Origin of the sequence: Paenibacillus xylanexedens (assembly GCF_007676705.1) — a bacterium.
Taxonomy (GTDB): domain Bacteria; phylum Bacillota; class Bacilli; order Paenibacillales; family Paenibacillaceae; genus Paenibacillus; species Paenibacillus xylanexedens_C.
Genome location: NZ_VEBF01000008.1, coordinates 57,672 through 115,342 on the forward strand (window position 1 = coordinate 57,672; position 57,671 = coordinate 115,342).

Below are 57,671 nucleotides of genomic sequence, written 5' to 3' on the forward strand. Positions count from 1 at the left end.
CTGTGGGACCACTACGAATACAATAAGGATGTTCAGTTTCTCAAAAAAGTTTACTCCACGATGAAGGATGCGGCTATGTTTATTCTGGATTATCTAATAGAGGATCCTTCCGGCAACTGGGTGATATGTCCTTCGTCCTCACCGGAAAATCGCTATATATTAGAAAATGGAGAGTCGGGGGCTTTATGTTTTGGGGCTTCAATGGACAATCAGATTATTAGAGAACTCTTCACGCGTTGCATTGAAAGTACCCTGATCTTGCAAGAAGATCAGGAATTCGGAGAAGTACTTCGTAGTGCTTTGACCAAAATACCGGAGACCTGCATTGGAAAACATGGCCAGATCCAAGAGTGGAGTAACGATTATGATGAATTGGAACCTGGCCACAGACATATTTCCCATTTATTCGCTTTGCATCCTGGAACGCAAATTACGTTGCAATCTACGCCTGATCTGGCTAATGCAGCTCGCGTGACACTGGACAGAAGATTGGAGCACGGTGGTGGACACACTGGATGGAGCAGGGCGTGGATTCTCAACATGTGGGCACGATTAGAGGAGTCGGAACTTGCACACGATAACATCGTGGAACTTCTACGTTCCTCCACGTTACCCAATCTGTTTTGTGACCATCCTCCATTTCAAATTGATGGGAACTTTGGAGGTACTGCAGGGATAGCAGAGATGCTTCTCCAGAGCCATGACGACGTAATCAGATTGTTACCTGCTTTACCTGCAGCGTGGCCGAAAGGATATATTCGTGGTATTCGGGCACGTGGCGGGTTTGAAATAGATCTGGAATGGGAAAATGGTCGTCTATTAAATACCAGATTTCGATCTATTACAGAATCAAGAGTAACCGTATCCTATATGGACCAAAAGATAGAATTATCCTTTCCTGGTCCCAATTCTATGATTGAATTGAAAGGATACGACTGGAGTAGGGACTGATCCAGCAAGCTATGCTTTTCATATTTATATTAATACTGTAAAAAGCGCAACAAACGATATCGTAGTAGCGTCTATTCATCCATAGAATAGCAACAGGAGTGAAATAGATGCATGTAAAATGGATGACAATTATAGGTGGTGTTCTCGGCTCCATGCTTATAGGGGCGGCGAGTGCAGCTGCGGAAGAACGTTTTGTTGATCTGCAGCACTCCAAATGGGCTGAGGATGGCATTGAGTACATGGCGAAGCGTGGAACAGTAGCGGGATATGGCAACGGAATATTCAAGCCTGAGGCACAGGTGACGAGGGCACAAGCCGTCACTTTTATGGTTCGGGAGCTATATCCAGATCAGCTTCAAAAAGAAGTAGAAGGCACGATATATGCGGATGTCCCACCTACACACCCCTTCCATCGAGAGATCGCAATAGCAGCTAAAAATGGACTTGCGAGTGGTTTCCCTAACGGGACCTTCCGACCGGATGCGCCGCTTAGCCGCGCAGAGACTGCGGCGTTCCTTACACGCGCATATTCACTCGCGGAAGGTAATGAACCCGCAAGATGGACAGATACGGACATGCATTGGGCAGCAGCACCCATTCTTATCATGAGTTCCAATGATTTGGTCGGCGGTTATTCGGATGCCACTTTTCGTCCAAATCAATCTGTCACGCGCGCTGAATATGCCGTATTTATGGCGCGTGTGATTCGCTTCGAACGTGAAGCCGCCATTCGGACACAAGATTGGGACAAACTGATATCCTATATGACGGTAAGCGAGCAAGTCGGCCAGATGCTTATGCCTGATATTAGGCAATGGAACGGTAAAGCGACGACGACCGTTAATGAAGGACTGAAACGCACTATCCATGATCAAGACTTGGGCGGACTCATTCTTTTCGATAAAAATATTGTAGACGTGAAGCAGCTTACAACCTTTACACATCATCTGCAAAGGGAAGCCGGCGACATTCCTCTATTTCTTAGCATCGACCAAGAAGGAGGCGTGATTAAGCGCATTCCAGGTGGGACGAATCTGCCGGGTCAAATGGCACTTGGTGCAACCGGAGACACAGCACTGGCCGAAGCGGCCGGGCAGCTGACAGGGGAGGAGCTGAAGGCACTGGGGCTGCAGATCAACTTTGCTCCGGTGCTTGACATCAACAGCAATCCAGACAATCCCATCATTGGCATCCGATCATTTGGCTCAAATGCAGATTTGGTGTCCCGGCTTGGTATCGCAACGATACAGGGCTTACAGCAATCCGGGGTGTTGGCGGCAGTTAAGCATTTTCCGGGGCACGGAGATACGAAGGTAGACTCCCATCTTGGAATGCCGGTACTAACTCATAATCGCGAGCGGCTTGATGCGGTAGAATTGAAACCGTTTCGTGCTGCGATTGAAAATGGGGTAGAGATGATTATGACCGCGCATATTGCTTTTCCTGCGATAGATAACGAGTATGTCACTTCGCTCAAAGACGTAGAACGTGTGCCGATCCCGGCTACCTTATCGAAAAAGGTACTGACCGGACTGCTTCGTGGAGAGCTGGGATATGAAGGTCTTATCATTTCGGATGCTTTTACCATGAATGCAATTGCGGAGCATTTTGGGGAGAATAAATCGGTAGAACGCGCCGTTTCCGCAGGTGTTGATATCATCCTTATGCCGAAAGATTCAGCAGCCGCCCATCAAACGCTGGTGAACGCAGTGAACAATGGAATGATCGCGGATGAAACCATACATGCATCCGTGAAGCGAATATTGGAGATGAAATCGAAATATGGTTTGTTTGAACGCAGCGAGTCGCTTTCACACAAGCTAGCTCAGCTGAATGGCATCATCGGATCGAAGGAGCATCGAGCAGTGGAACAGACAATCGCAGAGCGAGCAGTCACTGTACTCAGTAGCCGCGAAGGTGTGCTTCCTGATCCAATTAAGCAAGGCGACCGGGTTGTTATTGTCGCAGCCGAGCAGGAACAGGCAAAACAGCTTGAGAAGCAACTGTTGCAAGCCGCTAATAACCTGTCGTTAAAGACGGAAATATCACTTGTTGGACAAGGCAAAACGAATGAAATGCTTCAGGCAATTAGCAAAGCCAATTACGTCATTCTTGCTTCTTACCAATTCCGTAATGTGGCCAGCCAGTTTGGATGGAGCGATTATCAAACCTTGATTAATGCGATGAACAAGAATGATCAGCGATACACGCTGTTGTCTCTCGGTAACCCTTACGAAACGATCTATTTGAAGGATGTGCGCTCAGGGATTGCTGTGTATGGAAAGCAGGAGCCGAATACGTCTGCCGGGATCAAAGTATTGCTTGGCCAACTGAAGCCTGAAGGAAAGTTACCCGTACAAAATGATAAATAAATGAAGAAAAAAAACGGATTCCAGTATACGGGATCCGTTTTTTTATTTAAATTTTGATTTTACCGATCCATGTACATAAATGCTAACCTCACTCAGGTATTTCCTCGCTACAGACAAAATGAAGCAGCATCTTCACAAACTGCTCTCTGATCCGCGTATCCATTTCATCGGATTTGGACGGATCGATCTTAACGATCCTCTGTAGCATACCCATCATCGTTGTGAAGATGAATTGAGCAAGCTCGAGTGGGGGGGACGGATTCTTGATACTGCCGTCAGCAACGCCTGTAGTTAAAGCGTGCAAGAGGAAATGGTCTTCTTTCCCTTGCTGGTTGAACTGTTCGTACTGTTCTCTTAATTCAGGACTAAAATCATACATTTCATAGTTAATATCAAATAATTGAATAAATCGGATGTAGTCTGGATGATCCTGGGCAAACACAACCCATGCATTCAACATGAATGTGAGTTGTTCTCGTCCGTTCATGTCCTTCGTTGATGTACGACTAACCTCATCTGTTAAATGTTCAATCAGTTGCATTTGAATGGCTAGAAGAAGCTCATCCATAGACTGAAAATGTTTGTAGAAGGTCACTCTGCTAAGTTCAGCTTTAGTGCACACATCCTTAATCTTCACCTGAAGCAATCCATATTTCAAAAAAAGTTCCTTACCTGCTGCAATCAAATCATCACGATGTTTATTTCTCAATTGTTGATGCCAGTTTTCATTCACTTGTATACAATTGTCCTTTCTTCGAACGAAATGCGTTCAAGGTCAGTCCGAGAGAAGCGAGCAGCATAATTGCACCAAAAATATACGGGAAGTTTATGTTTTTGTCAAACAATAACCCTGCGATCAGCGGACCAATCACCGTTCCCAGACTGGAGAATGTGGTGTTCAGACCCGATGCATAGCCTTGCCGATCTCCTGCATTCTTGGATATTAACGTGCTGACCGAAGGTCGCAAAAACGAATTAAAGGCAAAGAATAAGGCAGAAGCGAACAACAGAAACACAAGGTTGACCTTAATTAACATTAACAACAAAGCTATAGGTGTGATTATCAAGGAGAGACGGATCAGTTTAACTTCACCGATTCTCTGTACGAACCAATCCAAAAGCCAGATTTGCACAACGATACCGATAATCGCGCCCAAGGTAATAATGATGGAGATCGTCGCAGCGTCGAAGCCGTATTTTTGCTCTGCAAAAAGAGCGAATACCGTCTCATAACTCATGAGGCCAAAGGTCATGACGAGCAGCACAATCAAGTATTTGAAATAGGGGACTTTAAAAGAACTCCAGATTTTCTTGCCCAAGTGATCTCCTTTTTGAAGACGGATGGAGACGGTTCTTTTCTCGGGGGGAAGTGTCTCAGGCAATAGCAGCGTCATTAGGGCCGCAATCAGTCCCAGACCCGCTGCGAAGAAATAGGGCATGCGAATGCCCATCTCGGCAATGAGCCCGCCCAGACCAGGTCCCAGAACCATCCCCAAGTTCATAGCTGCGCCGAAATAGCCCATGCCTTTCGCACGTGTCTCTGGCGTTGTAATATCGGCGACATATGCGAGGTTTGCAGGAACCATCAAACCGAGACTGATTCCACCGATAAACCGTGCGACATAGAGGAACGGCAATGACGACGACAGCGCAAATATGATATCTGAAATGACAGACAGAAACATACCTGCGATGATCAACTTTTTGCGTCCAAATCGATCAGACAGTTGTCCCCCGAGAGGTGAAAAGAAGAATTGAGCGGCACCGAAGGCTGCAACTAAAAATCCTGCTACTGTGCCTCCCGCATGAAAAAGCTTCAAATACTCCGGCAATATGGGGATAAGCATCCCTTGCCCCAATAAAGCGATAAACAGATTTAACATCAGAATGAACAATGGAAAGCGAACTGATTTTGGTAATGTACTCATGTACGTCACAATCTCCTTCATTTACATCGTGTTAACCTTTACGTCATGTAAACCATTTTAATGGGTTCGAAGGAGATCTGTAAATCTTTTTTTGGAGAAGCAGTCATTTCCTAGTCGTTGTTGATGATTCGGTCATGACCTAAATAATGAATAGAGTTATAATAGACCTCATATGGAGGTGGGAACACGTGAATTTAGAAGAATTGTTTACGGTACATGTGAACATTGAGAAATCATTCGAATTGCAAAATAGCGAAGATGATTCGGTGGTTATGATTACATTTACAGGTAGCGTAACCGGAAAGTACTTTGAAGGAATCGTGCTGGGTGGAGGAGTGGATACTCAGATCATCGGGAAGAATGGGGACCCGCATACGCTATCGGCAAGATACATGCTCCAAGGAACCGACAACACAGGGCATTCCTGCAAAATCTATATCGAAAATAACGGAAATATGGATAAAAATCTCAAAACGGCATTATTTCGCACGTCCCCCAAAATGATTACGGACAGCAAAGCCTTATCCTTTTTGAACCGTGAGACACTTGTTGGAGAAGGTCATCCAACGGATTCCGGAGTAGACATAAAAATATATAGAAAACTGCTGTAATGCGGGGCAAACAGTTATTATTTTCTTCGTGTATGGCGGAGCAAGATAGCCTTTTATAACGCAGAGTCAGAGTCGCTTAATGAGCGGCTCTTTTGGTCGTTATAATAACTTTACGTCAAATTTTACATGTAAACTTTTAATGAACTGTACATCATTTCTTCGAATATTAAAGGAGAAGGTGACTTCGAATTCGGGCGATATTTCACGGCTAATCAGTTAAAATGGTACGAGAGCATTGACAATATCAATGATTTCTATGAAAAAGGTCCATCTTTAACATCAACGGATCTGCCGCAGAATATCATTGCTCCTCTGGTCAAAGAGTTGATCATGTCTACCGACCAGTCCATTCAGCAAAAAGACACGGCTGGTGTATTTCGTTTTGCTCAGGTAGGCGTAAGCTTGGACAGCAGTTTGGAAGACAATATCGAGCTTTTACAGAAGAAATTCTAATTGGGAGAACGATATGCATTTTATATGAAAACAAAGACGAAGATGAAGAAAGCAACTCCTCTCCATGGAGCTGCTTTCTTTTTTGCATTTTGAATGATATGGACCAATAAAAAAATTCTTAAACAAAATGTGACCAAATGCCGTCCTTAAGAGTGTTAGAGGTATAAAGGAGGGCATAACAACCATGCAGCGATCAGTGCCCCAGCTGGGCGAACATGTGATGAAAGTCTACGAGACATACGCGGATACGCTGTTCCGGATTGCCATGGTGCACCTCGGCAGACGAGAAGACGCAGAGGAAGCCACTCAGGATACCTTCATCAAACTAATAGAAAAAGCACCTACATTCAACGATGCGGAGCATCAGAAAGCATGGTTGATTCGGGTCATCACCAATCATTGCAAATCCTTATTAGGCAGAGGCTGGCGTAAACGGGAGGTCAAGCTGGAGGGAGTCGATCCCCTTACAACAGACAACCCTGAAGATCACGCGCTGATCGAACTCGTGCTGTCACTGCCTGTCAAGTATAGATCAGTGGTTCATCTGTATTATTACGAAGATTATCCGATCCGAGAAATCAGCGAGATCCTGGAGATTAGCGAGTCAGCGGTGAAAATGAGATTGAAACGTGGCAGACAGCTGTTAAAACTGGAGCTTGAAGGAGAGGAACAGCAATGAACGAAGAAGAATTCAAACAAAACTACAAGAAAGCGGTGGATCATATGAAAGCAAACGAACAAATGAAGCAACGGGTAGAGCAATCCTTAAACTCACAACATCAGGGACCAAAACGTCAACGTAAACCATTATACATTGCAGCAAGTGTCGTTATCGCTGCCAGCATTGGCTTGGCTGCGCCGAGTGTATGGCAACAATTCAATGGACCAATCGCACCAACTCCACAGGTTGCAGAGGTAACTCAAGGCGCGTCGTTCGATCCGATTGTGATTCCAAAGATGGAGTTGCCAGATTCACAGGGCAAAGGCGCGATGGCTGATATGGTGCAATTGGTCGTTTATGGAGGAAATGTATATACACAGTCTCCAACTTTGCTTGAAGGCGCAAATGCACTCAACCTGCGGGGTGAGAAGCTTGGCACTACAACTGGTGGCATCAATGAGCTGAGCGGCCAGGATAAATACACGGAGCTTGCTTCCAACATTGACGAAGCAGACATCTATGCGGTCAATGGCTACGATAAGGAATTCCGCATCATGTCTTACACCGAGATCGATGGTCAGGTGTATGCTCAACTATTCGACAAGAACAACGGGATCACCATTGGTACTGGTGCCGACCTGATCGGCAAGCTTCATCTCGAAGGCAATATCACTTCGGCGCAATGGGAAACGTTTGACAGCTGGAACAACGGATTGCAGCAGTTTCAGCCGTTAGCAACGGGCGAGTCGTTGGAAAGCTTCATCTCGGCGTTATCTGCTGCCAAACCGATCGCAACGAGCCCGGAGTTGGAAGAGAACCTCTACGGCAAGGAGGATCGCAAGATCATCTATCTCACATTGGAAGACAAAACGCAGGTCCCACTGGTTCTATTCGGTGAAGGTCTGGTTCGTTACGGTAATGTTCCGGCTTTCCTGGAAGTTGAGAAAGGCGCGTTCCAATCATTCTGGAACAGCTTGGGCGAGTAAGGCGAAGACAGCAATATGGCTGCACCAAGAAGAGCGAACAGGCACGCAAGTGCTTTGTTCGCTTTTTTTAGTCATAAGAACAAAAAATCTTATTAATCATTTCAAAATAACATCTCCTCTGGATTGAATTTATGCTCATGGCATAGCACTGAAATAGTCCATAACCACGCTGCGAAACTCTAAAGCGGCTTTTGAAATATACCTGTTTTTGTGCGAAAGTAGAGCGATTTCCCGAACGAGTCTGTGTTCCTCTACCTGAAGATATCTAATGCGCTCATGCGGGTTTCTGGCAGTGCTAGGTATAAACGCGAGACCGATCTCCGCTTCAACAAGGGTGGTTAATCTTGCAGGCTCATCACCTTCATACACATACTTCGGTACAAAACCAACGGATTGACATATGGAATCTACCATATCACGAACACCATACCCTTGCTTTACCCCAACAAACCACTCGTCCTTAAGCTCGGCTAATTGAATGCTGCTTCGGTCTGCATATCGATGACCCATAGGAACAGCGACTACGATCGGATCGTCATACAGTATCTGACATTCGATGTCGTCACCTTGAATCGGAGGGGAGGAGAGACAAAAATCCACCTCGCCCCGATGTAGAAGCTTGGACATGTTTTCTAACGAAACCATTTGCACATGGAACTGAATGTCCGGTTTATTTTTTCGGAATTTCCGTAGTATACCTGGCAAAGTGCTTGCCGTAGTCACCGCCAATTGCAGTGTACCCTGATCCGGATTGGAAAGGTCACCAATTTCCCGCTGTCCCTGCTCCAATTCAAATAAGGCTTTTTCCGTTCGCTGAAGAAATGTTCTTCCAAAGTCGTTTAGTCGCAGCTTTCTCCCGATTCGATCAAATAAAGGGACTCCCAGGTCCTCCTCTAATCGTTGTATCGTTTTGCTCAGGGAGGATTGCGTGACATGCAGCATTCCCGCAGCTTCCGTAACATGTTCGCATCGGGCCACCGTCAGGAAATATTTTAGTTGAAGAAGCTCCATTTGCACCATTCCTTCATTCCTTGTAGTTCATCAAATCATAACATACAATGCGTTGGAATAAATGAATGCTTTCAAGTAAGATGACAGCAGAAGAAGGAGTGATGCACCGATGAACGTTCGAAATAAAGGATTGATGTTAGCTGTTGGACTCGGAATTATGTTGAACCCATTGAATTCCTCCATGATTTCTGTGGCAATCTCTAGGTTACAACAAGTGTATCAACTTAATTTTACAGCCGTTTCGTGGATTATTTTATCGTTCTACATTGCCAGTGCTTTCGCTCAACCCGTCATGGGCAAGTGTAGTGATTTGTTTGGCCGCAGGAAGATCTTCCTCATGGGTCTTGTTATTGTTTTCGTATCGTCCATGCTTGCTCCGTGGTCTCCCAGTTTTTCGTGGCTCATCGTATTCCGGATCGTTCAATCGATTGGCACAAGCATGATGGTAGCCGTTGGAATGGCGATTGTAAGAATTAACGTGACTGACAAGCAAGGATCCGCATTGTCCACTTTGGCGATATTCCTCTCCGGAGCAGCTGCGATCGGGCCCTTTATTGGTGGAGTATTGATTCATTGGTGGGACTGGCACAGCATATTCTTCGTTAATATTCCGTTTGTCATGGCAAGCTTTTTGTTCGCCTGGAAAACAATTCCGAAGGACGAGTCATCTCCATCGATCTCTAGTCACATGTCCATTCGGCAATGGCTTGCGTTAATTGATGCACCAGGCATCCTGATGTTTACGGTAGGCTTGGTGACTCTGCTCATCGGTTTACTTTCAGTAAATTCCACAGGAGATATTTCAACATGGCATCTGCTGACAGGAGGGATCGGATTAATCGCATTAGTCTTGTTCATCCGACATGAATTAAAAGCAGCCACGCCTTTCATCCCTCTGCGAACGTTTGCCACATATCCCGAGATGACTTGGGTCAATGTGCAATACATGCTGGTGAACATCCTGTTTTACGCACTTTTTTTTGGAGTTCCTACGTATTTGAAGCAGGTACGTCATCTCAACGAAGTTCATACAGGAATGAGCATGCTAGCTTTGGGGTTATGTTCAGTTATTATTGCTCCGATCGCAGGGCGCTGGATTGACAGATCAGGAACACGGCCAGCTCTGATCGTATCCGCTTCTTTAATGACATTCGGCTCTATATTGATCGTTGTTATGAATGAAGCTTCTCCAATATTCATTGTCATTGTTGCCTTAGCTTTATTTGGAATAAGTAATGGATTAAACGCGGTTGGCATGCAAGCAGCTTTGTTCAAAAGCACACCCAAAGAAATGATCGGAGTCGCATCGGGTATTTTTAATACATCACGCTACCTGGGGACCATCTTATCGTCGTTATTGATTGGAATTGTTATGGGAGATACATTCAATGTGACAGGATTTCAGATGCTTGGAATCATCCTTACGGTATTAGCTGCATTACTGATCATCATGAGCGTACGTCGCGAGGGAAGTGCGGTGAGTCCGGAGCAAGTAAACAAGTAAAATAGCGAATCTGCCGTGCAATAGCACGTTTACACCCAATGAATCAATAGCTCCTTTGGGTGTATTTTTTGTTTTTCACCAAGTTGTCAGAAAGAGTTGATCCTTTCTTGAACGTTTAGGGTAGAACAGGTGTCTTTGATTGAATTAGTGAAAAATAAAGATATAATAATTTTGATTAATAGGCTTGGTTAGTACTTTGAGTGCATCAATATCAGATTTTAATAGGCATCCAACACTTGCTATAATCGGGAGCCAACAGGAGTAAACGCATTAAAGGTGTGGCAAGATATCGTCACACCTAACTTTGTGAAATTTTTCGCAACTATGCATTGAGCTTGGCCGAAGCTGATATTGAATGTTTCAAAATTGAACAGAGTTTGAAGGGAGGCAGTATAACGAATGGCTATTGATACGGTGTTATGGAGCAGGCTGGTGACTGGTTTGACGCTCGGGTTCCACGTTATTTTTGCAACACTTGGTGTCGGTGTACCTCTGATGATCGCTATTGCAGAGTTCATCGGCATTCGGAAGAAAGATCACCATTACATACTTATGGCGAAGAGGTGGTCACGAGGGTTTGTCATTTCTGTCGCGGTTGGTGTCGTGACAGGCACAGCGATATCGCTGCAATTGGCTCTGGTATGGCCGAATTTTATGAAACTGGCCGGAAATGTCATTGCACTGCCACTATTTATGGAAGTATTCGCATTCTTTTTTGAAGCCATCTTCCTGGGCATTTATCTGTATACGTGGGATCGGTTCAAAAATCCGTATATCCACTGGTTGCTGACCATTCCAATTGTCGCCGGGGCAGGCATGTCTGCTGTTTTTATTACTACAGTGAACGGATTCATGAACCAGCCTGAAGGCTTTGTCATGGAAGCAGGCCAATTCATGGCAGTGAACCCCGTGCAAGCGATGTTGAATACGGCGACCTTCTCCAAAGTATTCCATGTATTAAGCTCGGCTTATCTGACAGGAGCTGCTCTGTTAGCAGGAATAGCAGCCTTTGCGATGCTGAGAAAAGGGGTGTCAGCTTACCACAAGAAGGGCCTGAACCTCATGATGGCGGTTGTTCTGGTATTCAGTTTATTAAATTCCTTAGCTGGAGATGTATCTGCCAAGTTTTTGGCTGAGCATCAGCCGGAGAAGCTCGCAGCTGCCGAGTGGCATTTCGAGACAGAAAGCGGCGCGGATTTGATTTTATTAGGATGGCTGAATGCTGAACATGAAATTATAGGCGCACTTCATTTGCCGAAAGTGCTCAGCTTCCTTGCCTTTGGAGACTTTAACGCCGAGGTAACCGGGCTGAACGAATTTCCACCAGATGAGCATCCACCCTTACTTGTGCATTATTTGTTCGATCTAATGGCTGGAATTGGATTCGCTCTGCTTGCGATCTCATCTCTGTACTTCCTGTTTGTGTTTTGGAAGAAACGTAATCAGTTTAACAAGTGGATGCTTCGTATGGTTGCACTCAGTGCACCGCTCGCTTTTCTGGCCGTTGAGATGGGCTGGTTCTATGCAGAGATCGGGCGGCAGCCATGGATCATCCGAGGTTATATGCGAGTAGAAGAGGCCGCTACTTCTTCACCGAGTGTAAGAATTTTATTTTTCGTCTTCTTGCTTCTATACATCGTGCTCGGCGTCATCTGTGTTCTCGTATTGAGACGTTTGTTCAATAATAATCCTGCTGACCTTGAGATGGAGAAATGGTTGAAAGAGAAGCATGATCAATCAGCCAAGAAAGGGGAGCGGGCCTGATGAGTTATGAATTGATTGGTATTTCGGTACTCTGGCTGTTCTTGTACGGCTATCTTATTGTAGCTTCCATTGATTTTGGAGCAGGTTTCTTCGCCTTTTATGCACGCCTGACGAAGCAGGATCACCTGATTAATCGTCTGATCTCCCGTTATCTATCACCGGTTTGGGAGATCACCAATGTATTTTTTGTCTTTTTCTATATTGGCATCGTTGGGTTTTTCCCGGATACCGCTTACTATTATGGCTCTGCGCTGATTGTTCCGGGAAGTATTGCCGTCATTTTACTTGCCATTCGTGGTTCATTCTACGCCTTTGAGAATTATGGTTCCAAAAATAACATCGTATATCTGTTTTTATACGGAGCTACCGGGTTGCTTATTCCGGCGTCATTGTCAGTGGCACTGACACTGTCTGAAGGTGGCTTTATTTTGAAGCAGGGAGATACCGTTTCCCTGGATTACTGGGCGTTATTTACGAATCCATTATCGTGGAGCATCGTTGGACTGGCCATCGTGTCCGTATTGTTCATTAGTGGTTCATTTCTCACATTTTACGCTTCTCGGGCAGAGGATCATTCGGCATTGAAGCTCATGCGGAACTATGCTTTGTTCTGGAGCACACCGACCATTATTCTCGCGCTGACTGCATTTATATATTTGGGTCAACACAATGAGCGTCATTTTCAAAACATGATGGATTTATGGTGGCTGCTGGCGCTTTCCGTTGCGTTTTTCATGATCGCCATGTGGTTGTTGTATAACGGGCGCCGTTACGGTTTAGCTTTTATATGCATCATGCTGCAATTTTTCACAGCCTTTTTCGCTTACGGGATTGGGCAATATCCTTATATTCTTGATCCATATATCACGATTCAGAGCAGCGCAACATCGCCTGCAATGGGCTTCGCACTCGTCGTTGTGTTTATCGGTGGTCTGTGCCTGTTAATTCCTTCTCTTATTCTGGTCTTCAAACTTTTCCTGTTTGATGCGGATTATGTGAAAGGGAAAAAATAAAGGAGGAGCGTTCTGTGAAAAGGAAAGCTAAATCCAATCTGATCTCTCAGCAAATGTCTTTACAACAAAAAAACAGGCTTCTCCTTGTGATGATTTCGCTTGCCCTTGGTGTAGCTATTGTAAGCCAGGCCACATTGGTGGCTGAAGCAGTCCAGCGAATTTTTGTAGAGAAAGCTTCCTTTTCAACCGTGGTTCTGTTACTGGGCCTATTGCTGGCTGTCATGGCTGTACGTGCACTGTTGTCGTATGGAAACGGGAAAGTGGGCTTGCATATGGCCGCCCGTGCCAAGACGAATATGCGAGCATCTGTGTTGCAAAACCTAACCCACGCTTCCATGCCTTCAACCCTGAGTGGACAGACGGGAGGAAAGGTCAGTATTGCTCTCGATGCTGTGGATGAGGCTGACAGTTATTTCAGTCAATATATGCCGCGTATGATGGAAGCCGCGATGATCCCGATTCTGATTCTGGTTGTTACATTTACGCAGCACGCCAACACAGGTTACATTATGCTATTCACGGCACCGTTTATCCCGCTGTTCATGATTTTGGTGGGACTCCAGACGAAGAACAAATCAGAAGAGAAATACGCGCAGCTGGCCGAGTTTTCCGGTACATTCTTGGATTCGCTTCAGGGGCTGGTTACGTTAAAAATATTCGGACGGGCTAAACGTCAGCAACAGGAGATTGAACGCAGTAGCCTGGGTTATCGTGATGCCACAATGGGCATTTTGAAGATTGCGTTTACGAATACGTTTATGCTGGAATCGATTGTGATGTTAAGCATCGGTATTGTCGCGCTTGAACTGGCGATCCAGTTACTTGTTTTCAAATCGATGACCTTCCACACGGCCTTTCTCGTGTTGTTGCTCGTGCCCGAGTTCTACAGTCTGTTGAAGAATACGGGGACGGCTTTTCACAGCGGTCGCACCAGTATGGGAGCGATTCGCAAGGTGGAACAGATGCTTGCGGACACAAGTGTCACAAGCATGCCAACCGAGCATGAGAAAGCTGAGAAGGCTACACATACCAGTGATACTAATGATCTAATGGTGCAGCAGACTGGGGTACATGCCCCTCGTACAGAGTTGATTCCAATGCCACCAACCATTGAACTGGACCATGTCCGGTTCCAGTACGCTCCTGATTCCTTTGGACTTGAGACAGGACAGATCTCGATTGGACCGGGAGAACAGATTGCTATTGTAGGCAAAAGTGGCTCAGGTAAAACCACGCTGCTTCATCTCTTTGCCGGTTTACTGAAATCAGATTCGGGAGCGGTTCTGGTTAACGGGAGCCAGCTTTCGTCATACGAGGAGGCTGCATGGTTCGAGCGTGTTAGCTACATTACACAGCATCCGTATATTTTTGCAGGTACATTTGCCGAAAATATTTCGATTGGCGCGGGTCGGAACGTCTCCAGAGCTGAAATTGAGCAGGCGGCAGAGGAAGCAGGGCTTGCTGTAGTTGTCGCACAATTGGAGCAAGGCTTGGATACGTTTGTTGGTGAAGGTGGCCGGGGTTTATCTGGTGGGGAAAAGCAGCGACTTGCCTTAGCACGTGCTTTTCTGAAGAGACCATCCGTCATTTTATTCGATGAACCCACAGTCGGACTGGATCTGCACACTGAGCGGGTACTGCAACAATCCATTGCGTCATTAGCCAAAACGGCAACGATGATTACGGTGGCACACCGTTTATATACGATTCAACATGCGGACAACATTTTGTTTATGGACAATGGGGTGTTGGTGGATTCAGGACATCATGAAGCGCTTCTGGCGCGCCTGCCTCAATATGCGGAGATGGTGGATGTACAACGGAAAGGAGGGTTAGCATGAATGAGCTGACGATTCTGTCAAAAGCGATGATTCAAGAGCGCAAGGATATCTTGCTTTCGATATTGGGCGGATTTATCGCCGGCATAGCAGGGGTAGCTCTCTTTTCCGCGAGCGGCTACATGATATCGCAAACGGTATTTGCTCCACCGCTGTACACCTTAATTGTACTCACTTCCATGGTCAAACTGCTCGGTTTCCTTCGAGCGGCGAGCCGCTACGGAGAACGTTTGTATTCCCACAGGGCAACGTTCTCCATGTTGAGCCGTTTGCGGACATCTTTTTTTGCCAAACTGTTTCCGGTAACGCCGGGTATCTTGAACAAAAATCGAAGCGGGGATCTGCTTGCGCGGATCGTAGGTGATGTGGAAAGTTTACAAAATTACTTTTTGCGCGTCGCATACCCACCGATCATTGTCGTGATGGTGTTTTTGGCTACCATGCTGTTCACATCGGCCTTTTCGATCTGGATTGCGGGCTTGCTAGTATTAGGAATGCTCATTACGGCCTTTGGTGTACCTGGAATTGTCTTGCTCGGCCAGCGAAAAATACATGGACGTGTTCGTCAGCAACGGGCTGTGCTGTCCACGGAAGTAACTGAAGTGTTGTATGGTTTCCGGGATTTGAAAGTATACGGTCAATTGGAACAGCGCGAGCAGCAGCTTCAGCAGGCTTCAGCTGCATTGACAATGGAACAGAAGCAAGCCGCTTCGCACTTGCTGCGTGGGCAATCCATGCACGTTTTTGTGACGTATCTCGTTACATGGGGTGTGCTGGCACTGAGCGCCTTTTTAATTGTGAATGGAGCGTTTGCCGGTGTATTCCTCGCCATGCTAATCCTGGCCACGCAGACCGTGTTCGAAGAAGCTGCGGCAATGGCCACGTTGCCCTTCTATAAACAGGATAGCGAACATGCAGCCAAACGACTGACGGAAACGGTGCCCGCCTCCGATGTACAATCTGTGCAGCCAAGTGGTGAAATGTCTGCCGATCAGGCGGTTTCGATTGAACTATCCGGTGTTGGCTTTCAATATGAAGGGGAATGGAGACCCGCGCTGAGGGAAATATCCCTACAACTTGCAGCAGGCACCAAAACAGCAATTGTCGGGCCAAGCGGTTCAGGCAAGTCAACGATTATCGATTTGCTACTCAAGTTGCGTGCGCCAACGTCTGGCGATATACGCTTAAACGATGTTCTGGTAAAGGAACTAAATGAAGAAAGTATCTGGCAAAACGCGAATGTGGTGTTACAACAAAGTCATTTCTTCCGGGGAACCATTCGGGACAACCTTCTTCTGAACGGAGAAGAACATTCGGATGAACATCTGTCGGCTGTGTTGGATAAAGTACAACTGCCGAATAAGTTGTTGACCGACATGGTGTATGAAAAAGGGGAGAACCTGTCGGATGGTGAGAAACAGCGGCTGGCTCTGGCACGGGCTATGCTGCGCAAAGGACGGTTGTGGCTTTTGGACGAACCAACGTCCTCACTGGATTACGTCACAGAGAAACATGTGCTCCAGCATCTTCTTGCACAAGCTGCAGAAGATACACTTCTCCTGATCTGCCATCGACTGACGGGATTGGAAGAGATGGATCGGATTGTGGTCATGGACCAAGGCAAGATTGTGGAATCGGGTTCCTTCTCCGAGCTTATGGAGCAAAAAGGCTATTTTTATGAAATGAAGCAAATTGAACGACAGCTGATTGGAGACATCGGGGCGTGAGAATGTAGTTATTAAGTGAAAAATTCTGTCGGTCTTCGAGATTGAAGAAAATTTCAATAAATCAATTTTTATAAATTTAACTAAACCCCAAAGGATGCGCTACATATGCTCCTTGGGGTTTGTTTTTGATATAATAGTATTTTTATGTCTATAAAGGAGATGGATGATGAGAAAATATAAGTGGGATATTGTTTTTTATTTGGCCGTATTTTTATCCTCTGGGTTGGGAAACACGTATGGACCGCGTCGAGGCTTTTCTACGCAGACAGGAGAATACCCCAAAGCTTTATATCTATTACGTTCTTGCAAACAGACTTGATGATGAATTAGAACACACAATAGAGCGCATTAGAAATGAGGACACGAATAAAAGGACCCAAGCAGTCTATAATGCAGCTTACGGCATCTACCGCAACGACTTGGTAGCTGTTCGTACTGCGGTACAGAATATGCGAAGATCGGATTATCGTACATATTATGAAACGTATTTGCTTATGGAAGAAGGAAAAAGTGATCAGGCGAGGGAACACTTGAAATCCATTAACAAGGTCTGGATGAGATCTTCTCTTCTTGCAGCGATCGAACTAAAAGCGGGACAACGCGAGACTGCGATTCAGCAATTACAAGAAGCAATGCATGCTGTCAGAGGCGTCCATCGTTATATGATATTTAAGGAATCAGAGAGATACTAAACGGTGACTAAAAATCTTTCTTGCAATAAATTACAACTGACATGGATAAGAGCTTGTTCCTATGTGGAGCAAGCTTTTATCTTTGGTATTAAAGGACAAGAGTATACAGAGTAGCTAAACGGTTTGGCAGAACAGAGAACACCTGAATTAAAATGTACCCTAACCAGTTAGCCTGTCTGAGGAAAATCTTAAACTTGTATACTCGTGAAGATAGTCTTATTGAACATCCCATTAATCATAATGTTATAGCGTAGAAACTCAATTGATGTATAATGACGCAGGAACTCTATAATCAAAATGAAATAAATACAAATTCAAAATAGCATGATCTGAGGTGTACGATGAATCGCTTATTACTCGTAGAAGATGATGAAAATCTGGTGTTTGGTATTCAATATACACTGTCCAATGAAGGATATGAGGTCGTTGTGGCGGGGAACTTGGAAGAAGCTAGACAGGCACTGCAGGCAAAGACGATCGATCTGATTTTGTTGGATGTCACTTTGCCTGATGGATCGGGATATCAACTATGTAGTGAGATTCGGGCAACGTCGCAAGTGCCCATTATCTTTTTGACGGCTTTGGATGAGGAAGCAAACGTAGTCGCAGGGCTTGACCTCGGAGCAGATGACTATGTAACCAAGCCTGTTCGAACCAAAGAACTTATTTCACGAATTAAAGCCGTATTACGACGTAACAACAGGGGAAAACAAGAAGTAAGCTTATGGATATCCGATAACATCCAGGTGCGTATTTTAGAAGGAACTGTACTCAAAAACAATAGTGAAATTACACTGACGGCGCTTGAATATCGACTACTATTGATGTTGATCTCTCATCCGAAGCAGATATGCAGCAGAAGTTCAATTCTGAATCATCTTTGGGATCTGTCGGGCGACTTCATTGATGATAATACGCTCTCTGTCCATATCCGCAGGTTAAGAGAGAAAGTCGAAGATATTCCTGCAGCACCGCAGTATATCGTAACCGTTCGGGGGATCGGATATAAATGGAACGTGGAAGTTATAGGGAGATGAACATGTTTGAAGTCATGCGAAATCCAGAGTGGAAATCCATCGCCATTAAAGTACTTGCTCTGCAAGTTCTTTTGTCGTTCGTGATGTTCTTTTACATGCAGCATCAAGTCGGTAGCATTAATACAACCATTGTGAATCAGAATAGCGCCCTAATCGGGCATTTGTTAATGAAAGATCCCCAGTTGGAGAATGAGGTGATTCACTTTGTTACCCAAGGTGCCCAGGCCGATGAACTTGCTGAGGGGCAACGTATCCTTGCACAATACGGATATCAGGCGGGTATGTCTTTAGAAGATCAGCCGGCTCTTTCAGGACTAGCATTACCCTTAAAAACAGCGACTCAAGTATTGTTGTTCCTGATCCCACTCATGGTATTGCTTCTGTGGGAGTATCGTAAATTTTTCGTAAAAATCAGAACGATTTCTCATGCAGCGGAGCAGGTTGTGGAACAGCAATTCGATAAAAAACTGCCTGAGACGGAGGATGGAGACTTCGGCTCACTTGGCCGGAGCTTCAATGCGATGGCTGGAAGACTAACCAACAGCCTGGAGCTACTCCAGCAGGAAAAAACCTTTCTGCGCAATCTGTTATCCGACATTTCTCACCAGCTCAAGACACCCCTGGCCTCTCTGATTGTGTTCAATGAGAATCTGCTGAATGATCCCGGGATGAAAGAAGAAATGAGAATGACGTTTCTGGAACGAAGTCGGCAGCAGCTTGACCGAATGGAATGGCTCATCATCAGCTTGCTCAAGCTGGCACGAGTCGAAGCGGGAGCAATTGGATTTCGAAAAGAAAGGATCGAGCTAAGGGAGATGGTGGAGAGCGCTGTCTATTCACTTCGGACGGTAGCAGACCAGAAACGGCAGACGATCTCCATCCTCGGTAGTGAAAATGCGTTTGTGCAGGCGGATGAAGAATGGCTCAAGGAAGCTGTTATGAATTTGATAAAAAATGCACTGGAACACACCCCGCCAGAGGGTGAGGTTCAAATCCATTTGGAAGAAAACGCACTGTTTGATACGATCATTATCCATGACAACGGCGAAGGTATTCATCCCGATGATATGCCTCATATTTTCAAACGATTCTATAAAGGCAAGAACCATAACAAGCCCAACAGTATAGGGATTGGTCTGGCTTTGACCAAATCGATCATTGAGGAACAACAAGGGATCATTACGGTGGAGAGTGTGCCTCAAGAAGGGACAACATTCAGAATTTTGTTTTTCAAAAAAGAGTGGACTTAAGAAGAAGCTTACGATAATGTAAGCTTCTTCTTCACTTCAACGTAAGCTTCCACACCTATAATGACAATCAAGCAATGTTAATCATACAACTGGAGGTACAACAGGGTGGAAATTTTGAAGACCGATCATTTATGTAAAATATACGGAAGTGCTGAGGCTAGGGTGGAAGCATTGAGAGATGTTAATCTGTCCGTCAATCAAGGAGAATTCGTTGCGATCGTGGGCGCCAGTGGATCTGGCAAAAGCTCATTGCTGCATCTGCTCGGGGGAGTTGATCAACCGACAAGTGGCCAAGTCATTATTGATGGTATGGACCTGTATTCTCAAAGTGAAAATGAATTGGCTGTGTTCAGAAGACGTAAAATCGGTTTTATTTTTCAATCGTATAACTTGATCCCGGTGTTAACTGCGGAAGAAAACATTAAATTGCCGATGCTGCTTGAGAATAAACATGTGGACGAGGGTTATCTTGAGGAATTATTGAGCGTGCTGGGACTCAGCGATCGAAGGCAGCATCTTCCGTCCCAATTATCAGGCGGGCAACAGCAGCGAACTGCAATTGGACGTGCATTGATTAATAAACCATCGATTATTCTGGCGGATGAACCAACCGGCAATCTGGACAGCAAGAACAGTAAAGAGATTGTGGATCTGCTTACCTTCTCCGTCAGAAAGTACAATCAAACCTTGATTATGATCACACATGATTTGAATGTGGCCCAGCGAGCGGACCGTGTTGTAAATATAAAAGATGGTACACTCTTGCAGCAAACAGGGGTGAAAGATCGTGAATAGGTATACTAGTCTTACCCAAAAATATTTGCTAGGGCAGAAAAAAAGATCAATACTAACGATCATTGGCATTATATTGTCTGTGACCCTACTTACAGCCATGGGAACCATTGGCCTTAGCTTCAGAGACAAGGTGGTTCGGCAAACCGTTCAAGAGTATGGGGATTACCATGTTTCTTTTAACGGATTACCCGGAGAAGCAGTCTCAAGAGTCGTCAATAATGCATCCGTAGAGAGTGCTGGAATTATCAGCAGAGAAGGTTATTCGGTCATCAGCAAAACGAGTGAGAAAGAAAAACAGGAAAATCCGTTTGCTGCACCTTATCGGTATTTGAATCTCAAAGGTTATGATGCCGATGCGATGAACAAGCTACAGGTTCAGCTGGATTCGGGCAGGCTGCCCAAAAATTCGCATGAAGTTCTTCTTTCGACCTGGAGTCTGGATAGTTTTGCGACCAAACCGAAACTTGGTGATTCACTTACCCTAAGTCTTGGCGAGCGTACTGTCGCATCAACCGGGGAGATCAAACCCATCAATGGCCTAGGTGATTTTGGCTGGGATCTGGATGAAGACTTTCGTCCCCAAAAGGAGAGAGAATATACCGTTGTAGGGTTTATAAAGACAGGTACTAACGCTTCGTGGTCTGCCAGCTTCATTTTACCAGCCATCACGTATGAAGATAATGAAAAAATCGATGCGGATAAAAATTATTTTATTTATGTCAAAATGAAATCGATGAATCAGATTCAGGCGAAGGCAGAAGCGATAATATCTTCATTGAAGCTAAACCAAGTGGATCAAGGCTCTGCCGTAGCCTTGGATAAGGATATTCAATATAAAAATATTCGTGTCGAATATAATAATGAACTGCTTAAGTTGTATGGCAAAAGCACCTATGAAGGTGTAAACCATAGTTTGTTATATGCATTCGCAGCAATCATCATTATTATTATGGGTTGTACGAGTGCAGTGATATATAATACGTTTCATATTTCTGTTCTGGAGCGGACCTCGCAATTCGGAATGCTGCGGTGCATTGGGGCTACCCCATCACAAATACGTAAATTAGTTCTCAAAGAGGCTACAATACTGAGTCTAATTGCTATTCCTGTTGGATTATTGATGGGAACTGTTTTTATGAAACTTCTGTTTTACAACATCAGCTTTTTGGCGTTGGGATTTCTGAATGATATGCAAATGGTCATCTCCCTGCCAATTTTAATCATAGCCGGGGTGCTAGGATTATTGACTGTTTATCTGTCTGCTATCGGACCTGCGAGACTGGCAGCGAAGGTATCCCCACTTGAGGCGGTTCATAGCTCGGGAGGCACGAAGGTGGAGAACGTAACATCTGTCCGGAAATCAAAACTGCTGGGAAAACTGTTGGGTATCGAAGGACAGTTTGCTAGTCGAAACATCAGGCGGAACAAAAAGCGCTTCCGCATCACTGCCTTTTCCATAGTGGTCAGCATGATTCTATTTATTGTTTTTAGCGGAATAGCTGGTTTGCTGGGGCAGACATCGCAATCAGGAATCGATTATTCCTACTCGGTTATCTATGAAGGACCTTCCAAACGGATCGATGATTCCGTATATTCTGACATTGTTAAGCTTGATGCAGTAGAACATGCCTATCCGTTTTACAATAATCAAGTGATGGCTATGTTTCCGAAAGAAAAAGTGAATCCCAAGTATTATGAACTCCGTCCGGGAATGTATTCTGTTGAAGAAGGAGAGGGGTACCGAACAGACAACAATTACCTCGAATCTTACGGAGATAACGGACTCGATGCTCTGAAATCCAAACTAACGGCTGGTACGATCGACAAAGAGAAGATGAACCGGGAAAATGGTGTTATCGTCAATCAGAAATTAAGAATGACAACAGAGGAAGGCAGACAGATCATTATCGATCAAACCCAATTCAAGGTTGGGGATCACATCCAAGTACGTGCCTTAGACTCGGACGGAAAGGGTCAAGGATACACAACACTGACGGTAACTGGAATTATTGATCAAGGCTTGTTGTCGAGCAGCTATAATGAGAGTGCTATTATTGAATTCATCACTACGCCCGAAGTCGTAGAGAAGGTTACAGGTAACGATACGTACTCCAGAATCTTTATTCTTGCCAAAACCGATATTTCCAACAAACCGATCACGGACTATCTCAAATCCCTGACCCAAAAAGATGCCGGTTACAGCTACACAGATAAGGTGCAGCAACTTGCCCAAGCCAAAAACGATGCGACAACCGCCAAGATCTTTTTATATGGATTTATTGGTGTCATTGTCCTGATTGCGTTCCTAAATATACTGAACACCGTCAGCACCAATCTCATTCTACGAACCAAAGAATTTGCGGTGCTCAAAGCTATCGGCATGACACAGCGTAATGTAGGGAAAATGATCCTGTTGGAAGGCGTTTTATACGGCCTGTACTCTGCGCTATACGGTAGTATACTCGGAACAGCACTAAGCTATGGGATACATCATCTCTTCAAAGGTGCTTTCGATGTAGCTTGGACGATCCCATGGGGCAGCATTGTGCTTGCTTTTGTGGGTGCCATAGCAACAACGCTTGTCGCTACAGCCTGGCCGATGTATCGATTGAATCAAACAAGTATCGTGGAGGCATTGAGAAAGGAAACATAGAGAAGCTGGGGAACTATAAAACAGATTATTGCTTGAAAAGTCGCATAGATTGCGGCTTTTTTTGTTTTAAGAAACCTAGTTCTTATGTCGAACAGGAGAAGAAAACCTCATAATTGTACTCAACATGAAAATCAAACAACGATTGAATGTGTTCCAGTTCACTTGTCTTTTCTTACGTCTTGTAAACACTTTTACATAACAGCAGATGATTCGGACGCGTTATTTTTCTTGGCAAGCGGCTTTTTCCTCAGTGTCCGATCATACAGATATGGTTTTCCGTGATATTCTCGTGCATGCTTTTGTGTCTGCTTCTTATGTATATCAACCTTGATCTCCAGATTGGCAACGTTACTCTGGAATTCAGAAGCGATTCGTTTGCACCATTTCAGTCCACTTTCTTCAGATGCACTGAAATGAACGCGTAACAGATATCCATTCACCGTTAATTCAAACTTGTATAAATTCATGATATGTATCCTTTCCAAGCGGGCATTTTATGCTACACAAAATACGATAATCTCATTATAACAGGAACATACGTTCTGTAAAAGTGATATTTATGAGACCCGCAATTCAAGAAGGTTCGCTAGACATCTTTGCAATGGTTCGTTTAATGGTAAAATATCTAAAAATGGTTCATGTTGGGGGATGCGCATGTATAAACTGATGATCGTAGATGATGAATTGCTCATGCGGGTTGGAATTCGTTCCATGCTGAATTGGGAAGAGTACAACTTCTATGTTGTTGGTGAAGCAGGAAATGGTAAAGAGGCATTGAGTCTTGCGCTTGAAGTGATGCCTGATCTAATTATTACGGATATCAAGATGCCGATTATGGATGGGCTACAGCTGATACAGGAGGCCTCATGCGTACTGAACACCTGTAAGTATGTCATCCTGAGTAATTTTGACGAATTTCACTATGTGAAAGAGGCATTGAAACTTGGCGCTTCAGACTACTTGATTAAAAGCGAGATTACAGAAACTGCCCTTATCGAGCTCCTAAGCACCGTGGGACAGAAACTGCAAAGTGAACTTGTGCGCCCGACCAACACACCTTCTATGACACAAGATTACTCCAAGACCCTAAGACATTTAAAGGATAGCTTCTTCCAAGATGTTGTAAGCGGATTCATTAGTGAGAAGGATATCGTTGCCAAAGCGGAAGAACTGCATTTCCGTATACGATCAGACCAGTTGGTCGTCATCAAGTTTATTGTGAACTATTACGAGGATGCGAAGCGGAAATATGTAGAGAAGGGTGAAAAGCTGCTCCGATTTTCGATTCTTAATATTATGGAAGAGATTATTCCTTCGAAATGGGAGAAAGAGATCTTTGTTGAAAGTTCTTCTGAATATTGGGTTATCGTTAATGTACTTCCTGAGAGCCAATCTGTGCACGCCGATTTGAACAAACTGTGTAACAAATTGCTCTCTTCCATCAAGGATTTTATGAATCTATCGCTAACGGCCGGTGTGAGTACAATCGTTCCCAGTTTCCCCTACATTAGAAAGGCCTGCCAAGAGGCAGAAATGGCTCTGCAACAAGGTTTTTTCAAAGGCAGTAACCAGGTATTGTATTACGAGGACATGGTTCAATCCCCAGATCGAAATGAAGTTAAGGGAGCTCTGAGTCCACAACAAGAACGAGATTTGTTGAAATTGTGGGTAAGCAAAGACAACCAAAAGGCAGAAGAGTTCCTTGAAGGAATTCGCTCGGATCTGGAAGCCCAGCGGGCGGATGAGAATAGCATTCGTAAGCAATATATCATGGTAATGGAAACGATACACTCCCATCTGTCACGAGCTGCGGAAAGAGGTACGCCTTCTTTTACAAAGAAATCGCCTTATGAAACCGTTCTAAAGGGTGAGTATTGGGAGGATATCCATCAGGATATGCTTGCTCATATTGCGTATTACTTCCAAACCGACTCCGAAATGAACCAGGAAAGTACCTACGCTGACCTCGCCATTGCGTTGATCGACAAGTATTATGCGGAAGACATCTCACTGCAAAGTATCGCTAGCCAAATCAGTGTCAACCCCTCGTATCTCAGCCGATTGTTTAAGCAGGAAAAAGGAGAGAACTTTATCACGTACTTGACTCGTGTTCGGATTGAACATGCGAAGTCTTATCTATTGAGCAAAGGACTGAGAGTGTATGAAATTGCAGAAAAGGTGGGCTACCATAATTACACGTACTTCAGTAAGATTTTCAAAAAATCGGTAGGCGTCACTCCGGAGGAATATCGAGAACTACAGCAGGCATGAGTGTAATCGGTGAATAGAGGTGCAGCATATGAAGCTTGTCCAGCCCTTCCAAATCAAGCACAAAATTATGGTGATCTGTATGACGGTGATTATCCTTCCGGTATTTGTAATGACAATCAATTCGTATTACTCCTCAGAGCGATTATTGGCACAGAACTATACAACGTTGTTAAGCGATCTGGCCAAGCAGACGAATATTCGTATTGACGAATTCTTGAAGGAGATTGAGAAAATCACGCTGTTAGCCAGCAATGGCCTTAGCAACAATCTATCTGCGACCCATGAAGGAAGTTTTCCGATCCAGGATTTCCTGCGAGAGGGTAACGAACAAAATGAGATTGCCGCATACAATATATTGATGAATTATATCATGATGAAAGACCGCGTATTTTCCATCTACCTCTACAATATGAACGGGGGACAGGATCTGTTCGTCAGCCCACACCAGCCCATTGACCCAGACTTCAAAGTGGCGAACGAATTGTGGTTCAAAAAGTTCATGCACGAAAATGATCGAACCATTACGCTCACAACGCGAATCGATGAGCAATTGAAGAATAAAATACTGGCGGTGTCACATGCACGCAAAATTCATGATGTGGCTAGCGGGAAACTGCTTGGGGTAATCGTGGTCAGTATTGATATCAAATTCATCGAAATTGTGAATCGCAACTTACAGGAAGGGCTACGCTCCAGATTCATGATTGTCGATGAAAATGACAAGATCGTATACAACGTGAACGACCGATTAATTGGTACACTGTTCCGGGACAACGTTCGTCCACCTGAAGCATTGAATGTCGTGGTGACCAGCCCGCTTAGTCAACAAAAATGGACAACGTATTTATATATGCCTTTGGATGAGCTGACTGCTGATGGCAAAATATTGGGGCGTAATCTGGTGACGCTGGCTATTGTCATGGTTCTTTTTGCTGCCGTCATATCCATATTTCTATCTCATGTCATCACAACTCCCATTAAGAAACTGCTCCGGAATATCGCTCTGGTCGAGAAAGGTCAGTTCGAACAAGTTGAACATATTCGCTCAAGAGACGAGATTGGACACTTATCCAATCGGTTCAACAGGATGTCGCATGAATTGAAGCGAATGGTCGAACGGATGCAGCAGGAAGAAATAGAGAAAGCCAAGGCCGAGATGCGTGCGCTCCATGACCAGATCAAACCTCATTTTCTGTATAACACCCTTGGATCGGTGAAATGGATCGCCTCGATGCAGCAGGCTGATAAAATCGTGGAAATGACCGATGCACTAATCTCGATGCTCCGCTATGCAACAAAATCCGATGGAACCCTCGTAACCATTCGTGAAGAACTCGATAATATAGCGAATTACGTAACGATTCAGAATGTCAGATACTATGGTTGTATTCAGATGAGATATGAGGTTGAGGATAGACTGTTGGATTATCGCATGCCCAAAATGATCCTGCAGCCGATTGTGGAGAATGCGATTTTTCATGGTCTGGCTGAACTCGAAGAAGACGGAATCATCACCATTCGGATTCAATCACAGCTGGATGAAGTTGTGATCGAGGTCTGCGATAATGGCGTTGGTATGGATCATCATACGATGCAGAACTTGATGGAAGAAAAGTCCGGTGCCAGTACAGGAACAAATGGGATTGGATTGCATAACGTGCAGCGGCGGATTCAACTTCATTTTGGTAAACCCTATGGAATACAAGTCGCGAGTAAAATAGATGAAGGTACCATTTTCTCCATTCTGCTACCTGCCATCATAGAAGCGAAATAGTCATCCATGCTTTCATTCATGGATGTCATAACGTGGTACAGCGACCCCAAAAATAAGATTAGATATAAACAAAAGGGCTTACAGTATAAACTACAAGCCCTTTTGTTTAGCCTTTAACGCTACCTAGCACCAAACCCTTGGTGAAATATTTCTGTAAGAACGGATACACGAGCAGAATCGGAATGGCACCCAAGAACATTTGAGCGGCACGTCCCGTTCTGGCGTTCATCATGGATAACAGTTGCGTATAATCTGATCCGGATTTCAGCATGATTTGCTCAAAGCTCTGCAGGAGGGTCTGCAAGTAGCTTTGTAATGGATAATTGGCTGGATTGTTCATATAGATAATGCCATCGAACCATGAATTCCAGTGGGCAACGATGCTGAACAAACCAACCGTTGCGAGAGCGGGCTTGAGAAGCGGGAGTAGAATACGAAGCAATACCTGTACAGGCCCAGCCCCGTCGATGATTGCTGATTCTTCAATTTCTTCTGGCAAACCCCTAATGAAATTCATCAGAATAATCATACTGAATACGGGGAGAGCCCCAGGCAGGATCAGAGACCATATGGAATCAATCAGTCCCATTTTAACGACAACAAGATACGTTGGAATTAATCCTCCGCTAAATAACATGGTCACAATAAAATATCCCATATAAATATTACGGCCCATTAATTTTTGTTTCGATTTGGAAAGGGGGTAAGCTGTGAGCACGATCAAAACCAGATTCACCAATGTCCCGAGAATGGTTCGTTGAATGGCAACCCAGAGAGAGGAGAAGAAGGACCCTCCAGTTAATGCAAATTCATAAGCCTTTGTCGTGAATTCGACAGGCCAGAACGTAACACTGCCTGCAGATACAGCTGAACTGCTACTGAATGAAACTGCCAACAGGTTGATAAACGGCAGAATACAGAGCAGAGAGATCAGTAGTAATATGATGTAGTTTATGATTAGAAACACACGCCTGCTCATACTTTTATCATGGATCATACGGTGAGTTCCTCCTTCTTAGAAGATGCGATAGCCAGCCACCCTGTAGGCCAGGATGTACGATACGGCAACCAGAACACTGGAAATGATAGATTTGAATAATCCGACAGCGGTACCAATTGAATACTGGGCCTGCTGAATTCCCAACCGATATACATAGGTATCAATAATATCACCGGTCTGATAGACGACAGGGGAGTAGAGATTATAGATTTGGTCAAAGCCAGCATTAAGTACGTTTCCAAGCGACAATACGGTCATTAAAACAATCGTGGGCATGAGGAGGGGCAACGTAATGTAGATGGTCTGCTTCCACCGTTTTGCTCCGTCAATCACTGCAGCCTCGTACAGCCCCGGATCAATGCTGGTTAGGGCTGCCAGGTATACCACTGTACCAAACCCGAAGCCCTTCCATATGTCACTCACAATCATCGTCCAAGGAAAAATAGAGGGTGTGCCGAGAAAGGAAATCGGTGCAATCCCGAATACGCCTAGAAACGTATTGATGATGCCGTCGGAGCTAAGGATATCCAGCATGATGCCGGCCATAATGACCCAAGAGAGGAAGTTCGGAATGTATACCAGCGTTTGGAATGTGCGTTTGATTCCACTGTGTAGTACTTCGTTAAGCAGTAATGCGAAAATAACGGGTACGATAATACCGCCGATAATTTTGAAGACAGACATGTACAGTGTATTCCAGATCGTTCTTACGAAGTTCGGCTGATTAAATATGTGCGTGAAATTATCCCATCCTACCCATGGCGAGTTGAACCCGAGGCCGGGATTGTACTTCTGAAACGCAATAATAAGTCCGTAGAAAGGGATGTAACTAAAGATGAAGACCAGGACCAGACTTGGGATCAACATGAGATGGTAGGGACTCTGCTGCTTCCATTTTCTCAGCATTCATATTCCTCCGTTCTTGACGAGATCGAGTTGTAACCGCTACCAACAAGAGATGAGAACATCCCCACCCCTTATTGGCAACTGTCTTATTATTTTCCGTATGCGTCATTGACTGCCTGGGTTGCGTCATCGCCTCCGGCTGCTCGCCAATTCTGGACAATCACATCGAAATAATCGATACTTTCGCTACCCATAATGATCTTGGTGAAGCCTTCGGTCAGGATATCATCCAAGGTTGTTCCATAGCTCGACAGGATCTCTGGCGTAACACCCCATAAGGCTGTCTTTGTATAGTTCTCGCTGTCGAGTACTTTTTTGGCCAGACCATAAGCATTTTTTGGAGCACCTTGTTGTAAATAATCACCGACCGCTCCTGGTGTTGCATTCTCCATGAATTCAACACTGTTGTTATATTTTTGCCACATTCCCGAAGTCGTGAGTCCACTGGTATCCTTGGATTCAAGGGCAGCTGACACAGCTTCAAATTGCTCGTAATCCGAATTCGGATTAAGTACACGGAACGCACCGACAACATGGGCAATATCGTTATCCAGCAAGGCAGATAGCGTTTCTGGAGATTCTTTGCCATTGCCTTCATCCACGATATAAGCATAGTCGTTCAAAATCTTAATCACTTCTTCAGGGCTCTTGAATCCCTTTTTCATGACGATATAATTGTTGTTGGCGAAGAAAATGGATTGTTTTGCTTCCTTTCCATCGACGGTAGGGATGGTATAAGGGTAGAAGATGGCGTCCTTACCCAGATTGGATACCGTATCGACACCCGGATTATAACCCCACCATTGGTAATAAGGCTGCATTCCCACTTTGCCGGCGACGATATCCGCGTTCATCGCGTTGAAATCTTTGATTGCAAATTCCGGATCAATGATGCCCCGTTTGTACCATTCAGACCACTCAGCCAGCGCATTCTTCATCTCAGGCTGGACGGAGCCGTATACGAGTTGTCCACTATTATCCTTGATCCACATATCCGGGTGCGCATTCCACGCAATGGCGAGCAAGTTCAGGTAATCCAACGATTGATCTACGGCTATACCATAACCGCCGTGCTTATCCATGAATTTTAGTGCGATATTCTTGATGTCTTCCACAGATTTCGGATCCTGGACTCCCAATTCTTCTTTCCAGTCGTTCCGGATCCAGATGAAGTCTGGTTGTTCAATTAATCCCCAGTGCATCTGCGGTATCCCGTACAGCTTACCGTCCTTCTTTCCAGACTCGTAACTGTCCGCATCCGCTTCCATATAACCTTTGAGACGTTCGGAAGCGTGTTGATCAAAAACCTCGGAAAGATCCATGACCATATCGGCTTCGACCAACTGTCTCAGTTGCGAGGGATTAACCCTGAAGACGTCAGGAAGATCGTTCGATGCTATAGCCAAATTCAGTTTTGTATCATACTCATCGCTGACCCAGTCTGTTTTGACATCAATATTGAACTTCTCTTTGTAGCGCTTAATCCACACATTGTTTGTGATATCATCGCCCTTTGGATACTTGGCAGAAGTGTATTCTGACGTCACGGTGTGGATCGTTGTCGTTCCAGCCTCGTTGGAATCCGGTTCCGTAGTGGCATCTTTCTCCGTATTGCTTCCATTGCTACAGGCTGCGAGTAATAAGGTTGACATGCATAAAGACAAGACTAAAGTTTTCGTTTTCTTGTTCATTTCTTTTCCCCCTTATCAGTCATATTTCAATAACGCTTTCTTGAAAATATTCTAAACGAGAAAGGGGAAAGGGGATATAAAGGTTATTGACGAGAATCCGTATGTTTTTTTACTTTCGAGTTGTAGCGGAGAAAAGATTCACGAGTTCAGTGCACTTTTTTTACCTTTTACTCATTCTTTTTTTACTCATGTCTCCAAAAATCGCTTGAGATGACGATCGATAACAAGTGAATCCGCTTCGTTGGCTCCGATCCCAAAGCAGTGTCCCCACTTGGACTCTATAGGTTGAAAAACAGCATTCGGCATGTGCTGAACATCATACGCACTGTCCTCTGGCGTGAAGAACAAGTCACTTGACCCTGGCATAACGAGTGCAGGAGAGGTGATCTTGCTTAGCGCCTGTTCGAAGCTGCGTTCATCTACGGGATTATCGCTAATGTCTCCATGTATTCCTGTACGAAGCATGGTGATTAAGTCGTTAGCATCGAAGGATAAAAAGACCTGGTCCCAGTAATCTTCTACATAAGATTCCAAGGTATCGTAACCTTCGGATTGATACAATTTCTCCAAATAGTACGCCTGCGAGAACCCCCATGGAGCATAAGCTCTACCCATCGCTGCGAGACCAGCAACCGGTGGGCGCTCATATCTTCCGTTTTTAAAATTCGAATCTGCCGTTAACGCCGCGATCATGGCTTCGAATACCAGTTGTGTATGCGGTCTGCTCTTTGCGGTTCCGCCAAAGGGGGCAATACGTTCAACCATCTCGGGATAACTCGTTCCCCATTGAAAAACCTGCATGGCTCCCAGAGACCAGCCCACAACGAGTCTGATTTTGGTGATACCGAACTTTTGAGTGAGCAGTTGATGTTGGAAACGTACATTGTCATACATGGAGATGAGAGGGAAGTTTTCCTTATCGTATGGGGCAGGGGTATTGCTGGGAGAGGACGATAATCCGTTACCCAACATATTGGGCACGATGATAAAATACCGACTGGGATCCAGTGCCTTGCCCGTTCCAATTAACCATTCATTATCTGTGTGAAGTCCAGCAAACCACGTTGGAACGACAATAACATTGTCCTTTGCGGCATTTAAGGTTCCATAAGTCTTGTAAGCAATAAAAGCTTGAGGGAGCAGTTGCCCCGATTGAAGTAATGTGTCTCCAAGGTTATATGTATCATAATCGTTCATGGATAGATTCTCCTTTAAAATAAAGTAATAACTTGATTTCACTCTACAATAGGCATATCATCAATTCAACGAAACGTTATCGAACATATCATTCATTTATTTTGAACAGAGGAGGTGCCTGATTCATGGAGATACGCCAACTAAAAACCTTTTGGACACTTGCTTCGACCTGCAGCTTTCATCAAACTGCTGAATTATTGAGTTATGTACCGTCTACCATAACGATGCAAATCAAATCCCTGGAAGAAGAGCTTGGCGTGAAATTGTTGGATCGTTTAGGCAAAAAGGTCGTATTAACGGATGCAGGCGATCAATTTTTGCCGTATGCCACCAAAATCTTAAACGATGTAGAGGAAGCGAAATGCATATCTAGTCAGGACGGAGAATTGGCGGGAACGATTGTAATCGGAGCAGATGAAGTTCTATGTGCATATCTTCTTCCGGCCTTGTTCAAACGCTTCCGAGCGGAGTATCTTGGTGTGCGGTTATTATTCCGTCCGTTGTCTGGGCAAGAGCTTAAATCCAGTCTGAGAGAAGGACATGCCGATGTAGTTTTTGTATTGGATGAGCCTATTGCTTCCAAAGACCTTCATTCAGAGTTTTTAAAGGATGAGACCTTTCAGATGGTGGTGTCTCCCGATCATATGTTAGCATCGCGTTCCTCATTGATCGTTGATGACTTCCATAAACAGCATTTTTTGTTGACCGAAAAGAACTGTTCATATCGTACTCAATTTGACCAATCCCTACTGAAAAAAGGCGCGGATGCTCTGACAGAACTGGAGTTTCATAGTGTAGAAGCCATTAAACAATGCGCTGTGGCTGGTCTTGGGATCGCTCTGTTGCCTGAAATGGCTATGAAGAAAGAGTTGAGCGAGGGAGAGTTGGTTGCTTTGCCGTGGGATTTATCGGATGTATCCTTTTCTGCACAAATGCTCTGGCATCGGGAGAAGTGGATATCACCATCCATGGCTGCTTTCATTCAGACCGCAAAGAGTGAGTTGATCTGATTGTTCAGAATTTGTTTAGACGCATATGTTAAAATATTCTTCATGTAAATCGTGAAGTTAAACGGAATTAACCTTCAACAACTTGAGACAGAAATATATGGGGGATTACAATGGAGAGAAAGATTAGAAATTCTGCAAAAGCATTAATTATCAAAGATGGGAGAATGCTTGCGATTAGGCAGGAAGATAATGGCGATGTAATCTATATCTTGCCTGGCGGGAGCCAGAATGCAGGTGAAACGCTGACTGATGCCGTGAAGAGAGAAGTAGCAGCAGAAGTTGGAGTAGAAGTAGAGCCTTTATCATTGGAATTCGTAATTGAAGGTGTATATGGTGCAGCTCTTCATCGTGTAGATTTTGTTTTTTTATCCGAATACATAGGTTTAGTGGACAATGACAATTCTATTCTGCCAAGTGACGAAAACCAAGTAGAATATGAATGGCTCGAAATTAAAAACTTGATCCAACAACCTTTATTGCCCTCAAAATTACGAAAACAGATCGTTAGGTTGGTTGAGGGAGAAAAAACGGTCATGTATTTAGGAAATGAGGAACATGAAGACTTGAATGGTTAGATGTGCACACATCGTAAACAAGCGACCGTCTTGTATTTATAAATGAAAGGCTATTTCAAAGGACATGATAGTCCAGTGAAATAGCCTTTTTGCCGTTGAACAAAGTGTGCAGAGCGATTAGAAAATGAACATCTATGCTAAGGGGTTACATTAGGCCAGGTGTTATATTTCTTGTTCCTTCACGCCTGCTGTCATATTTTTCTGACCCCACATTACCACGGATTCAATTAAGGGAACCAATTCCTTGCCCGATTCTGTGAGCGAATACTCCACTCTCGGTGGCACCTCGTTATATTGCTCCCGATGCACGATGCCGTAATGAATCAAATCCTTCAAACAGTTCGTTAGCATCGTTCCGGTAATGCCAGGCAGTCTTCTTTTTAATTCATTGTAACGTATACAGTCATTTTCACTGAGGATTGCCAGGATCGGAAGATTCCACTTGCCTCCAATGACCTGAAATGCATAAGTCGCTGGACATAACTGATCGAAATTAAACTCGTATTTCACTTGATACCCTCCAATAGTATACTTTTTGATACTAAGTCAGAAAAAGAATCGTACTTGTTCAGAAGATTGTAGACATTATAATCAAACTAACACAAGAAAATCAATTCATAAGACAATATAAAGGCGGGATAAACGTGAGTAACGAATCTATGATGTGTGATCTGGAAACAGGCGTATGTGGTGTGAATGAGGAAGAGGCGATGCAAGAAATCAATCTGAATCACGTTGAGAAAAGGATAACTCTTTATTACGCAACAGATCCGATCTGCTCTCACTGCTGGGCGCTTGAGCCTGTGCTTCATCGGTTTGTTGAGGAATACGGCCATTATTTTACGCTGCAAGTCAAAATGGGTGGGCTACTGGCTAACTGGAATGGTTTCTCAGATGGCGCTAACGGGATTCAGAAACCTTCGGACGTTGCAGAGCATTGGAAGGAAGTGGGTGAGCATTCACGTATGCCCATCGACGGTTCCTTATGGCACGATAATCCAATACTCTCTTCCTATCCGCCATCTCGCGTATTTAAGGTCATTCAGAGTACACACCCTGGGAAAGAACATGACTTTTTAAGACGTGCGCGTGAAGCCGTGTTTGCATTTAATCGAAATATTGGAGAAGATGATGTGCTAACGGATATCGTCAATCAACTGGGCTTGAATGGAAAAGAAGTGGTTGAGGCGGCTGCCCAGCAATCTGCACAAGAGTTATTAGAGGAAGACTTTGAGAGTGTCGCTAGTTTGGGAGTTAGAGGTTTCCCATCAATAGTCATTGTGAATGAAGAGAACCAAGGTATGAAAATTGTCGGAGCGCGTTCTCTTGAAACATATGTGCAAGCACTTCAGCAGGTGCTTGGTGGTGATCTGAAACCCAAACAGATAACCTCGTTGGAGCAGAAAATCGATAAGGGACACCTTCTTTTTTCTAGAGAAATGGAGGTCATGTACAATCTCGAAAAGACTGATATTGAATCATATGTGAAATCTGAATTGGCAGAGCACACATATCGTGTGGGTCATATTTTGAATGAGATGTATATTGAGCATATCTGAGGAAATAACAAGAAATTGAATTAGCACATTTTTATGGAAAGGGTATTATCAATATTGAGATGAGCCTCGATCCGGTGTGATTTTAAATATTCGCAGGCTAGATGGAGTGAATCTAACGGGCAGGTCACATATGTGGCTTGCCCGTTTTGTGTATCATTGAGTATAAGTGGTGTTCTTTCCACGCTATATACTGGCTTATCATGAGATTTCTGGCAGGTCAACGCAACGTTGAAGAGATACATAGAAAAAGGGCAGGAACCTAGACCATTTTTGGTGCGTTTGTTGGACTGATTTTTATTGGGGTTTCTATCGGTATGTCCCCCCCAATAATATGATTACATACATTGTAATACCACCTCGAAAATAGAAATCAAATCCAAAGCAGGTCAGCGATATGACTTGCTTTTTTGGTACATCTGTGAAAAAACTGATTTGAATTGAAAACGAGGCTTGACCTTGGGTCGGACCTAAGGTTTATGCTATGTACAGGAAGAACAGCGAAGGTGGAGATGACAGTGAATGCTGAAATTACAATTAGCGAATTGGCCAAGCTGATGCACGTATCGGTACATCAAATTCGTTATTTTGAGGAAAAGGGAGTGTTGCATCCGGCTTACACAGGTGATAATCAGTACCGAATGTATGGCATGGATGAAGTGTACAGGCTTGCCCATATTTTATTGCTGCGTAAGATGGGGCTGTCCGTTCAAGTGATCAAAGAATGTCTTACACGTCTGACTCCCGAAGAGATCACACCACTCTTTCATCAGGCACTGACCGATACCGAAGCCGAGATTAAGAAACATCAGGAGACCAAGCATTTTATGGAGAAGTTATTGGAGGAAAAAGCACATCTTGCCGATCCGGTGGAGACAGCATGTAACATCATTCAGCGCGAAGCCACGCCGCTATCGCTATGGTTTGAGATGGAGGCTACTGCCACGCTGAATGCGCAGACACTTGTACAGCACAAAGGCGAGATCACCAATCTGTTTGAAGCAGATCTCCATTATGTCTACGATTCGTCCGGCATCGTAGGCATGTACACTCCCACTCAGAAAGGAATGCATCATCTGATGCTGCCATCGGGTACGTATCTGTCCTGTCATCTTTTTGTGGAAAATGAAGAACAACTGGCTGCTCACATTCAGCATTTTTATGCTAACGCCGAAGAGGTGGGATATGTCTGTCAGGGGCCACTACTCATGGTGGAAAAATCGTATTTATCGTTGTTCACACCCGACAAGTTTCATTATGAATTACTGTCACAGATCATAACAGAACAGGAGGTTGCCTTATGACACATCTCGTTCAGATTGAACGCATCCAGCCTGATCGTTACAAAATAGCCAGCGAACTGATGGCTTATGGATTTGGACATAAATTCCAGAGATCCACTGCAATGTCCTTGTCAGATCTGGCTACAGCCTTTGAGCAGATGCTGCATCATGTTCCCCAAGATACTGGAAATCTGCGTGTGGTCGCACGAGAAGACGATGTCATTGTGGGCACGATGTCTTTGAAGTGGAAGCCAGGCTCTCATGAACAGATCGCTGGAAAGGTGAGAGGTTCCCAGGTGTGGGACGCTTGCTATCACATCGGCACTTTGAGACGCCTTCTGATGTTAACGGGAATTCATTTGCTGAAACACGAACCTGTGACGCAGGAATGTTACATCGAGGATATCGTTGTGCATCCACAACATCAGAGCAAGGGAATCGGCAGACAATTACTCGCCTGGGCGCAGCAATACATGCTGCAATCCCGGCAGATGTCGTATCTCAGTCTGCATGTGGCAAGTCACAACCTGAAAGCCATTCAGATGTACGAACGTCTGCAGTTTCACACACAAAACAGTACAAAAAGCTGGATGACCGGCATGCTTCTCGGTGAACAACAATGGAATTATATGACCCGCAAAGGAGACGATCATGCTTCAACGTAAAGGAATCTGGATTTCACTACTCGTCTTCATTTTATTAATTGTTGGTACAGGAACGTACATTGTCGTGCAACAGGACTACAGTATGGTCGAACAACACATCGAAATTCAAACCCCACAAGGCAAACTGACCGGTACACTGTCTCTGCCTGAGAACGAATCAGGCAAGCTGGGACTCGTGCTTTTCATCCATGGTGATGGTCCGATTGATTCGACACATAGTGATGGATATAAGCCATTGTGGGAGCGCCTTGCTTCCATAGGATACGCTTCGTTGTCGCTGGACAAACGCGGCATAGGTGGTTCCGAAGGCAACTGGCTGAATCAAAGCATCGATGATCGTGTAGTTGAAGCCGAGCAGGCTATCGCTTGGGCGAAAGAGCAACCGATGATTGATGGTTCCAAAATTGGTGTATGGGGAGCAAGTCAGGCGGGGTGGGTCATTCCCAAGCTTGCAGGCAAGGAAAATCTCGCATTTAGTATTCTCGTTTCTCCAGCGATCAATTGGCTGAGACAGGGAGAATACAACACACGGAGTCAAATGGCCAAGGATGGATTTTCGGCCACTGAGATACAAGCACAGATGGATTACGATAACAAGATCAATGATGTGTTGAAACGTCATGGTTCTTATGAGGAATACATTAGGCTTGCACGTCAAGGTGAGGAGCAGATGATCAAGGATCGTTGGAACTTTGTGAGTAAAAACTTCACAGTGGATGCAACGGAGGATTTGCACAATTTCAAAACACCAGTCCTGCTATTGCTTGGAGAAGATGACGTCAATGTCGATATCAAGGATACCGGGCGTGCATATCGTCAGGAAGTCAAGCCGTCGTATTTGCTTCACGAGAAGATTTTTCAAAATACGGAGCATTCGATGCTTCCTACATCCATTGCAGGCTCGGAATGGAGAATAGGGCTGAGATTCCTGTTTGCTCCAAGAAGTATTACCACCGCTGGGTATATGGACGAGATTGAACAATTCCTGACCAAATTGGCGTTATAAAGAGAACAGGTTGAGCACCGATTTTATATCGATTCGTATTAGAAGGTATAATAAAATTCTGGAGGCGAACAAGATGCTGGAATTAGAGTTTACTACTATAGAGGAGTGGGATGAAGCAATGTGGGTACGGATGGAGCGGATCTATCATGAGGCCTTTCAAAGCGGTGCGAAGACAAAAGTGATTCTGCGCAGTATGCTGAACCGAGGGGTTGGTTATTTACACACGGGCGTGCATCAGGGAAAAGTGGTTGCGATGGCTGTTACTGGACTGGAGGGGAAGGCTGTGGACCGCATTCTGATCATTGACTACCTCGCAGTTGATCAGAAGCTGCGCGGGTTGGGCATAGGAACCTGGATGCTGGAGCAGCTTAGAGCCTGGGCATTAAGGGAACATGAGATCAAAGGGATACTTATCGAGGCGGAGTCCGGGACAACGGGGGCTCATCAGGAACGCATTCAGTTCTGGCAACGAAACGGGTTCATCCTGACCTCCTATGTCCATCAATATAGAATGGTGCCAGAACCATATCAGGCAATGATGCTGCCACTGGACAGAAGCACGCATGTGCCTGATGATGGTGAGGCACTGTTTCGTTATATCAATGCTTTTCACAAGGTTGCTTACCGGAAGAGTTAGACCCCTCAAACTATTTCACAATGGAACAGCTCAGAGCCAAGTCTAAAAAGCGGTCCACGCAAGCAATATTGGATGCCGCTTACGGCCTGTACCACAAGAACATGTTTACCATTAGGCAAGCCGTATCTAAAATGCGCAGATCAGATTATCGTACCATATTATGAAGCGATTTAACTTTATCCAATGAAGCGCTGGTCATTTTTCAATTTCGGCACACGGATGTACTATTCGCACAGGCAAGTCGTCCACCCATTGCGTAGACTGAAGTAGATCAAGTCAAGTGAGGTGAATTCCATGGCTAAAACCAATGAAATACACGTCCGGGTGAAACGGCTCAAGGATCGCCCAGTCTGCGTGACTCTTCATAATGGCGAAACGTACGTCGGGTACATCTCTGGCGTAAACAGCGAAGGCGTAGTGCTTACCGGGGGCGGAAAGCTTACTCAGGCCGCAATCACAGCACCCTCATCTGAAGGCAGTGCTCGCAAAACCAAACCTAAAGCAGGGGCTAAGAGAAAAACAGCCTCCTCTCGGAACCGTAAACGGGTGAACAGCACTTGTAAGTCGCAGGTGCGATCCCGGTCGATGTCTCGTTCAACGTCACGGCCAGCTCAGGTATCCTCTTTCATGCCTATGCTAGGCTCATTGTTAGGTGGCTTCGGCGGAGTTGGCGGTGCAGGCTCAATTGGAGGTATGTTAGGCGGTGGTATGCGGTTGTTTGGCATGATCCAGCGGTTTACACCTGTGGTCAAAATGGGGTATGGCATGATTAAGCAGATTCAGCCATTTATGGGGGCAGTTCAAGGGCTGATGACTCCAGCGAGTCAAGCTACGGCAGAAGCAGAAACGGAAGTCCAAGAGGGATAACACCGTAAACAATGCGGATAAAGTAGAACATGACCTTCGTTGAACTTATTAACGAAGCAATGGTGCTGTGCTAGGTGATGTGCTCCATATATTATCCATTCGATACTTCACTGCAAGCTGCTCTCCGTATTTTAGGCGGAGGGTGGCTTATTTGCTTATGCTGCATACGAGAAAGAAACGAAGAGAGAAAACAAATACACCCCGTACAACTTCTCTGTACGGGGTGTGAAAAACAATGCTGATGTTGCAGAGTAGAAGCAACTCTATTCCGCTGTTATTAAACCTGTTTGGTTTTCAGACGAATGACGTTCCACGACGCTTTGTTCAGCACAGCTTGCACTTTACCTTGATCTACGGTTGTGTGCCCACCGTTGTGAGGAACGACGTTGCGTGGGTTTTCTTTCGTATTGGTTGCTTTCAGATCGTTGTTCTCCAGTACGATATGCTCCACAAATGTGGTTTCTCCGAAGGAACGCAGATCCACATTCAGTTCCATTTGCTCATCCAGATGTCTGTTCACCGCAAAGATCGTGATCGTACCGTTTTCTTCATCATGTACACTGATCGCTTCAAGGTAAGGCACATCCGTGAAGTCTTTGGAGTCATATTTAGGTGAAGAGGTGATGGACCGCAACACCGTACCGCGTCCGAAATTGGATGCGTGCAGGAACGGGAAATACGTCGTCTGGAACCAGATCGCTCCGTTATTCTCGGTCATGATTGGTGCAATGGTGTTAATCAACTGAGCAAGGCAAGCCATTTTTACACGGTCGGCGTGCTTGAGTATGGTAATCAGATAACAGCCCACAGCTAGTGCATCTTCATGTGTATACACATCTTCAAACTCTGGAGGCGCAATCTGCCACCGTTCTTCCATACGGCTTGTGCCGATGGATTTCCAGACATTCCATTCATCCAGAGACAGCATTAATTTCTTTTTGCTGCGTTTCTTGGCTTGTACAAAATCACAGATTGAAGCAACACTATCAATAAATTGATCCAGATCCAGCGATGTCGCCAGGAAGTCATACGTGTTGTCTTTATTGTTGTTGTAATACTGATGCAGGGACAAGTAGTCCACATTTTCATAGGTGAGATCAAGCACGGTTGCTTCCCAATCTGCAAATGTACTCATGTCACGGCTGGAACTGCCGCAAGCCACAAGCTCGATATCCGGGTCTACCCATTTCATCGCTTTAGCGGTCTCATTGGCAATACGGCCATATTCATATGCAGTCATTGCACCAATCTGCCAAGGGCCGTCCATTTCGTTGCCTAGACACCAGGTTTTGAATTTATGCGGGTCCTTGTAACCGTGAGAGATACGCAGATCACTCCAATAGGTGCCAGAAGGATGGTTGCAGTATTCCACCAGGTTTCTTGCTGCGTCAATGCCGCGAGTACCCAGATTTACAGCCATCATCACTTCGGTTCCAACCAGTTTGGCCCAATCTGCAAATTCGTTTGTTCCTACCGCATTTGTTTCAATAGTCCACCAAGCGAGTTCAAGTCTGCGTTTGCGGTCGGCTACCGGGCCCACACCGTCTTCCCAGTTGTAACCGGATACGAAATTGCCACCTGGATAACGAACGATGGGTACGTTCAGAGCCTTGATCGCTTCAATGGCGTCCTGACGGAAACCTTGAGCATCCGCAGTAGGATGACCTGGATCATAAATACCACCATATACAGCCCGTCCCAAATGTTCTACAAATGAACCGTATACACGAGGGTCTACTTCCGCAATCTGAAAATCTTTATCAATAAGCATCTTGGATGTAAGCAATGGGAAAACCTCCATAGAATTAATTTTAGGTGTGTAAGAAACTTTATTTCACGATGAGTTCGCATAAAAGCAAAATCAACTGATTGATTTGTTATCTAATGTGTATCATAATGCTATTATATTGAGCAAGTTTATTTCGCAGGGTTCACTAAATAACGAATTCTAAATCAATAAATCAATAATATATTGAATTCTATAGAGATAGGGAAGTGAAGTTCATGATGCTTGGCACGGATGCCTCATCCTTGATCATATATGAGGCGCTCGCCAGCGAGGCCCGTTTAAATATCGTTCGCTTATTATTGCAAAACAGGGAGATGCATATCAATGCGCTTGCCAAAGAGCTGTATCTGAGCAAAGCCATCGTTAGTACACATGTGAGCAAATTGCAGAAAGCGGGCATCGTAGGCAGCCGCATGAAGCGTGAGAACGGTGGAACGTATAAATACTGCTTTATTCTGCAAGAATTTATGACTATCAATCTCTCCCCTGAACCCGTTGATGCTCCTTATCATGAAGTATCTATTCCCGTTGGTCAGTATACGGATTACGAAGCCTGGCCCACCTGTGGCATTGCAACAACAACGCAAATGATTGGGCAATATGATACCCCGGCCTGCTTCATGGACCCGGATAGGGTAAATGCGGGTATTCTTTGGTTGGCACGAGGATTTCTGGAATATAAGATTCCCAATTATCTGAATACAGAACAGCATCTCCAGGAAATTGAGATTTCACTCGAACTCAGTTCGGAAGCACCCCAAGTCAATGAAAACTGGCCTTCCGACATCCGCTTTTCCCTTAATGGTCATCACCTCGGAACATGGACAAGTCCAGGGGACTTTGGGGATCGGAAGGGCAAACATACACCGCTATGGTGGAAATTGGACGTCAATCAGTATGGTGTACTGAAGGTGCTGCGCATTAACGGAGAAGGGACGTTTATGGATGGCCAGCGCATCTCGGATGTGCGCGTTCAAGACCTGAATCTGGGTACATCCACCTATTGGACCTTTGGATTGAAGCCGGAAGAGGGAGTAGCTGGCCGAGGCGGGCTTACCCTGTTTGGCAAAGGTTTTGGCAACTATGATCAGGATATTCTGATTCGATACTATTATGATGCTCAGGAAAACAAGACTCCAGATGAATAGGTTATGCGTTTTGATGTCAGTTTATAGAGGGAAAGTTCCACGATGAACCACATGCAGAACAATTCCAGAGTAATGGTATTGACAACGATTACATAGCTGATATAAGATACAGCTATATAAGGAGTGTCACTGATTCGATCAGGCACCACCAAAGTCTGGATTTCACAAGTTTGTTTATTACTTGTGTATTGGACATTGGTGGTGCTTTTTGCATACTGGGGGTGATTACATCATGAGGTTTAAAAAATCGTTAAATAACAACATCGCACTGGCGGAAGACGCCGAAGGCTGTGAAGTCATTGTCATCGGAACAGGTGTTGGCTTCAAAAAAGTAAAGGGACAGCCAATTGAGCAGAGCCAGATCCAGAAAATGTTCCGAATCGGCTCGAATGATAAATATCAGCGAGTCGAGCAGTTTCTCAGCGATATCCCTCTGCAAGTCATCGATATTACGGATCAGATTATTGAAGAAGGCAAGACGATGATCGGAAAAAAGCTGAATGACTCGATCCTGTTAACACTTGCGGACCATATTCATTTTGCGCTGGATCGTTTCAAGAAAGGCGTAGATGTGCAAAATCCGCTTCATTGGGACATTCGCCATCTATATCCTGCCGAATACCGTGCCGGAGAATGGGCAGTTCAAAAAATCAATGATGCTTTTCAAGTCTCATTGCCATCTGGTGAATCAAGTTCAATTGCCCTTCATTTCGTGAACTCACAATTCGACTCGGGCAGTATGAACCAAACGATTAAAATTACACAGATGATTAATGACATTTTAGGTATCATGACAGAACATTTTGGAATGGCACTGAATCAGGAATCTGCTGATTTTTCCAGGTTCATCACCCATTTGAGATACTTTATTGTTCGTCAGTTGAACCGGGAAGTGCTCTCGTTTAAAGATCAGCAATTTCTATATGATGTATTGTCGGAGCGATATCCTGTCAGTTTCCAATGCGCACTCAAAATAAAGGAGGCGATGGAGCAACAACGCGGATTCGTGATTACTCCCGATGAGATGGTATATCTCATGATCCACATCGAGAGAGTGACATCCCGTACCGATACGGATTGATCTCCATACAACCTGTTTGAAGTTATACCATCATCAATATGAATTGAATATGGAGTGTTACTGATTCGATCAGGCACCACCAAATGTTTCCGACTCCGCATATGCGGCGGGCCGGTATTACATTTGGTTTTTTTTTCGCCAAAAAAGGAGGAAGCAACATGAATCACCGGGAGTTGTCCAAAGAAATTATCCAGTTAACAGGAGGACAAGAGAATATTACCCAAGCCTGGCATTGCATCACACGGCTTCGTTTCAACGTTCGAGAGCAAAACAAAGTTCAATTGGAACAGATCAAAGCACTCGATGGTGTGCTCGGCGCACAGTTTCAGAACGATCAGTTTCAGGTGGTAATTGGCAACCAGGTTGCAGCCGTATATGAGCAGATCGAGGATCAGATGAAGCAGAGTGGCATATCGAAGCCCGAAACAGACGCGCCACGCTCTAAAGGGATTAATGCTGTTTTGGATACGATCTCCGGCATTTTCACTCCGATTCTGCCTGCCATCGTAGGTACCGGGATGTTAAAGGGGATTCTGGCACTACTCGTTACACTTGGAGCGATACAGGAGAAAAGCGGTGAGTATCAAGTTCTGTCTTCAATCGCAAATGCGGCCTTTTATTTCTTGCCTTTTCTTCTGGCTCTATCATCAGCCCGCAAGTTCAAAGTGAATGAATATATCGCCCTGACGCTTGCAGGTACTTTATTGTATCCTACGATGCTGAACGCGTATCTGGCAAACCAGCTTGAACCGATTCGTTTTCTCTCGCTGCCCGTGTCCATTGTGAATTACACCCAGTCCGTTATTCCCATTATTCTGGGTGTGTGGCTTCTGAGTTATGTGCATCGCTGGGTGGATCGTTTTATTCCCGGTCCGGTCAAAGTCATCTTTACCTCGATGATTGTGCTAGTCATCACGGTGCCGATTCTATTAATTGCGATTGGCCCCTTAGGGAATTACATGGGCATCTATCTGGAAATGGGCACTTCTTGGCTCTTTGCCCATTCGGGTCCGTTAACCGGCATTATTCTTGGCGGCTTCATGCCTCTGATTGTTATGACGGGAATGCATTATGCGTTCTTCCCAGGCACATTGCAGAATCTGAGCAAACTCGGATATGACGTACTTTTGCTGCCGATCAACCTGATAACCAATATGAGCCAGGCTGGTGCAGTCACGGCTGTTTTCCTCAAGACCAAAGATAAAAGAATGAAATCCATTGCTTTATCCAGTGGTATATCCGCCTTGCTTGGCATTACTGAACCCGCACTGTACGGTGTCACCTTGAAGCTGAAAAAACCATTTTACGCTTCACTCATCGGTGGAGCAGCAGGGGGTGGATTTATTACCGCAGTGGGTCTGAAATGCTTCGGTTTTGCTGTACCAGGATTGCTTTCACTTCCGTTATACATTGGGCCGAATGGTGGCATGTCCAATTTCTGGTATGCATTAATCGGAATAGGCATCAGCTTTAGCGTTTCCTTCGTGGTGACTTTGCTGCTCAAATGGGATGAGCCAAATACACGCAATTCCGCCATGTCCGACTCAACACAAACATTAACCGAACAGGAACAGGAGACAACCACTGCCTTTTCTCAAGAAATGGTGACATCTGTAACAGTACATTCCATTGAGGAAAAGAAAGGGGAGGTTTTCAGCCCGCTCATTGGTGAATTGGTGCCGCTATCAGAGCTTCCGGATCAAACGTTTGCCGAGGAATTGACCGGGAAAGGTATTGCAATTCGTCCGCAGGATGGACGTGTTACAGCTCCTTTTGACGGAACCGTCACGTTGGTTGCCAAAAGTAAACATGCGATTATGCTGACCTCATCCAGTGGAATCGACATTCTCATTCATGTTGGACTAAACAGTGTGTCGCTCAAAGGGAAATATTTTGACGTGAAGGTTGTTGCCGGACAAGAAGTGAAGAAGGGTGATTTGCTTCTGGAATTTGATATGGATGGCATTCAGGGTGCGGGTATTGATCTTGTGACACCAGTCATCGTAACCAATACGCCGGATTACCTCGATGTAGTACCAGTTCAGGTGAAGGGGGTGATTCCAATGAATGAATTGCTTCTCCTCACCGTTCGTTGACAGCTTCATGAATATACCACATACAAAAAAGGAGAGAAAACAACATGACAAAAACGATTAAACACTCATTTCCTGAAGGATTTTTGTGGGGCGGAGCTACCGCTGCCAATCAGCTCGAAGGTGCATATGACGCAGACGGCAAAGGACTCTCTACCTCAGACATGGCTCCATTCGTTCCTCATGAGGAGCGCAATGGCAAGGATTTCACCTTCGACGTCGATTCTGTTCAATTGGAAGAATATCTGAGCGGTAACACAGACGTATATTTCCCGAAACGGAACGGCGTGGATTTCTACCACCGCTACAAAGAAGACATTGCCTTGTTTGCGGAGATGGGTTTCAAAGTGTTTCGTCTTTCGATCGCGTGGACACGGATCTTCCCGACAGGAGAAGAAGCAGTTCCCAATGAAGCTGGTCTTGCCTTCTATGATAACGTGCTTGACGAACTCTTGAAATACGGCATTGAGCCGCTCGTAACGATCTCTCACTACGAGATGCCCGTAGAGTTAACCCGCAAATACAACGGCTGGGAAAGCCGCGAGATGATCGATCTGTATCTGAAATTTGCCAATACGCTGTTTGACCGTTACAAAGACAAAGTGAAATACTGGATTACCTTCAATGAAATGAATATGATGTTGACAAGTCTGTATACTGGCGGCGGCATTCTGGAAGATAAAATTAAGGGTACACCGGAGCAGGTAGCCTATCAGGCAACGCATCATCAATTTGTAGCAAGCTCACTGGCTGTCAAAAGTGGTAAAGAGAAGATGCCCAATGCTCAGATTGGCTGCATGATCTGCCGTCTGGAAACGTATGCTGCTTCTAGTAAACCGGAAGATGTGTTGCAGACGATGAAGGAAGATCAGATGAACCTGTTCTACCCAGAGGTACAGGCACGGGGCGAATACCCATCCTATATGCAAAGATATTTTGAGGAAAATGGCATTGAACTGGTTAAAGCTCCTGAGGATGATGCCATTATCCGGGACAATACCGTGGACTTTATTGCTTTCAGTTATTACATGACGTATATCGGAAAATATGACCCAAATGACAACAGCAACTCAGGTATGCTGGTAAGTCAGATCAAAAACCCTCATCTGAAAGCTACTGAATGGGGATGGCCTATCGATCCGATTGGTCTTCGCGTCGCGCTGAACCGATTGTATGATCGTTACCGGATGCCGCTCTTCATCGTTGAGAACGGGATGGGAGCTATCGACACACCGGAAGAGGACGGGGCAGTGCATGACCCTTATCGCATCAATTACTTGCGCAGCCACATTGAGCAGATGAAAGAAGCCGTCGCTGACGGCGTTGAATTGATGGGTTTCACTAGCTGGGGACCTATCGATATCATTAGCTGCTCCACTTCTGAAATGGGAAAACGTTATGGTTTCATTTATGTAGATCAAGACAATGCCGGCAATGGTTCGCTTGAAAGAACTCGCAAGGACTCCTTCCACTGGTTTAAACAAGTTATCGAGTCCAATGGAGAGATTCTTTAATAAATAAAACGTTTATCTCTTACAAGCCGCCCTTCAGGGCGGTTTTTCATGGTTTTTTTGGGATGAATTAGGTATAATGGCGGTATTCAAACAAGAGGAGTGAATTCAATGTCTAACAAGGTGATTGTGCTTTAGGTTCACAGAAGGATATTTGCGTTACAGGGATTCCTTTTGTGGACATTGCAGTGCGGGAAACCGTCCAAACAATGTTTACTGGAGGAGATTATTATTAATTTTAACGAAGCTGTTAACATCAGCAATACACATGTACTGACGCTGGTACCCGAGCTGTTTCATCTGGAGGGTTACAATATTCAGCTTATTCCGCCTCATGAGGGTGGACGTAATGTCGTTTACACCTGTGAGCAAGAGGGAGTTGAATCGCTAATTCTCCGAGTGTCTTTTTTGCCTGACAGAAAGCGGGAAGATTACATTGCCGAACTGGAGTATGTCCGGTATTTATTTGAGCACGGTGCAAGTGTCTCGAATGTAGTCAGCTCGAAAAAGGGCCATCTGTTAGAAGAGATCACTTATGATGAGCATACGTTCTTTATCTGTATGTTTGTGAAGGCCACAGGGAAGTTGCTGGTAGAAAACCATTATCAGTACCGTGAAGGGGTCCCACTTAGCGAATACTATTATAATAGCGGAAAAGTTCTGGGCAGAATGCATCAATTATCGAAAGGGTACACTCCCGTGCATCGCCGGCATCATTTGATTGACAATTACAGCGGTGAATATATCGATAACCTGGTACCTGAATCATTCCCTCTGCTTAAGGAGAAGATGGTTGAGCTTCTGAATACCTTACAAGGTTTGGATACAAACCAAGAGATATTCGGCATGATTCATTTCGATTATAATGACGGGAATTACTCGATCGATTTTGATACCGGTCAGATCACCGTGTATGATTTTGATAATTCATGCTTCGGTTGGTATATGTATGATCTGGCAGATCTATGGACACACGGCGTCGGCTGGATTCAATTTGAGCCGGATGCGGATAAACGCAAACAGTTCATGGATGACTATTTCCAAACCGCCCTCGCTGGATATACTTCCGAAACCAAGATCGAAGATTCGATGCTGGAGAAGCTGCCTTTATTTATTCAAGTCACTCTCTTGGAGAATATTCTAGGTCAATTTGAGGAAAAGCAGCGTGCTGGCGAAGAACCGGAAGCTGACGAAGAACTGTTGTATCTCATTAAATGTCTGGAAGAGGATATACCGTACAAAGGATTTTTCCATGAGATGTATTCCACTGAAGACAAAACCAAACCCTGAATAACCAAGGATTCATCGAGTGTGGAGGCAGCCGGATCGACCGGTTGCCTCTTTGTTTGTCTGCATGTTATTCAAATTTGGAAGGAGGCACGTTGTAAAATTTTTTGAATGCTTTGGAGAACGTAAAGGGATCGGGATAACCCAGAAATCCGGCAATTTGCTGAATCGTATATTTTTTCTCGTACAGATAGTCTCTGGCCCGGTTCATTTTGATCTGATTGATGTACTGCCCCGGTGTAATACCCAGAATTTTCTTGAACAAAGAAATAAAATATTTCTCTGAGACGCCGGCAATGTCTGCAAGCTCATTAACTCGGATGGCACGATGGAGATTCGCATCCACGTAGGGAAACACATTCTGAAGAACCTCCAAACTTCCTTCGATTTTCCTCAGTTTTCGGTCTTTCAGAAACACACCATGATACAGGCCTTGCCTGTATAATTCAAAAATTTTGGCGATGACGAGAAGCAGAGAGGCTTTCAAGTAAAGTGGACTTCCGGAAGCACCGCTACTCTGCTTGAACCTTCGATAGGACGAAGTGAACAGCGTTGATTCCTCTTGAATCAGATTGCCAGATACAATGCCAGGGAGTTGAAACTCGCCGAGAATTCGCTTTTGCTCAGCGATGCTGAAATCAAAATGCATGTATATGAATCGGCACAACTCTCCTGTCGTGGAAGCAGTGTAGGGCATATCCGGATAAAAAAACACCACGTCACCCGGTTCTGCCTTATGCTCGATTCCATCGATGGTAATCTGCACGGAGCCTGCTGTAATGAACCACAGATCATAATCGGAATGAGACTTGTGTTCCGTCCAAGTGCTGTCGTGCGTTTGTTCCAAATAAGAGCTCATGCGAAGTGTGATATACTCCGAAAGTTCATCGATTATACTCATATTCACAGTTCCTGCATGCATCTAATCCAAACCATTCCTCTCTACTTTATGACATCCTTTATATTTTACTATCATAACAAAGGTTTTTCTTCTTGTTAATCATCGTACTATATGACATGTATTGAAAACTATCACACATTCCGATTCCAGCCCACTCACCTATAATGAACTTATATCGTTACGAGGAGGGGTTATTGATGAATGCTACAAGTACACAGCATCCAAAGGTAGTCGTTATTGGGGCGGGCAGCCTGTTTTTTGGTCGTCAGTCCATCTGGCAGATGGTTCACTCCCCATATTTGAATCAGGGAACGTTGGCTTTGGTGGATACGGACGAGGAACGGCTCTCGAAAATGGTAACACTAGCGGAAATGGTCGCCAAGGAGAACAACGTATCCCTAAAGATTGAGGGTTCAGTGGACCGCAGACAGGTACTTCCGGGAGCCGACTTCGTTGTGCTCAGCTTTGCGGAAGAATCGGTGAAATATCGGGGCATCGACTGCCAGGTTTCTCTAAAGTATGGAATTCGCATGTGTTCTGGCGATACGATTGGCCCGGGCGGAATCTTTCGCGCGATGCGGGAACTGCCAGTTATTATGGAATGCGCCAAAGACATTGAGGAGTTGTGTCCGGATGCTTGGGTGATCAATTATATTAACCCGTCTACCGTTCATGGCATCGCATTACATCGATATGCTCCGAAGCTTAAATCGTTTGCGCTGTGCGATAGTCATCATATGCCGCATAAGAAAGCCTATTATGCCGTACGAGCCGGAATCATCGAAAATACAAGCCAGTTCACCGCAGAAATAGACCAGAAATTCGATTTTCGCATCGCTGGTGTCAATCATTTCACTTGGCTGCTCAAAGCCGAGTATGAAGAAAAAAATGTGATGCCCACCATCGCAGAAGCCATGCGCAAGATGGCAGGTGAGGAGAATAACGGCGGCGATCGCGGCGCAAAAGCTCTGTATAACGATGCGATTACCTACGAACTGTATGACATTTTCGGAATCATTCCCACTTGCACTGCGCATACGAAGGAATACGTTCGGTACTGGCAGGGTCTTGGCAAAACTTCGGATACCATTCCGCCGTTATCGATCTGGGAGACAGAGGACAGGTATCAGCGTCACGATGAGATGTGGCAGCAGGTCGATGACTTCCTTACAGGAAACATCCCGATTGCCGATTACATGAGCACCTTCGGACCGGATCATGCAACCGATATCATTGAGAACATGGTGGGGAACTTGGGCAAAAAATTCTTCATCAATACGCTCAATCAAGGCGCCGTAACTAATATGAATACCGATTCGTTCTTGGAACTACTGTGTGATGTTGATATGGATGGGGTGAAGCCAATCCATGTAGGCGAGATGCCGCGCGGAATTAGAGGTATGCAAGAACTGGTACTGGATACGCATGAGCTTACGGTTGAAGCTGTTCTGGAACAGAGCTACGAGAAGCTGAGAAGGGCGATGCTCACTGACCCGCTCGTGAGTTCCATCAGTGACGCGGACAAGATCATCCATGAATTGTTGGAACTGGAGCGTAAGATGATTCCGGACGTTTGGTACAAGGACAGACTGCAGTATAGCTAAGTACGATAACGACAAAAGACCATGTCGGTTCCTTCCAAGGAACTAACCTGGTCTTTGTTTTTATCGTTTGTCATGTATAAAGAAATCCTATTCCACTTTAAACAAGCCAGCATGGTCTTCATAATACGAAGTAATAAAATTACGAAATTCTCCAACAGCAGGAGATAACCATTTTTGTTTGACCCAGGAGAGGCTAATGGGATATATAGCTGAATTATCAGCAATCTTTACATAACGTAACCCCAGTTTTCTACATACGGAGATCGGAATTAATGCAACACCCTGATTAAGCCTGATAATTTCAAGCAGCGTATGCGAATCGACCTCGAATGCAAGATTGGGAAGGAAGCCTGCTTTTTCACAGAGCATGGTGGTAAACCGGCTGTACTCCTTATTATCCGCAAGTGATATAAAGGGTTCGCTAGCAATGACACTTAATGAAATACTTGACTCTTCGACGTATGGATGATTTGCGGGCACAACCAGAACAATATCCTCCTCGACAAGGACAACACTCTCAATCTCCTCATCTTGAATCGGATGCCCCGTAATGCCCAAATGCATGTCGCCTTTCTTCAAACCTGTAATAATTTCACTACGGGTCCCAATGCCTTGATGAAGCTTGGTTTCGGGGGAACCGTTAATGTAGTCACTAATGAGGCCTGTGAGGAATCGGGTATTCGTAATCGAGATTCGGATTGTATGGGAGATTTGCTGTTCCTCCGCTTTAATTTCCATCTCCGCATTTTCAATTTCAATAAAAATCCGGTTTACGTGCTTCAATAGGATCTCACCTGAGGGGTTCAATTGAATATTTCGTCCTCTCCTATGAAATAGAGGAGTACCCAGTTCATCCTCAAGTCTTTTAATCGTCAAGCTTAGGGAAGGTTGAGCAATATTCAATTGTGCAGCTGCCTTGGAGATATGTTCAGTATAGGCAACAGTCTGAAAATATTTGAGCTGAAGCAATTCCATTCATTTGCACTCCTTATTTATTTGGATAAATATATATAGTACTTATTATGTATTATATTAAATTTAAATATTGATGTAGAATTTTTTTATGAGATACAGATCAAATTTTGAATTGCAAAAACCTGACTATATAAGTTGAACTAATTATTTACACAATAACGGAGAGGAAAGAAAAAACCTGAAAAAGCAAAGCGTTCGCCTTTATCACCGGATTTTCCCCTTTAGAAGGGGAATCGAAAAATCTGGGGATAACAGCGATTGGAAGGTTGTTCTGTCATCGTAGTGTCAGTGTAAATAATCCTTAGTTCAACTTATATAGAACCAAAACATAAGGTAGGTGTCTTTGATGAAAATCGATGTGAATAACATAGCTAAAAATCTGAATACACCCCTAACGGCTCCCGCATACCCGATGCCACCGTACAAATTCGTGAATCGTGAATACTTGAATATTATTTACCGAACTGATGAAAAAGCGTTGCGAGCAGCCGTACCAGAACCTCTCGAAATTACGGAACCTTTGGTTAAATTCGAAGTGATGTGGATGCCAGATGTTTCTGGACTGGGTGCATATACAGAAGCTGGACAAGTCATTCCTGTGCAATTCAATGGGGAGGAAGGCGATTATGTGCATTCGATGTACGTAGACAATTTCCCCGCGATTGCGAGTGGTCGAGAGCTCACCGCCTATCCGAAAAAGCTGGGCGCACCCAAGTTGTATACCGATTCAGATACACTTGTTGGCACACTTGATTATGGAACGCTGCGTGTAGCCACGGCAACGATGGGATATAAACATGTGGAGATGGATAAAGAGTTCGCCAAACGTGAAATATGCCGACCTAATTTTATGATTAAGATGGCTACCGACTATACCGGGAATTTAAGAATATGTGATCTGATCCGTACTCAAATTACGGACATCGAAGTGAAGGAAGCTTGGACAGGACCTGCCCGACTTCAACTGTTCGAACATGCGTTGGCACCTCTTGCAGATCTGCCTGTGTTGGAAGTGGTGTCCGCTTCTCATATCCTTACCAACCTAACCTTAAACGCTGCACAACCTGTATATAACTACCTGGAAGAAAAATAAGGAGGAAAAATAAAATGAGAATTGCAATTGTAGGAGCAGGATCTTTGGGAACCATCGTAGGTGCATACCTTGCGGATGGCGGACTTGACGTTGAGTTAATTGATGCATATCAAGAACATGTAGATGCTTTAAATCAGACGGGTGCTAAAGTGACGGGTACCACAGAGTTTCAGGCCAAAGTAAAAGCAATTACTCCTGATCAAAAATCAGGACAGTATGACCTTGTTTTACTTTTAACCAAACAACTCTACAACGATTCCATCCTTCAGGAACTACTTCCATTCTTGAATGAAGACAGTATGGTGTGTTCCTTGCAGAACGGGATTCCGGAAGAAAAAGTGGCGTCCATTGTGGGTGAAAAACGTGTCATTGCTGGCTCCGTTGAATTTGGCGCTACGCTCATTGAACCGGGTGTGTCGAGCCTGACCATCGAGTACACTCAATTTAAGCAGTATGCTTTTCAAATTGGTGAATTAAATGGTGAAATCACCGAACGAATTCAGCGCGTGAAATCGGTGTTGGATCTTGTGGGTGGAACACATATTTCCGATAACCTCGTTGGGACCAAGTGGTCCAAATTGCTGATCAACAATGCCTTCAGTGGTTTATCGGCTGCGTTAAATGGTGAATACGGGGACATTATTGATCATGAAGCCGGCATTGTGAGTGCAGCCCATATTGCGGACGAGACAATTAAAGTTGCTCGCGCCAATGGGGTTACCTTGGTTAAAATGAATGGATTCGACATCGCTTCACTCGAACTGAACAGCGAAGAAGAAATCCCTGAACGGGTGAAAACATTACGTTACGTGATGGAGCCCTCCAGACTGCTCAAAGCAAGCATGCTTCAAGATCTGGAGAAGAACCGCAAAACGGAGATTGATTATATTAACGGGGTTGTTTCAAGCAGAGCAGAGGGTACCGGAATTGCGACACCTTATAATGATTTAGTAGTAAAACTGGTCAAATCTGCTGAAGAAACTCAAACCATTCCTGATTTTGACACGAATATAAAAGCTTTTGAAGAACTATTAAGTGTTCAAAAATAAATTCAATTATTCCAACTAAAAGTCGCTAATATAGCGGCTTTTTTGTTGTATCAGTAAATCTAGTCAGGCTTGATTTTGCGACAGATAGAATATTCTTCGTGATTTTTGTTTCCTAAGATTATACAAAAAGGGGAATTAAATTTGATATAATATAGACTTGCTGGTTATTTTTCTATTCGAAGGAGATACATATGAGTAAATCTTGGGGGGAATTCGTCTTTTATTTGGCGGTGTTTGTCTTTGTTTTGTTTATGACCTGGAATGACTATTCACTATTTTGGACAATAGGTGGTGTAGTCGTTACCATTCTTATCGCATTTATTAAGCATGTTTTTTATCCTTTAGTATTTGATAAGCGTATAGATCGTTTAGAGTCCTTTTTATCCAAGCAGCAAAATACACCTGGGACCTACATTATTTATGTTCTTGCAAACAGACTTGATAATGAGGTAGAACTAGTTATGGAGCAAATTATGCAGAAATATAAGCGAAGAACAACACAAGCACAGTTCAAGGCAGCTTACGGATTATATCGCAAGGATATGTTTGCCATTCGGCAAGCTGTACCTCATATCGGCTTATCGGACTACCGTACATATTACGAAACCATTCTACTCTTGGAAGACGGGAAAAGTGAAGATGCGCGTGAAAGACTTCAATCCATTAAAAAAAAGTGGATGCGATCAACATTGCTCGCGGGTATTGAACTCAAAGCAGAAAACCGTGATACCGCCATCCAGCACGCTCATGAAGCACTTAACTCTTCCAGAGGTGTTAATCGTTATGTCTTGTATAAGGAATACGAAAGAGTATTACCAGAAGTTGTTGAACACATATCGTAAACTCGACATGTTTATTAGCTTTTCCAGCCACTGGTTAAGAAGGAATGATCAAAAAAATAGCTTGCTGTATAAGGAACTAATAACCGTTGGATAATAATTACATTGACAACTGCAGGTTTTTCCAAAATAATAGAATGTAATTGAATACTGGTACCTTTAATTCAGTCCAGAGAGGCTGGCAAGGGCAGCGGATTTCATAATCACGCGAGAATCAGGGCATATTCCGTAATAGGATGCTCTGTGTCTTCGCGCGGGTTATGATGCAAAAAGAGGCTACTTGTCAGTGTATAACTTGACGAGTAGCCTTTTTTTTCTGCTTTTTTTGGTATCAGATACACTTTATGTTGGGGGTATTCTGATGAGCAAACAAGATCAAGAATTTTCATGGCAAGCCGTGCCGAAAGCGCAAAGAAACCACTTTTGGAAGACGTTATCCGTCATGTTGGGTTTCACTTTCTTCTCTGCAAGCATGCTGGCAGGAGGGACATTGGGCGTCAGCTTGACGTTCATGGAGTTCATTGGCATTGTACTTGCAGGCAATCTGGTGCTCGGTATCTATACAGGGGCACTGGCACATATCGCTGCCAAAACAGGCCTGTCCACACATTTGCTCGCTAAATATGCGTTCGGTGCGAAAGGGTCGTATCTGCCCTCGTTCCTGTTAGGCTTCACACAGGTCGGATGGTTCGGAGTCGGGGTAGCCATGTTCGCGATTCCGGTCGCCAAAGCCATGGACTGGAACGTGTACCTGCTAATCATCGTGTTCGGACTTGCCATGACAGCATCAGCCATCTTCGGCATGAAGTCACTCGTCATTCTCGGATATATCGCGGTTCCTGCGATTGCCATTCTCGGTGGTTACTCCATGTTTGAAGGTGCAGGTTCACTAGGTGGTCTGCAAGGGTTGCTTGATTACACGCCGACACAGACTCTTACCGCGGCGGCAGCATTGACGATCTGTATCGGATCATTCATAAGCGGCGGAACGCTGACACCCGATTTTGCCCGATTTTCCCGGACATCGAAACAGGCCGTTACCGCAACAGTGATTGCATTCTTCCTGGGTAACTCACTCATGTTTCTCTTCGGTGCAGTTGGTGCGATGGCCTATAACCTGGCCGATATCTCGGAGGTCATGTTCCTGCAAGGATTGATCATCCCGGCAATCATCGTTCTGGGCCTGAATATCTGGACAACCAACGATAATGCACTGTACGCTTCGGGTCTTGGTTTTGCGAACATCACCAAAATCTCAAAGAAATTCTTCGTCATCGTAAACGGTATCGTGGGTACCGTATTCGCCATGTGGATGTACAACAACTTTGTCAGTTTCCTGAATATACTGGGCGCGGCGGTACCATCCATCGGGGCTATTATTATCGCAGATTACTTCATTGTGAAACGTAGAAACTATAAGCCATTTGCCGACATGTCATTCAAAAATGTAAACTGGGTAGCGATGGTGGCTTGGGCCATCGGCGTGGCATTCGCCCAACTGGCTCCTGGCGTAACACCATTGAACGCACTGCTTGGTACAGCAGTGGCTTATATCGTCTTGATGCTGATTGTTCCTGCGAAAGAATCCAAAGAAATGGGGAAAATAAATGATTATACAGAACGCAAAATTGCGGGGTAAAGAAGGACTATGGAATATCGTTGTAAAAGAAGGCAAGTTCGAACGAATCACTCAATCGTTGGAAGTGACCGAAAATGAGGAGATCCTGGATGTCAACGGATCGCTTGTGCTGCCACCGTTCATTGAGCCGCATATTCATCTCGATACAACGCTTACTGCAGGCGAGCCAGAGTGGAATCTAAGCGGAACGCTGTTCGAAGGCATCCAGCGCTGGTCAGAGCGCAAGGCTTTCTTGACACATGAGGATGTCAAAACACGCTCCAAAACAGCACTGAAGTGGCAAATGGCACAGGGCATCCAGCATGTACGGACACATGTGGACGTTACCGATCCGAGCTTGATTGCCGTTAAAGCGATGCTTGAAGTAAAAGAAGAAATGGCTCCATATATCGACATCCAGCTTGTTGCTTTCCCACAGGAAGGCATTCACTCTTATCCAAACGGTGCAGAATTGCTGGAAGAGTCACTGAAGATGGGCGTTGACGTGGTCGGCGGCATTCCACACTTCGAATTCACGCGGGAATACGGCGTTGATTCAATGAAAGTTGCGTTTGATCTGGCTGAAAAATACGACCGTCTGATCGACATCCATTGTGATGAAATCGATGACGAGCAATCCCGTTTTGTTGAAGTTGTTGCCAAGGAAGCTTATGAACGTGGACTGGGTTCACGCACAACGGCAAGTCATACAACCGCGATGGGGTCATATAATGACGCTTATACGTACAAATTGTTCCGTTTGCTGAAGATGGCCGATTTGAACTTTGTCTCCAATCCGCTGGTCAACATTCACCTGCAAGGACGCTTCGACACGTATCCGAAGAGAAGAGGGCTGACGCGTGTCAAAGAGTTGCAGGAAGCAGGTCTGAATGTGTGCTTTGGTCACGATGACATCTTCGATCCTTGGTATCCGCTCGGTACAGGCAACATGCTGCAAGTACTGCACATGGGGATTCATGCTTCGCAGTTGCTTGGCTA

At 44.7% G+C, this 57,671-nt stretch carries 49 protein-coding genes (2 of these 49 cut by a window edge); 37 read left to right on the forward strand and 12 right to left on the reverse strand.

The annotated features are described in order from the left end of the window. Positions 1–951, forward strand: the 3' end of a protein-coding gene (locus FS628_RS26695; protein ID WP_145325991.1) for a glycoside hydrolase family 95 protein. 1,368 nt of this gene lie to the left of the window's left edge; 951 of the gene's 2,319 nt are visible here — the last part of the coding sequence; its start codon lies off the left edge, out of view; its stop codon occupies positions 949–951. Between the two features lie 107 nt (positions 952–1,058). Beyond that, positions 1,059–3,323 (forward strand): glycoside hydrolase family 3 N-terminal domain-containing protein, encoded by a 2,265-nt coding sequence (locus FS628_RS26700; RefSeq protein WP_145325993.1) that lies wholly within the window; start codon positions 1,059–1,061, stop codon positions 3,321–3,323. A gap of 88 nt (positions 3,324–3,411) precedes the next feature. Here FS628_RS26700 and FS628_RS26705 read toward each other — a convergent pair whose 3' ends face one another. Further along, the gene (locus FS628_RS26705) at positions 3,412–4,032 is read right to left on the reverse strand and encodes a TetR/AcrR family transcriptional regulator (protein WP_260871205.1); all 621 of its coding nucleotides are present in this window, start codon (positions 4,030–4,032) and stop codon (positions 3,412–3,414) included. 16 nt (positions 4,033–4,048) lie between these two features. Then, positions 4,049–5,251, reverse strand: coding sequence for an MFS transporter (locus FS628_RS26710; RefSeq protein WP_145325997.1), 1,203 nt, complete (start codon positions 5,249–5,251; stop codon positions 4,049–4,051). 188 nt (positions 5,252–5,439) lie between these two features. On the opposite strand from FS628_RS26710, the gene FS628_RS26715 reads away from it, so the two are divergent. The 4 genes from FS628_RS26715 (at position 5,440) to FS628_RS31530 (ending at position 7,962) form a co-directional block, all read left to right on the forward strand. Next, positions 5,440–5,862 carry a DUF3237 domain-containing protein gene (locus FS628_RS26715; RefSeq protein WP_145325999.1) on the forward strand — a complete coding sequence of 141 codons (423 nt, stop codon included), beginning with the start codon at positions 5,440–5,442 and terminating at the stop codon, positions 5,860–5,862. 330 nt (positions 5,863–6,192) lie between these two features. Further along, the gene (locus tag FS628_RS32825) at positions 6,193–6,315 is read left to right on the forward strand and encodes a hypothetical protein (protein WP_260871206.1); all 123 of its coding nucleotides are present in this window, start codon (positions 6,193–6,195) and stop codon (positions 6,313–6,315) included. Positions 6,316–6,499: 184 nt separating this feature from the next. Further along, on the forward strand, positions 6,500–6,994 hold the full coding sequence (locus tag FS628_RS26725; RefSeq protein ID WP_145326001.1) for an RNA polymerase sigma factor: 495 nt from the start codon (positions 6,500–6,502) through the stop codon (positions 6,992–6,994). Continuing rightward, positions 6,991–7,962 (forward strand): hypothetical protein, encoded by a 972-nt coding sequence (locus FS628_RS31530; RefSeq protein ID WP_186327984.1) that lies wholly within the window; start codon positions 6,991–6,993, stop codon positions 7,960–7,962. Before FS628_RS26725 ends, FS628_RS31530 begins: the two co-directional genes overlap by 4 nt. Before the next feature lie 135 nt (positions 7,963–8,097). Here the strand turns inward: FS628_RS31530 and FS628_RS26735 are convergent, their stop codons facing one another. Then, on the reverse strand, positions 8,098–8,973 hold the full coding sequence (locus FS628_RS26735; protein WP_145326003.1) for a LysR family transcriptional regulator: 876 nt from the start codon (positions 8,971–8,973) through the stop codon (positions 8,098–8,100). A gap of 109 nt (positions 8,974–9,082) precedes the next feature. Between FS628_RS26735 and FS628_RS26740 the strand changes: the two genes are divergently transcribed. The 10 genes from FS628_RS26740 (at position 9,083) to FS628_RS26785 (ending at position 23,246) form a co-directional block, all read left to right on the forward strand. Next, on the forward strand, positions 9,083–10,477 hold the full coding sequence (locus FS628_RS26740; protein ID WP_145326005.1) for an MFS transporter: 1,395 nt from the start codon (positions 9,083–9,085) through the stop codon (positions 10,475–10,477). A 399-nt stretch (positions 10,478–10,876) separates the two neighbouring features. Beyond that, positions 10,877–12,241, forward strand: coding sequence for a cytochrome ubiquinol oxidase subunit I (locus FS628_RS26745; RefSeq protein ID WP_145326007.1), 1,365 nt, complete (start codon positions 10,877–10,879; stop codon positions 12,239–12,241). After that, a complete protein-coding gene (locus FS628_RS26750; RefSeq protein ID WP_186327985.1) occupies positions 12,241–13,254 on the forward strand; it encodes a cytochrome d ubiquinol oxidase subunit II in 1,014 nt (337 codons plus the stop codon). The genes FS628_RS26745 and FS628_RS26750 overlap by 1 nt, the downstream gene beginning before the upstream one ends. A gap of 53 nt (positions 13,255–13,307) precedes the next feature. Then, the gene (gene cydD / locus FS628_RS26755) at positions 13,308–15,095 is read left to right on the forward strand and encodes a thiol reductant ABC exporter subunit CydD (RefSeq protein WP_145326137.1); all 1,788 of its coding nucleotides are present in this window, start codon (positions 13,308–13,310) and stop codon (positions 15,093–15,095) included. After that, positions 15,092–16,819, forward strand: a complete 1,728-nt coding sequence (gene cydC / locus FS628_RS26760; RefSeq protein WP_145326011.1) for a thiol reductant ABC exporter subunit CydC — start codon at positions 15,092–15,094, stop codon at positions 16,817–16,819. Before cydD ends, cydC begins: the two co-directional genes overlap by 4 nt. 188 nt (positions 16,820–17,007) lie before the next feature. Continuing rightward, positions 17,008–17,511: a hypothetical protein gene (locus FS628_RS26765; protein WP_222125294.1), complete on the forward strand. Its 504-nt coding sequence runs from the start codon at positions 17,008–17,010 to the stop codon at positions 17,509–17,511. Positions 17,512–17,852: 341 nt separating this feature from the next. Then, positions 17,853–18,548, forward strand: coding sequence for a response regulator transcription factor (locus tag FS628_RS26770; protein ID WP_145326015.1), 696 nt, complete (start codon positions 17,853–17,855; stop codon positions 18,546–18,548). After that, entirely contained in the window at positions 18,545–19,798 is a 1,254-nt protein-coding gene (locus FS628_RS26775; RefSeq protein ID WP_222125295.1) for a HAMP domain-containing sensor histidine kinase, read from the forward strand. The genes FS628_RS26770 and FS628_RS26775 overlap by 4 nt, the downstream gene beginning before the upstream one ends. A gap of 105 nt (positions 19,799–19,903) precedes the next feature. After that, the gene (locus FS628_RS26780) at positions 19,904–20,593 is read left to right on the forward strand and encodes an ABC transporter ATP-binding protein (protein WP_145326019.1); all 690 of its coding nucleotides are present in this window, start codon (positions 19,904–19,906) and stop codon (positions 20,591–20,593) included. After that, positions 20,586–23,246 (forward strand): ABC transporter permease, encoded by a 2,661-nt coding sequence (locus FS628_RS26785; protein ID WP_145326021.1) that lies wholly within the window; start codon positions 20,586–20,588, stop codon positions 23,244–23,246. The genes FS628_RS26780 and FS628_RS26785 overlap by 8 nt, the downstream gene beginning before the upstream one ends. 191 nt (positions 23,247–23,437) lie before the next feature. Here the strand turns inward: FS628_RS26785 and FS628_RS26790 are convergent, their stop codons facing one another. Further along, positions 23,438–23,713 (reverse strand): hypothetical protein, encoded by a 276-nt coding sequence (locus tag FS628_RS26790; protein ID WP_145326023.1) that lies wholly within the window; start codon positions 23,711–23,713, stop codon positions 23,438–23,440. Between the two features lie 187 nt (positions 23,714–23,900). On the opposite strand from FS628_RS26790, the gene FS628_RS26795 reads away from it, so the two are divergent. Further along, complete coding sequence (locus tag FS628_RS26795) at positions 23,901–25,517, forward strand: helix-turn-helix domain-containing protein (RefSeq protein ID WP_186327987.1); 1,617 nt, start codon at positions 23,901–23,903, stop codon at positions 25,515–25,517. 109 nt (positions 25,518–25,626) lie between these two features. Beyond that, positions 25,627–27,291 carry a cache domain-containing sensor histidine kinase gene (locus FS628_RS26800; RefSeq protein WP_260871207.1) on the forward strand — a complete coding sequence of 555 codons (1,665 nt, stop codon included), beginning with the start codon at positions 25,627–25,629 and terminating at the stop codon, positions 27,289–27,291. 106 nt (positions 27,292–27,397) lie between these two features. On the opposite strand, the gene FS628_RS26805 is transcribed toward FS628_RS26800, so the two are convergent. The 4 genes from FS628_RS26805 to FS628_RS26820 all read right to left on the reverse strand — a co-directional run bounded on the left by FS628_RS26805 (position 27,398) and on the right by FS628_RS26820 (position 32,085). Next, positions 27,398–28,288, reverse strand: coding sequence for a carbohydrate ABC transporter permease (locus FS628_RS26805; RefSeq protein WP_145326029.1), 891 nt, complete (start codon positions 28,286–28,288; stop codon positions 27,398–27,400). An 18-nt stretch (positions 28,289–28,306) separates the two neighbouring features. Further along, positions 28,307–29,197, reverse strand: a complete 891-nt coding sequence (locus FS628_RS26810; protein WP_145326031.1) for an ABC transporter permease — start codon at positions 29,195–29,197, stop codon at positions 28,307–28,309. Positions 29,198–29,286: 89 nt separating this feature from the next. Continuing rightward, a complete protein-coding gene (locus tag FS628_RS26815; protein ID WP_145326033.1) occupies positions 29,287–30,888 on the reverse strand; it encodes an extracellular solute-binding protein in 1,602 nt (533 codons plus the stop codon). A gap of 186 nt (positions 30,889–31,074) precedes the next feature. Continuing rightward, positions 31,075–32,085 carry an alpha/beta fold hydrolase gene (locus FS628_RS26820; RefSeq protein ID WP_145326035.1) on the reverse strand — a complete coding sequence of 337 codons (1,011 nt, stop codon included), beginning with the start codon at positions 32,083–32,085 and terminating at the stop codon, positions 31,075–31,077. A 125-nt stretch (positions 32,086–32,210) separates the two neighbouring features. Here FS628_RS26820 and FS628_RS26825 point away from each other — a divergent pair, with 125 nt between their 5' ends. Further along, a complete protein-coding gene (locus FS628_RS26825; RefSeq protein ID WP_145326037.1) occupies positions 32,211–33,095 on the forward strand; it encodes a LysR family transcriptional regulator in 885 nt (294 codons plus the stop codon). Positions 33,096–33,205: 110 nt separating this feature from the next. After that, complete coding sequence (locus FS628_RS26830; protein ID WP_145326039.1) at positions 33,206–33,670, forward strand: NUDIX domain-containing protein; 465 nt, start codon at positions 33,206–33,208, stop codon at positions 33,668–33,670. Between the two features lie 162 nt (positions 33,671–33,832). Here the strand turns inward: FS628_RS26830 and FS628_RS26835 are convergent, their stop codons facing one another. Beyond that, positions 33,833–34,180 carry a winged helix-turn-helix transcriptional regulator gene (locus FS628_RS26835; protein WP_145326042.1) on the reverse strand — a complete coding sequence of 116 codons (348 nt, stop codon included), beginning with the start codon at positions 34,178–34,180 and terminating at the stop codon, positions 33,833–33,835. 134 nt (positions 34,181–34,314) lie between these two features. Between FS628_RS26835 and FS628_RS26840 the strand changes: the two genes are divergently transcribed. From FS628_RS26840 to FS628_RS26865, 6 genes are all read left to right on the forward strand, one after another. Next, positions 34,315–35,229, forward strand: coding sequence for a DsbA family oxidoreductase (locus FS628_RS26840; RefSeq protein ID WP_145326044.1), 915 nt, complete (start codon positions 34,315–34,317; stop codon positions 35,227–35,229). A gap of 515 nt (positions 35,230–35,744) precedes the next feature. Then, on the forward strand, positions 35,745–36,530 hold the full coding sequence (locus FS628_RS26845; protein WP_145326139.1) for a helix-turn-helix domain-containing protein: 786 nt from the start codon (positions 35,745–35,747) through the stop codon (positions 36,528–36,530). Next, on the forward strand, positions 36,527–37,174 hold the full coding sequence (locus FS628_RS26850) for a GNAT family N-acetyltransferase (protein WP_145326045.1): 648 nt from the start codon (positions 36,527–36,529) through the stop codon (positions 37,172–37,174). The genes FS628_RS26845 and FS628_RS26850 overlap by 4 nt, the downstream gene beginning before the upstream one ends. Next, positions 37,161–38,180 (forward strand): alpha/beta hydrolase family protein, encoded by a 1,020-nt coding sequence (locus tag FS628_RS26855; RefSeq protein ID WP_145326047.1) that lies wholly within the window; start codon positions 37,161–37,163, stop codon positions 38,178–38,180. The genes FS628_RS26850 and FS628_RS26855 overlap by 14 nt, the downstream gene beginning before the upstream one ends. A 73-nt stretch (positions 38,181–38,253) precedes the next feature. After that, positions 38,254–38,817: a GNAT family N-acetyltransferase gene (locus tag FS628_RS26860; protein ID WP_145326049.1), complete on the forward strand. Its 564-nt coding sequence runs from the start codon at positions 38,254–38,256 to the stop codon at positions 38,815–38,817. A 294-nt stretch (positions 38,818–39,111) separates the two neighbouring features. Next, positions 39,112–39,684 (forward strand): hypothetical protein, encoded by a 573-nt coding sequence (locus FS628_RS26865; RefSeq protein WP_145326051.1) that lies wholly within the window; start codon positions 39,112–39,114, stop codon positions 39,682–39,684. Between the two features lie 277 nt (positions 39,685–39,961). On the opposite strand, the gene arfA is transcribed toward FS628_RS26865, so the two are convergent. Further along, positions 39,962–41,455, reverse strand: coding sequence for an arabinosylfuranosidase ArfA (gene arfA, locus FS628_RS26870; protein ID WP_186327989.1), 1,494 nt, complete (start codon positions 41,453–41,455; stop codon positions 39,962–39,964). Positions 41,456–41,688: 233 nt separating this feature from the next. Here arfA and FS628_RS26875 point away from each other — a divergent pair, with 233 nt between their 5' ends. The 5 genes from FS628_RS26875 to FS628_RS26895 all read left to right on the forward strand — a co-directional run bounded on the left by FS628_RS26875 (position 41,689) and on the right by FS628_RS26895 (position 48,596). After that, a complete protein-coding gene (locus FS628_RS26875; protein ID WP_145326055.1) occupies positions 41,689–42,621 on the forward strand; it encodes an ArsR/SmtB family transcription factor in 933 nt (310 codons plus the stop codon). A gap of 232 nt (positions 42,622–42,853) precedes the next feature. After that, positions 42,854–43,702: a BglG family transcription antiterminator LicT gene (licT, locus tag FS628_RS26880; RefSeq protein ID WP_145326057.1), complete on the forward strand. Its 849-nt coding sequence runs from the start codon at positions 42,854–42,856 to the stop codon at positions 43,700–43,702. Positions 43,703–43,860: 158 nt separating this feature from the next. Continuing rightward, positions 43,861–45,798: a beta-glucoside-specific PTS transporter subunit IIABC gene (locus FS628_RS26885; protein ID WP_145326059.1), complete on the forward strand. Its 1,938-nt coding sequence runs from the start codon at positions 43,861–43,863 to the stop codon at positions 45,796–45,798. Between the two features lie 44 nt (positions 45,799–45,842). Further along, positions 45,843–47,309, forward strand: a complete 1,467-nt coding sequence (locus tag FS628_RS26890; RefSeq protein WP_145326060.1) for a glycoside hydrolase family 1 protein — start codon at positions 45,843–45,845, stop codon at positions 47,307–47,309. A gap of 171 nt (positions 47,310–47,480) precedes the next feature. Continuing rightward, the gene (locus FS628_RS26895) at positions 47,481–48,596 is read left to right on the forward strand and encodes a phosphotransferase enzyme family protein (protein ID WP_260871208.1); all 1,116 of its coding nucleotides are present in this window, start codon (positions 47,481–47,483) and stop codon (positions 48,594–48,596) included. 67 nt (positions 48,597–48,663) lie between these two features. On the opposite strand, the gene FS628_RS26900 is transcribed toward FS628_RS26895, so the two are convergent. Further along, positions 48,664–49,515, reverse strand: a complete 852-nt coding sequence (locus FS628_RS26900; protein WP_145326062.1) for an AraC family transcriptional regulator — start codon at positions 49,513–49,515, stop codon at positions 48,664–48,666. 176 nt (positions 49,516–49,691) lie between these two features. On the opposite strand from FS628_RS26900, the gene FS628_RS26905 reads away from it, so the two are divergent. Beyond that, a complete protein-coding gene (locus FS628_RS26905) occupies positions 49,692–51,098 on the forward strand; it encodes a family 4 glycosyl hydrolase (protein WP_145326064.1) in 1,407 nt (468 codons plus the stop codon). Positions 51,099–51,185: 87 nt separating this feature from the next. Here the strand turns inward: FS628_RS26905 and FS628_RS26910 are convergent, their stop codons facing one another. Continuing rightward, on the reverse strand, positions 51,186–52,073 hold the full coding sequence (locus FS628_RS26910; protein ID WP_145326066.1) for a LysR family transcriptional regulator: 888 nt from the start codon (positions 52,071–52,073) through the stop codon (positions 51,186–51,188). Positions 52,074–52,419: 346 nt separating this feature from the next. On the opposite strand from FS628_RS26910, the gene FS628_RS26915 reads away from it, so the two are divergent. From FS628_RS26915 to FS628_RS26935, 5 genes are all read left to right on the forward strand, one after another. Beyond that, positions 52,420–53,166, forward strand: a complete 747-nt coding sequence (locus tag FS628_RS26915) for an acetoacetate decarboxylase (protein ID WP_083677352.1) — start codon at positions 52,420–52,422, stop codon at positions 53,164–53,166. Positions 53,167–53,180: 14 nt separating this feature from the next. After that, positions 53,181–54,215, forward strand: coding sequence for a ketopantoate reductase family protein (locus FS628_RS26920; protein ID WP_145326068.1), 1,035 nt, complete (start codon positions 53,181–53,183; stop codon positions 54,213–54,215). Positions 54,216–54,406: 191 nt separating this feature from the next. Continuing rightward, positions 54,407–55,057 carry a hypothetical protein gene (locus tag FS628_RS26925; protein ID WP_145326070.1) on the forward strand — a complete coding sequence of 217 codons (651 nt, stop codon included), beginning with the start codon at positions 54,407–54,409 and terminating at the stop codon, positions 55,055–55,057. A gap of 358 nt (positions 55,058–55,415) precedes the next feature. Beyond that, a complete protein-coding gene (gene codB / locus FS628_RS26930; protein ID WP_145326072.1) occupies positions 55,416–56,693 on the forward strand; it encodes a cytosine permease in 1,278 nt (425 codons plus the stop codon). Next, a protein-coding gene (locus FS628_RS26935; protein ID WP_145326073.1) for a cytosine deaminase crosses the window boundary here: on the forward strand, positions 56,662–57,671 show its 5' portion. It continues 259 nt past the right edge of the window; 1,010 of the gene's 1,269 nt are visible here — the first part of the coding sequence; its start codon is at positions 56,662–56,664; the stop codon falls past the right edge of the window. The genes codB and FS628_RS26935 overlap by 32 nt, the downstream gene beginning before the upstream one ends.

Excerpts from the sequence above, each read along its gene's own strand:
- FS628_RS26700 (WP_145325993.1), top strand. The coding sequence starts at position 1,059 with ATGCATGTAAAATGGATGACAATTATAGGTGGTGTTCTCGGCTCCATG.
- FS628_RS26710 (WP_145325997.1), bottom strand. The coding sequence starts at position 5,251 with ATGAGTACATTACCAAAATCAGTTCGCTTTCCATTGTTCATTCTGATG.
- FS628_RS32825 (WP_260871206.1), top strand. The coding sequence starts at position 6,193 with ATGTCTACCGACCAGTCCATTCAGCAAAAAGACACGGCTGGTGTATTT.
- FS628_RS26725 (WP_145326001.1), top strand. The coding sequence starts at position 6,500 with ATGCAGCGATCAGTGCCCCAGCTGGGCGAACATGTGATGAAAGTCTAC.
- FS628_RS31530 (WP_186327984.1), top strand. The coding sequence starts at position 6,991 with ATGAACGAAGAAGAATTCAAACAAAACTACAAGAAAGCGGTGGATCAT.
- FS628_RS26735 (WP_145326003.1), bottom strand. The coding sequence starts at position 8,973 with ATGGAGCTTCTTCAACTAAAATATTTCCTGACGGTGGCCCGATGCGAA.
- FS628_RS26740 (WP_145326005.1), top strand. The coding sequence starts at position 9,083 with ATGAACGTTCGAAATAAAGGATTGATGTTAGCTGTTGGACTCGGAATT.
- FS628_RS26745 (WP_145326007.1), top strand. The coding sequence starts at position 10,877 with ATGGCTATTGATACGGTGTTATGGAGCAGGCTGGTGACTGGTTTGACG.
- FS628_RS26750 (WP_186327985.1), top strand. The coding sequence starts at position 12,241 with ATGAGTTATGAATTGATTGGTATTTCGGTACTCTGGCTGTTCTTGTAC.
- cydD (WP_145326137.1), top strand. The coding sequence starts at position 13,308 with ATGTCTTTACAACAAAAAAACAGGCTTCTCCTTGTGATGATTTCGCTT.
- cydC (WP_145326011.1), top strand. The coding sequence starts at position 15,092 with ATGAATGAGCTGACGATTCTGTCAAAAGCGATGATTCAAGAGCGCAAG.
- FS628_RS26770 (WP_145326015.1), top strand. The coding sequence starts at position 17,853 with ATGAATCGCTTATTACTCGTAGAAGATGATGAAAATCTGGTGTTTGGT.
- FS628_RS26775 (WP_222125295.1), top strand. The coding sequence starts at position 18,545 with ATGAACATGTTTGAAGTCATGCGAAATCCAGAGTGGAAATCCATCGCC.
- FS628_RS26790 (WP_145326023.1), bottom strand. The coding sequence starts at position 23,713 with ATGAATTTATACAAGTTTGAATTAACGGTGAATGGATATCTGTTACGC.
- FS628_RS26795 (WP_186327987.1), top strand. The coding sequence starts at position 23,901 with ATGTATAAACTGATGATCGTAGATGATGAATTGCTCATGCGGGTTGGA.
- FS628_RS26800 (WP_260871207.1), top strand. The coding sequence starts at position 25,627 with ATGACAATCAATTCGTATTACTCCTCAGAGCGATTATTGGCACAGAAC.
- FS628_RS26805 (WP_145326029.1), bottom strand. The coding sequence starts at position 28,288 with ATGATCCATGATAAAAGTATGAGCAGGCGTGTGTTTCTAATCATAAAC.
- FS628_RS26810 (WP_145326031.1), bottom strand. The coding sequence starts at position 29,197 with ATGCTGAGAAAATGGAAGCAGCAGAGTCCCTACCATCTCATGTTGATC.
- FS628_RS26815 (WP_145326033.1), bottom strand. The coding sequence starts at position 30,888 with ATGAACAAGAAAACGAAAACTTTAGTCTTGTCTTTATGCATGTCAACC.
- FS628_RS26820 (WP_145326035.1), bottom strand. The coding sequence starts at position 32,085 with ATGAACGATTATGATACATATAACCTTGGAGACACATTACTTCAATCG.
- FS628_RS26825 (WP_145326037.1), top strand. The coding sequence starts at position 32,211 with ATGGAGATACGCCAACTAAAAACCTTTTGGACACTTGCTTCGACCTGC.
- FS628_RS26830 (WP_145326039.1), top strand. The coding sequence starts at position 33,206 with ATGGAGAGAAAGATTAGAAATTCTGCAAAAGCATTAATTATCAAAGAT.
- FS628_RS26850 (WP_145326045.1), top strand. The coding sequence starts at position 36,527 with ATGACACATCTCGTTCAGATTGAACGCATCCAGCCTGATCGTTACAAA.
- FS628_RS26855 (WP_145326047.1), top strand. The coding sequence starts at position 37,161 with ATGCTTCAACGTAAAGGAATCTGGATTTCACTACTCGTCTTCATTTTA.
- FS628_RS26860 (WP_145326049.1), top strand. The coding sequence starts at position 38,254 with ATGCTGGAATTAGAGTTTACTACTATAGAGGAGTGGGATGAAGCAATG.
- FS628_RS26865 (WP_145326051.1), top strand. The coding sequence starts at position 39,112 with ATGGCTAAAACCAATGAAATACACGTCCGGGTGAAACGGCTCAAGGAT.
- arfA (WP_186327989.1), bottom strand. The coding sequence starts at position 41,455 with ATGCTTATTGATAAAGATTTTCAGATTGCGGAAGTAGACCCTCGTGTA.
- FS628_RS26875 (WP_145326055.1), top strand. The coding sequence starts at position 41,689 with ATGATGCTTGGCACGGATGCCTCATCCTTGATCATATATGAGGCGCTC.
- licT (WP_145326057.1), top strand. The coding sequence starts at position 42,854 with ATGAGGTTTAAAAAATCGTTAAATAACAACATCGCACTGGCGGAAGAC.
- FS628_RS26885 (WP_145326059.1), top strand. The coding sequence starts at position 43,861 with ATGAATCACCGGGAGTTGTCCAAAGAAATTATCCAGTTAACAGGAGGA.
- FS628_RS26890 (WP_145326060.1), top strand. The coding sequence starts at position 45,843 with ATGACAAAAACGATTAAACACTCATTTCCTGAAGGATTTTTGTGGGGC.
- FS628_RS26900 (WP_145326062.1), bottom strand. The coding sequence starts at position 49,515 with ATGCATGCAGGAACTGTGAATATGAGTATAATCGATGAACTTTCGGAG.
- FS628_RS26905 (WP_145326064.1), top strand. The coding sequence starts at position 49,692 with ATGAATGCTACAAGTACACAGCATCCAAAGGTAGTCGTTATTGGGGCG.
- FS628_RS26910 (WP_145326066.1), bottom strand. The coding sequence starts at position 52,073 with ATGGAATTGCTTCAGCTCAAATATTTTCAGACTGTTGCCTATACTGAA.
- FS628_RS26915 (WP_083677352.1), top strand. The coding sequence starts at position 52,420 with ATGAAAATCGATGTGAATAACATAGCTAAAAATCTGAATACACCCCTA.
- FS628_RS26920 (WP_145326068.1), top strand. The coding sequence starts at position 53,181 with ATGAGAATTGCAATTGTAGGAGCAGGATCTTTGGGAACCATCGTAGGT.
- FS628_RS26925 (WP_145326070.1), top strand. The coding sequence starts at position 54,407 with ATGAGTAAATCTTGGGGGGAATTCGTCTTTTATTTGGCGGTGTTTGTC.
- codB (WP_145326072.1), top strand. The coding sequence starts at position 55,416 with ATGAGCAAACAAGATCAAGAATTTTCATGGCAAGCCGTGCCGAAAGCG.